The sequence below is a fragment of the Cupriavidus basilensis genome, assembly GCF_000832305.1.
GTDB lineage: Bacteria > Pseudomonadota > Gammaproteobacteria > Burkholderiales > Burkholderiaceae > Cupriavidus > Cupriavidus basilensis_F.
In genome coordinates this window covers 4,261,669-4,317,745 of record NZ_CP010536.1, presented here as the reverse complement: position 1 = coordinate 4,317,745, position 56,077 = coordinate 4,261,669, and the positions used below count along the sequence as shown (strand labels likewise).

Sequence of the window (56,077 nt, the reverse complement as noted above, 5' to 3'; positions counted from 1 at the left end):
CGCGCGCACTGCAAGGAAACCTCATGACCAATACCGTGCCGCAAGATGCGCCGGCCATCGAATTCGAGCGCGTCTCCTGCCGCTTCATCGCACCCGATGGCACTGCCACCGTGGCGTTGCGCGACTTCTCCATGCGTGTGGGCAAGGGCGAGTTCGTCGCCATCGTCGGGCCGACGGGATGCGGCAAATCGACCACGCTGAGCCTGATCACCGGCTTGCTCAAGCCGAGCACCGGCGAGGTGCGCCTGATGGGCAAACGCGTGACCGGCATCGATCCGCGCATCGGCTTCGTGTTCCAGGCCGATGCGGTCTTCCCGTGGCGCTCGGTGCTGCACAACGTGGCGGCCGGGCCGCTGTTCCGCGGCGCCGGCCGCGACCAGGCCTATGGCCTGGCTGAGGAATGGGTGCGCAAGGTCGGCTTGGCCAAGTTCAGCAACCACTACCCGCATCAGTTGTCGGGCGGCATGCGCAAGCGCGTGGCGCTGGCGCAGACCTTCATCAACAATCCGCAGATCCTGCTGATGGACGAGCCATTCAGCGCGCTGGACATGCAGACCCGCACGCTGATGCAGGACGAGCTGCTGCAGCTCTGGTCGCAGAACGCCGGCTCGGTGGTGTTCGTCACGCACGACCTGGAAGAAGCCATTGCCATGGCTGACAGGGTCTTCGTGCTGACCGCGCGTCCGGCCACCCTCAAGCGTGTCTACGAGATCGACCTGCCACGCCCGCGCGTGACGTCGGAGATCCGCTACGAAAAGCACTTTGTCGAACTGTCGCGCGAGATCTGGGCCGATCTGCGCGAGGAAGTCCACATCGACTGATGCTGCGCCGCGAACGCGGCCAATGTGAATGCCAATACCGACACCGATACCGATACCAATGAACATGGAAGCAAACACGGCCCTTGCCGACGAACTCGACGTCTTTGAACGGGAGGCCAGGCTAGCCATGCGCCGGCGCCGCCAACTGATCATCACCCTGCGCATCGCCTTGCTGGTGGTGGCGCTGGGCGGTTGGGAGCTGGCGGGACGGCTGCACTGGATCGACCCGTTCTTCTTCTCCATGCCCTCGCTGATCGCGGAGCAGATCTACGACTGGTTCGTCAACGGCACCTCGCAGGGACCGCTGCTGGCCCAGGTGGCGGTCACGCTGGAAGAGACCGGGCTGGGCTTCCTGATCGGCTCGGTCGCCGGCGTGATCTGCGGCATCGTGCTCGGGCGCAACAAGCTGCTGGCCGATGTGTTCAGCATCTACATCCAGATTGCCAACTCCATCCCGCGCGTGGTGCTGGGCTCGATCTTCGTGATCGCGCTGGGCCTGGGCATGGCCTCCAAGGTGGCGCTGGCGGTGGTGATGGTGTTCTTCGTGGTGTTCGGCAATGCCTTCCAGGGCGTGCGCGAAGCCGACCGCTACCTGATCGCCAATGCGCAGATCCTCGGCGCCTCCAAACGGCAACTGACCTTCGCCGTGGTGGTGCCGTCGGCGTTGAGCTGGATCCTGGCCAGCCTGCACGTCAGCTTCGGCTTCGCGCTGGTCGGCGCCGTGGTGGGCGAGTTCCTGGGCTCCAAGCAGGGGATCGGCCTGCTGATCGCCACGGCGCAGGGCGCCTTCAATGCCAGCGGCGTGTTCGCCGCCATGATCGTGCTGGCGGTGGTGGCGCTTGCCGCCGACTTCCTGCTGACCACGATGGAGCGGCGCCTGCTCAAATGGAGGCCGGGCAACCTCGCCTGAGCCTGCCTCGTTCCCGCGGCAGTCTGCCGCCCCTGCCGTGATCTCCTTTGTCCCACGCGCGCATCCTTGCGGCGTGGGATTTTTCATGTGTATGCGGGACAGGACGATAGGCGATGGCAAGCAACGATAGCAGCGGGCAACAATGCCGGTCAGGACGAAAAAAACCCGGCTTGTGGCCGGGACAAGGAAAGTTCGGAGCCAGGCCCGCGCCGCTAGGCACGCGCCGATGCAGTTGGATCAGAAGCGCGTGCGCATGCCCACCGCGAATTCGCTCTGGTGGGCGAAGCCGTTCGACTGCGCGGCGTGATAGCCGTGCTGCAGGAACATGTAGTCGGCCGCCAGGTAGACCTCGGTGCGCTTCGAGAAGTGGTAGAAGATCGAGCCGTACACCGTGTTCTTGCGGCCGCTGTCGGTCGCGGTCGAGGCGGCGGTGTTGCCGTAGGCGTTGATGGTGAAGCCGTTGGCATTCAGGGCGGCATGGCCGGCCTTCATCATCTGGTAGCCAATCTCGTAGTCGAAGGGACCGGCGGGATCGACCTTGAGCGACACCGTGTAGGCGTCGTCCTTGCGCTGGCCCAGCGCGCCCTGTTCGGCGGTGTAGTGGAAATAACCGGCGCTGGCGCGCACGATGCCCCACACATAGTTGCCGCCGGCGGAATAGGTACGGTTGCGCTGGCCATTCACATTGGCCTGGGTGAAGAAGCTGGAAACGTGGAAATTGCCGCCGTTGTAGCCGAGGGTGGCGGTCTCCGTGGTGTTGCGCGACGGCGCGCCCGGCACTTCGCCGAACTGGTAACCCGCGCCGGCGGTCAGGCCGTTGTCGAACAGCTTCTTCCACACCACGCCGTTGTCCATGCGCGTGCCGGTGGCGCTGCCCGCGTAGAACACCAGTTGCTTGAAGTTGTTGTTGTTGGTGTAGCCGCCTTCCTCCGTCGTGATCGCGGCCGGGCCGTAGGGGTCTCCGTAGAGGCCCGAAGCCATCGGGTCACGCCCGAGCGCGTTCTGGCGGCCGAAGGTCAGCTTGCCGAAGACATCGCTGTTGATGCCGACCCAGGCGTCGCGGTTGAACAGCACGCCGGGGGTGTCCATCGCGCCGTCGTAGCTCTGGAATTCGCTCTCCAGCTTGAAGATCACCTTGGTGCCGAAGCCGATGTCTTCCGCGCCGGTCAGGCCCCAGCGGTTGCCGCTGAACCATGCCGGCTGGTGGTAGCCGGTCAGGCGATGGCCACTTGCATCGGCGTTGCTGATGGTGCTGATGGTGGTATCGATGAGGCCGTAGAGCGTCACGTTCGATTGCGCGTTGGCGTGGCCGGCAAAGGCCGCGCCGATTGCCAGCGCGATGGCTGTGGTTTTGGTTTTCAAGCTGATCTCCTCGGGGCTTGCTAGTCTTGTCGATGATTCGGGCTGCTCGCGGGCGAGACGCGTGTCCCGGCCATGAGAGCAGCCCTTGCATCGTAGGCATGGCAAGCCTTCATCCAGCTTTCCCGCCGTTGCGCGGCTGGCTCAGGGAAAGTACCGAGGAAACCCGGCAGGGCAGGCGCTCAGTGCGGCCGGCGCTCCGTTGGCTTGCGCTTGCGCGCAGGTACGGGCGCGGGCTGATCCTGCGCCCGCTGCTGTTCGGCCGCGCCGCGCAGCAGCCAGCTGATCAGCTGCTTGGACTGCTGGATGCGCAGGCGGCGTCCCTTGGCGCTATCTTCGAGATAGTCCGTCGACAGGTGGAACAGGTAGGACACCACGTAGCCGCAGAGGTCGTCGATGATGGGGCGCGACAGGCCCGGGCTGAGCTCCAGCCTCTCGATGTCTTCCGCCATCTCGCCGGCGATATCCGCCAGCACCTGGCGCACCGCTTCGCGCAGCGCCGGCTGCGGGCCGGTGCTGCCGCACACGCCGACAAAGAAGGCGTCGGGGTGGGCATCAGCGTAGGCGAAGAAGGCGTCGCAGGCGCGGGTGGCGACCTCGCCGGGGTTGTCCTGCGCTACCGCCCAGCGCACCGCGCGCAGCATGGGCCGCAGTTCGTTGCCGACCTCGGCCACGGCGGTCAGCGCCAGGTCTTCCATGTCGCGGAAGTGGCGATAGAAGGTGTTGGGGTTCAGCCCCGCTTCGCGCGCCAATTCACGCAGGCCGAGGCCGGCGAAGCTGCGCCTGGCTGCGGCCAGGCGCAGCGCCGCGTCGATCAGTTTGCGTTTGCCGCCGGCAACGTCTTCCATGGTGTCGGGCAAAAAAGTTAGGGCCGGGACATGCCGGCTTGAATATGCCGGCTTGGGCGAATCCGGTTTGGAATTGACACTCGGTCTACATTCGTCTACTTTGCTGCAAAAGTAGACGGTTGTCTACGTCGACTTGCAGGGATAGCCACGTACGGCATGTACGCCATGCACCCGGCAAGAAACAGAAAATCGAACAAGAGACACAAGGCGGCGCCCGAGCCCCTTGGCCCAACCCTGGCGTTTCGCCCGCCGATTACCATCTGGTGACCTGAACATGCAGCGCGCCTCCACTCCCGCATCCGCCGCTCCGGCAGCAACCTCGGCGACCATTCCGGCGGCGCAGCCCGCACGCTCGCTCGAACCCATCCCGCGCGACCCGGGCTGGCCGCTGGTCGGCAACCTGCTGCAGGTCACGCCGGGCAAGGTCGGGCAGCACCTGCTGGCGCGCAGCCGTGCGTTCGACGGCATTTTCGAACTGGATTTCGCCGGGCGCCGGGTGGCGTTCGTGAGCGACGCCGCGCTGGTGGGCGAGCTGTCGGATGGGCAGCACTTTCGCAAGATCGTCGGGCCGCCGCTGTCTTACCTGCGCGACCTGGCTGGCGACGGCCTGTTCACCGCGCACGCCGAGGAAGAGAACTGGGGCCGTGCTCACCGCATCTTGATGCCCGCCTTCAGCCAGCGTGCGATGAAGGGCTACTTCGACGTGATGCTGCGCGTGGCCAACCGGCTGGTCGACAAGTGGGACCGCCAGGGCGCCGACACCGACATCCCGATCGCCGACGACATGACCCGGCTCACGCTGGACACCATTGCGCTGTCAGGCTTCGGCTATGACTTCGATTCATTCTCGCGCGAGCAGCTCCATCCCTTTATCGACGCCATGGTCGGCGCGCTCGAGGAGGCCATGGGCAAGCTCACGCGCTTTGCGCTGCAGGACAAGTTCATGCACAAGGCGCACCGCAAGTTCGCCGACGATATCCAGTACATGCGAGAGCTGGTGGACGACGTGGTGCGCCAGCGCCGCGCCGCGGCCGGCAATCACGCCGGGCAGCCGCCCGCGCACGACCTGCTCAACCTGATGCTGGAGGCGCGCGACCCCGAGACCGACCAGCGCCTGGACGACGTGAACATCCGCAACCAGGTCATCACCTTCCTGATCGCGGGGCACGAGACCACCAGTGGCCTGCTCACGTTCGCGCTATATGAGCTGCTGCGCCATCCCGGCGTGCTCGCGCAAGCCTATGCCGAGGTGGACGCGGTGCTGCCGGGCGACGCGCAGCCGGTCTATGCCGACCTGGCGAAGCTGCAGGTGATTGACCGCGTGCTCAAGGAAACGCTGCGCCTGTGGCCCACGGCGCCCGCCTTTGCGGTGGCCCCGCTCGAGGACACGGTGATCGGCGGGCGCTACCTGATCCGCAAGGATCGGCGCGTCTCGGTGGTGCTCACCGCGCTGCACCGCGACCCGAAAGTGTGGGCCGATCCGGAGACCTTCGACATCGACCGCTTCCTGCCCGAGAACGAGGCCAGGATCCATCCCCACGCCTACAAGCCGTTCGGCAATGGCGAGCGCGCGTGCATCGGCCGCCAGTTCGCGCTGACCGAAGCCAAGCTCGCGCTGGCCCTGATGCTGCGCAACTTCCAGTTCAGCGATCCGCACGACTACCAGTTCCGCATCAAGGAAACGCTGACCCTGAAGCCGGATGCGTTCACGCTGCGTGCACGGCGGCGCCGGGCGCATGAGCGCATCGCCGCCGCGCCCGCGCCCGGCGCCGCCAGCGTGCAGTCGCAACCCCCGGCGGTGCGCGGCAATGGCCAGCCCCTTGCCGTGCTGTGCGGCTCCAGCCTGGGCACCGCGCGCGAGCTGGCCGAGCAGATCCACGCCGGCGCGCTGGCGGCCGGCTTTGCCGCCACGCTGCGCGACCTGGACGAAGCCGTGGGCGCGCTGCCCACCGATGGGCTCGCCGTGATCGTGGCGGCGACCTACAACGGGCGCGCACCCGATTCAGCGCGACGTTTCGAAGCGATGCTCGATAGCGGCGATGCTGGCGGCTACCGCGCGCAAGGCCTGCGCTTTGCATTGCTAGGCTGCGGCAATTCGCAATGGGCCACGTACCAGGCATTCCCCAAGCGGCTGCACGACTTCTTCAGCGCGGCTGGCGCGGCGCCTTTGCTCGCGCGCGGCGAGGCGGATGGCAATGGCGACTTCGACCAGGCTGCGGAGTCGTGGCTCGCCGCGCTGTGGCAATCGCTGCAGGCGCTGCGCGTGGAGCAGGGCGCGGCACCGGATGCGGCGGGCGCCAGCCAGATCGAGGTGCGGCTGCGCGATATCGCCACCATCCGTGCCAGCACGCTGCCGCCGTCGGCGCAAGCCTTCACGGTGCTGGCCAACACGGAGCTGGTGAACGATCCGGCGGGCCTCTGGGACTTCGCGCTGGAAGCGCCGCGCACCGCCACGCGCGACATCCAGCTGCGCCTGCCGGAAGGCGCAAGCTACGCGACCGGCGATCATCTTGCGGTGTATCCACGGAACCATCCCGCCACCGTGCGGGACCTGTGCGAGCGGCTCGATCTCGATCCCGACGCCATGGTGACGCTGTCCGCCGCGCCTGGCTGCGCCGCGCGCGGGCTGCCACTGGACGAGGCATTGCCCCTGCGCGAACTGCTGACGCATTTCATCGAGCTGCAAGATGTGGTGTCGCGCCAGACGCTGCGCACGCTGCTGCAATACACACGTTGCCCGTTCACTCGCGCGGCGCTGGAGCGGCTCGGCTCGGACCACGCGCAAGAGGGCTACGCGGCGCGCGTGGCGTCGCAGCGGCTGGGGCTGGTGGATGTGCTGGTCAGCCACCCCGCCATCGCGCTCACGCTGCCGGGCCTGCTGGCTTGCACGGTGCCGATGCGCCCGCGCTTCTATTCCATCGCTTCGTCGCCCCTGGTCTCACCGGACGTGGCGACGATCACGGTTGGCACCGTGTGGTCGCCCGCGCTCTCGGGGCGAGGCATGTTCCGTGGCGTGGCGTCCACCTGGCTGCAAGGACTCGCGCCGGGCGCCGTGGTGGCGGCAGCGATCCGCACGCCCAACCCGGCCTTCGCGCCCGATCCCGATCCGGCGCGGCCGATGATCCTGGTCGGGCCAGGCACGGGCATCGCGCCGTTCCGCGGCTTCCTGGAAGAGCGCGCAGCGCAGAAGGCTGCCGGACGGGCGGTAGCCGCCAGCCAGTTTTATTACGGCTGCCGCCATCCCGGGCATGACTGGCTCTATCGCGATGACGTCGCGCGCTGGCAGGCCGAGGGCGTGGTGCAGGCGCATGCGGCTTACTCCACTACCCCCGCTGCGGACCAGCGCTATGTGCAGCATCTGCTATGGCGCGATCGCCAGGCCATTTGGGCGATGCTGCAGGACGGCGCCACGATCTATGTGTGCGGCGATGGCCGGCAGATGGCGCCGGCGGTGCGGCGCACGCTGATCGAGATCGCGGCGCAGCAGGGCGGCATGAGCGAGGCCGCGGCCTCCGACTGGCTGGCGGGCATGGTGGCGCAGGGACGTTACCGCCAGGACGTGTTCAACTAACCCAGCCAGGAGCCGGTAGCCAGTAGCCGGTTGGCAGGATTCTGCGGATCATTGTCAGCCGCCACGCTCGCGCTTTTCGTACGCTCGGTGCCATCCCCGTCTCTTCCTTACCGGAGCGCCCGATGGCACGTCCCGCAATGTCCCAAGCCCGGGTCCTGGCAATCTGCCAGGCCCTGTTTACTTCGGCGCTGTCGGTCGACCTGACCCTGACCGGGCTGGTCGGCTACACGCTCGCGCCCGACAAGGCGCTGGCCACGCTGCCGTTCGCGCTGATCACGGTGGCGTCGGCGCTCACCGCCATCGCGGCCGCCTTCCTCATTGAGCGGCTGGGGCGCCGCATCGCTTTTTCGCTCGGCGGGCTCGCGTGCTGCGCGGGCGGGCTGGTGTCGGTGTGGGCCATCTCACACCATGACTTCGTGGCGTTCTGCGTCGGTACGGCGCTGGTCGGCGTGTTCCAGGCGTTCGCGCGCTTTTACCGGCTGGCCGCGGCGGACGCCGCCGCGCCTGTGGATAAGCCGCGCGCCATTTCCACCGTGCTTACCGGCGGCGTGGTGGCTGCCGTGTGCGGGCCCGCCATCGCCGCGTGGAGCAGCGACCTGATGGTGGCGCAGCCCTTTGCCGGATCGTATGCGGTGGTCGCGGTGTTCGGCATGGCCACGGTCTTGCTGCTGGCGCTTGGCTACCGCGAGCCAAAGGCGCACGCAGGCGCGGTGGCGGCCGATCACGGCGCCGCGGCGTTGCCCGCACGCCCGCTCGCCGAGATCGCGCGCCAGCCGGTATTCCTGGCGGCGTTTGCCAACAACGGCATCGGCAACGCGGTGATGATGTTCGTGATGACCGCCACGCCGATTGCCGCAGTGGCGTGCAGCCATACCCTCACGCAGGGCGCGCAGATCATCGAGTGGCATCTGGTGGGCATGTACGCGCCGTCCTTCTTCTCCGGCTGGCTGCTGCAGCGCTTCGGGCGCGGGCCGATGCTGATGTGCGGCATCGCGCTCGCTGCAATGGGTTCGCTCGTGGCCCTGGCCTCGACGGCGTTGCCTGCCTTTTATGTCGCCTTGTTATGCCTTGGCATTGGCTGGAATTTCATGTTTGTCGGCGGCACCACGCTGCTGGCGGAAAGCTACCGGCCCGCCGAGCGCGCGCGGACCCAGGCGTTGGCCGAATTCTGCGCCGCCGCGCTGACCGCGCTGGCCACGCTCGCGGCCGGGCAGGTGCTTTACCGCTATGGCTGGCAGGCCGTCAACCTCGCCGTGCTGCCAGCGCTGGCGGTGGCGCTGCTGGTCACGCTAGGCTGGCGGCGCAGCATGCCGCGCGCGGCGGTGCTGGCCGGATAAGCGCCGGCACCAGTATGATCGGCGCTAACCGCGCTCGCGCACTCGCGCACTCACACTCTCGCCCTGGGTCACCGTCCATGCCTGCCAGCCATCCCTTGCCGAATGATCCGCCGCGCATCGTCGTGCTCGTCGCGCCGGACCCCGCGCAGGAACTCGACGTGACCGGGCCCAGCGCGGTCTTCGGCCATGCCAACCGGCTCCCCGGCCGGGCCTCGCCGGCCTACGACATCCGCATTGCCAGCGTGCGCGACGACGGCCTGGTGTGCACCGAAAGCGGGATCCGGCTGCTGGCCGACGCGCCGTATCATCGCATCGGCGACATGCTGCCCGGGCCGATCGACACCTTGCTGATCGCCGGCGGCTCAGGCCACGCCGCGGCAGCCGACGACGCGCGCCTGATCGCCTGGATCCGTACGCAGGCACCACGCGTGCGCCGCCTCGGCGCGGTCTGCACCGGCGCGTTCGTGCTGGCGCGCACCGGGCTGCTGGACCGCCATCGCGCCACCACGCACTGGCGCCACGCCGCGCGGTTCGCGCAGCGCCATCCGCTGGTACAGGTGGACCCGGACCCGATCTGGATCCGCGCGGGCGATCTGTACACCTCGGCCGGCGTGACCGCCGGCATGGACCTGGCGCTGGCCTTGGTGGAGGACGATCTCGGCCATGCTGCTTCGCTGGCCGTGGCGCGCGAGCTGGTGCTGTTCCTGCGCCGTCCCGGCAGCCAGGCACAGTTCTCCACGCTGCTGCAGGCCCAGAGCGCGCAAAGCCCGGAGTTGCGTGAATTACAGGCCTGGATGGCGGAGCACCTGGCGCGCGACCTGTCGGTGCAGGTGCTGGCCGAGCGCGTGGCGATGAGCCCGCGCAACTTCGCGCGCGTGTTCGCGCGGCAGGTCGGCGAGACGCCGGCGCGCTACGTGGAGCGGCTACGTGTGGAAGCGGTGCGCAGGATGCTGGAGGAAGATGGGCGACGCCTGGATGGCATCGCCCGTGCGACTGGATTTGCCAATGCCGACGTGATGCGCCAGGCGTTCCAGCGGCATGTGCAAACCACCCCGGAACGCTATCGGGCAGCGTTCCGGGCGCAGCCAGAGGAGCCCGCCAAGGGCCTCAGGCCTTAGCTTGCAACGCGGCAATGCGCTGCTCGATCGGCGGGTGGCTGGAGAACAGCGACAGCCACGACTTGCCACCGGCAATGCCCATCGCCTGCATGTTCTGCGGCAAGCCTTCGGAGTCCAGGCCGCCCAGCCGGCGCAGCGCCGCCACCATCGGCGTGGGGCTGCCCATGAGCTTGGCCGCGCCGGCATCGGCACGGTATTCGCGATGGCGCGAGAAGGTGGCCACGATGATGCTGGCCAGGATGCCGAACACGATCTCGCATACCACCACCGTGATCATGTAGCCGATGCCGGGGCCGCTCGATTCCTCATCGTTCTTGCGCAGCATCGAATCCACGAAGTAGCCCACCACGCGCGCCAGGAAGATCACGAAGGTGTTGACCACCCCCTGGATCAGCGTGAGCGTGACCATGTCGCCATTGGCGATGTGGGCGACTTCGTGCGCGAGCACGGCCTCCACTTCGTCGTGCGACATGGTTTGCAGCAAGCCGGTGGAAACGGCTACCAGCGAGCTTTTCCTGGTCGCTCCGGTGGCGAACGCATTGGCTTCGCCTTCATAGATGGCGACTTCAGGCATCGGCAGGTCGGCGCGGTCGGCCAGCTTCTGCACGGTCTGCACCAGCCAGACTTCGGTGCCGTTGCCGGGCTGGGTGATGACTTGCGCGCCGGTCGACCACTTGGCGATGGTCTTGGACATCAGCAGCGAGATGAAGGAACCACCGAAGCCCATCAGCGCGGCGAATGCCAGCAGCATGCCGAGGTTGAGGCCGTTGCCGGTGAGGAAGCGGTTCACGCCCAGCAAGCTGGCGGTGAAGCTGAGGACAAGCATGACGGCGAGGTTGGTCGCCAGGAAGAGCAGGACGCGTTTCATGTTTTGTGTGAGGAAGTGATCAATGCCATGGTGAAAACAGGGGCGCGCATCGCAAGCACGCGCAGCGCCAGGCCAGGCGCGCCGCGTGCAGGAGACTAACGACAGGAAAACCGGGAACCTGACTACGAGCGCACGCAAGGCCAGCGCACGCGCGCGGGAGTGACTCAGGCGCTGGGAGGGCGCTGCTGAAGGGGAAGGTCGGGGTCGGACATGACGCCCGCGCGGTGCGCGGGCGCTGCGCTGCGGGCAAGCCCTGCGGCAAAGCGCGGGGGCGAGGCCGGCAACAGGGATTCGGCAAGGTCGGCGCCGGGCTGCGACGGATCCTTGGCGTCGCCAACGTCAGCGGAGCCCGGGGCTGCGCTGGCATCGATGGCGGCAGCATGGGCCGCATCGCCTGCGGTGGCCACAGCGGCATCTTGTGCCAAGGTGCTGCACGAATCCGCCTGCACCGTGTTGCCCACTGCGCACGTGCGCGCGCCTGCCCAGCTTTGGAAGGGCATGACGGCAAGCATCAGGAGCAGCAGCAGGAAGCGGATTGCGCGCACAAAAAAATCGGGGTTGGGATCGCGTGTCAGGGGGTTCGACACGAAATCGAGCAAGGAATTCTACAGGATGCGGCGCCGCGGCATGTTATGGCGAAAGCGTCACTGCGCGACGCTCAACCCAGGATATTCCGCGCGGCGCGCGTACCCCACCAGGCCGCTTCCTCGAACACCGACACGCCGGACAGGTCCGCATGGGCAAACAGGATGCGGCCATCGGCCGCGCGCAGGGCCGCGGCACCGGCATTGCCCAGAAAGCCCGTGCGCGGCGAGGCCATGGCGTGCCCGCGCACCGTGATTTCCACCGCGTCCGCGTGGCGCCAGAAGGCGCGCCCGTAGACCGTGCGCAGATCGGTGGTGGCATAGTCCATCAGCTCGGCGGCGCTGGCCTCGGCCAGCCAGCGGCGGGTGTCGGCGAGCGAGCGCGGCGCCGCGCCGGGGCTGGCCGCAAAGTCCAGCGGACAGTACGCGGTAAAGACCGTGGCTGCTGGCTTTGCCTGCCGGATCAGTTGATGGGTACTCACCACATAGCCCAGCCCGCGTCCGCCATGCACCACGTTGTCCCACGCCAGCGGCACGCCCGGCGCTTCCGGCGGGAAGCCCTGCAGGCGGAAGCTGGACACCAGCCAGGACGCGGTGGGCGGCAGGTGGCGCGCCGGGTCGAAGCCGAATTCGCGCAGCGGCGCCACGCGGGCGGCCACATGCAGGGGCATGGCGCAGATCACGCGGCGCGCGCGGATGCGGTAGATGCGCGGGGGACGGGCGCCAACGCCATCCGGCCACCAGGCGCACAGCACCGACACCCCACGGCCCTGCTCCTGCACTTGCAGCGCCATGCCGGGACGGCGCCAGGGCTGGGCGCCAGGTTTGACGCCGCGGTGTGCATCGATGCGCGCCGAGAGCCGCGTCACCAGCGCGTGCAATCCATCCGGCCAGGTCAGCACGGCGCCGTCGGCCGCATCGCTTGCATGGCCCGCGCGGCTGGCGAAGTAGTACAGGCCGGCCCAGGCCGAGATCAGCTCGTGCCCCGCGCCGTAATCGTCGCGGCAGCAGTAGTCCACATAGGTGTGCAGGGTGGGCGCGGTAAAGCCTTCGGTCAGCATCCACTGCCGCATGCTCTGCTGGTCGAGCCGGGTCCAGGCCGGGTCTTGCGAGGCCAGCGCCAGCGGGATGGCAAAGGCCTTGCGGCCGTCGCTGCCACGCGCGCTCTTGAGCTGCTCGACGCGCGCGAGAAAGCGCGCGTGCTGCGCCGCTTCCTGCTCCGGCGCAGCGTCGCTAGGCAGCAGGCCGTCGTGCCACTTGCCGGCGAAGAACAGGCGCTCGTCAGGCGCATGCACCAGCGCGCGTTCGTCGAACTCGGGCCGCGCGGCGAACGGGTCGCGCTGGATCACGCCGGTGTCGGCCAGCATCTCGCGGATGTGCGTGGATTCGGGCGAGGGCAGGGGCAGATAGTGCGCGCCGCGCGGGAAGGCCAGGTCGCCGCCGAAACTTCCGGCCGCCGCGTTGCCGCCGAACTCCGGGCCATCCACCAGCAGGAAGTCCTTCAGGCCGCCGCGCGCCAGCTGCCACGCGGCGCTGAGCCCGGCCACGCCGCCGCCGAGGATGGCAACATCGGTCACGATCTCGTCCTGTGCGGAAACGGTCGACGGCCAACTGGCGGCATCGCGCAGCGCGTGGCCTTCGGCCATGCCGGGGCGCAGCACCACGGGCATGGGCTCGCGCAGGCCGACGCCGGCCAGGAAGCGCCTGGTATCGTCGCCCAGGCGATCGCAGCCGGACAGCAAGCCCAGGCCGCTCGCGCCAGCGCCGGCGATCAGGAAGCGGCGGCGGTCCATGCCAGCTCCGGTTGCGGGTGATGCGGATCAGCGAATGACATTGCGCCAGTCCTGCTCAAAGTCATGCACCAGCGACTGCTCGTTGAGCCGGTTGGCACGCGCCTCGCGCGGCGCCATGTCGGCCGGGAAGCGGAACATCAGCGCGGTGCTGTCGGCGTCGAGGAATTTGAGCGGCACGGTGTAGCGCGTGGGCGGCGTGTAGTCGTCGCGCTTGCCCGCAAGGATGAAGCCCCATTCGCCGAAGGACGGCACATAGGCGTGGTAGGGCCAGGTATGCAGGCCCGCCTCGCGCAGCGTGGCGTCGATATCCCAGAACGAGCGCGGCGCAAAATACGGCGAGGTGGACTGCACCACGGCATAGCCCTTCTCCGCGAGATGGTGCGACATCAGCTTGTACATCGGCACCGAGTACAGCTTGCCCAGGCCGAAGTTGGACGGGTCGGGCAGGTCGACGATGATGGCGTCGAACATCTCGTTGTGCTGCTCCATCCATTGCGCGGCATCCGCATTGACCACCTGCACGCGCGCGTCCTTGAGCGAGCCCTGGTTCAGCGCCACCAGCGGCTCGCTGCGCGAGAACAGCGTGGTCATGGCGGGGTCGAGGTCGACCAGCGTCACGTGTTCGATGTTCTTGTGCTTGAGGATCTCGCGCACGGCCAGTCCGTCGCCGCCGCCGATCACCAGCACGCGGCGCGCCCACGGCAGTGCCTGCAGCACGGGATGCACCAGCGCCTCGTGGTAGCGGTGCTCGTCGCGCGAGGAGAACTGCAGGTTGCCGTTGATATAGAGGCGCATGTCGTCCTTCCAGCGCGTGATCACCAGGCGCTGGTACGGCGTGCTTTCGCTATGGATGATCTCGTCGCCAAACATGCCGCGCTCGGCCCAGTGGGTCAGCCGCCCCGAGGCCAGGAAGCCACCCGCCAGCAGCACCAGCACCAGCGAGGCGCGCAGCATGCGCGACATCACCGGCTTGAGTTCGTCGCGGAAGATGTGGATGGTGACGAGCGCCACGCCCGCATTGAGCATGCCGAACAAAAAGCCGGTGCGCGACAGCCCCAGGCGCGGCGCCAGCACTAGCGGGAACACCAGCGAGACGGCCAGCGCGCCAAGGTAGTCGAACGTCAGCACGCGGCTGACCAATTCGCTGAAGGCGGTGCGGCGCGTGTTGAGCACCCGCATGACCAGCGGGATCTCCATGCCTACCAGCACGCCGAGCACGAACACCATGGCGTAGAGCGCGGTGCGAAAGGGCGCGGACAGCCAGGCAAACACCACGAACAGGAGTGCCGCGGAGATGCCGCCGAGCAGGCCGATCAGGATCTCGATATCGATGAAGCGCGCCAGCACGTCCTCATCCTTCACATAGCGCGACAGCCACGAGCCCACGCCCATGGCGAACAGGTAGCAGCCGATGATGGAGGAGAACTGGAGGATGGAGTCGCCCAGCAGGTAGCTGGACAGGGCGCCTGCGATCAGCTCGTAGCCGAGCCCGCAGGACGCCACGATCAACACCGAAAGAACAAGGGTACGGTCGCGCATCGGGGCTAGGGAATCGGGGGTCGGAGAGGAAGCCGGGAGGGAAGCCGGGAAGGACGCTGGAAAGGGCAGGCGTGGCGCTCAGGCGAGCCGCCGCGCGATGCGCGCACGCCTGGCAAACTGCAAAAAGTTGTGATGAACCGAAATGGACAACGGATATACTTGGGCGCCAACTGCCAACAATGCTGATGTCGCCAATACGGCTTCACGATTCACGATTCACGACTCGCTTACTGTTGCTGTTGCGGCAGCCCGGAACACCGTCGTGGAACAAGCAGGAGATCAACCAGGATGCAAGCCATCTACGCCTACGTGCTGCACCTGCTGGCCGGCCTTGCCCTGCTGGCGGTGTTCGTCGGAGTCTACACCAGGATCACGCCGTTTCGCGAGTTCGCGCTGATCCGCCAGGGCAACCTCGCGGCAGCGCTTTCGCTGTCGGGGGCGATGATCGGTTTTTGCTTTACGCTGTCGTCCAGCATCCAGCACAACGACACCTTCCTGATGTTCCTGGTGTGGTCGGTGGGGGCGATGCTGGTGCAGGCGCTGGCCTACGCGGGCCTGGCGCGCGCGCTGCCCGACATGGATGCGGCGATCGAATCGAACAATATCGGCATGGGCGGCCTGATGGGCGCTATTTCAGTGACGGTCGGCTTGATCAATGCCGCCTGCCTGTCCTGACTTCCTGATCGTGCTGGAACAACGCTGAGAACCTGGGGATTGCCATGAGCATCGGATCGTTCATCAAGAAGCAGTTTATCGACATCCTCCAGTGGACGGAGGACACGGACGGCGTACTGGCCTGGCGCTATCCGATGGAGGATATGGAAATCCAGTACGGTGGCAGCCTGACCGTGCGCGAGTCGCAGATGGCGGTGTTCGTCAACGAAGGCAAGATCGCCGACGTGTTCGGGCCCGGCATGCACAAACTCACCACGCAAACGCTGCCTGTGCTCACCTACCTGAAGAACTGGGACAAGCTGTTCGAGTCGCCCTTCAAGTCGGATGTGTACTTCTTCAGCACGCGCTTGCAGATCGGCCGCAAGTGGGGCACCGCCCAGCCGATTACCATCCGCGACGCCGATTTCGGCATGGTGCGGCTGCGCGCCTTCGGCCTGTATTCGTACAAGGTGGCCGACGCCGCCAGGTTCTATACCGAGATCAGCGGCACGCGCGCCGAGTACACTCGCGACGAGGTGGAAGAGCAGCTGCGCAACCTGTTGATCGCCACCATGACCGCCACGCTGGGCGGCGCCTCGGTACCCTTCCTGGACATGGCCGCGAACCAGGCGCTGATGTCGCAGACCATCCGCGACAAGCTGGCGCCGGAGTTCGAGCGCTATGGCGTGGCGCTGGATAACTTCGCGGTGACCAATGTGTCGCTGCCGGAAGAGCTGCAAAAGGCCATCGACACCCGTATCTCCATGGGCATGATGGGCGATATGGCGAAGTTCACGCAGTACCAGGTCGCCACCTCGATCCCGCTGGCCGCGCAGAACGAGGGCGGCGTGGCCGGCCTTGGCGCCAGCCTGGCGGCCGGCGCGGTGATGGGCCAGGCGATGGCGGGCGGGCTTGGCGCCGCCGCCGGGGTCCAGCCTGCCGCACCCGCCGCGGCAGCGGCCGCGCCCGCAGTGGCCGCGCCCGCCGACGATCCCGCCGCACGCCTGCAAAAGCTCAAGGACCTGCTCGACAAGAGCCTGATCTCCCAGGCGGAGTTCGACACCGCCAAGGCCGAGATCCTCAAGAAACTGATAGGCTGAGCGCGCCCTTATCCCTTAAGCATGCAAGAAATCAACTGCCCAAGCTGCGGCGCGCCGGCGGCCTTCCGCTCGTCTGCCGCGGTGATGGTGGTGTGCGAGTTTTGCCACAGCACGCTGCTCAAGGACGCCGACACGGTCAAGGACATCGGCAAGATGTCCGCCGTGCTGGAGGACTACACGCCGCTGCAGATCCACACCTCGGGCCAGTGGGACGGGCAGGGCTTCACCCTGGTCGGCCGCATCCAGCTGCGCTACGACTCCGGCCTGTGGAACGAGTGGTACCTGTTGTTCGACGACGGCAGCGACGGCTGGCTAGCGGATGCCTCCGGCCAGTACATGCTGACCCGACGCGTCACGGCCGAGCAATCCGCCGCGCAGCTCAACGGCGTGGCGCTGCCGCGCCATGACCAGCTCACGCCCGGCACGCCCCTGTACTTCGACAAGCATCGCTACCTGGCCAGCGACGTGCGCAGCGCGCGCTGCACCGGCGGGCAGGGCGAGCTGCCGTTCGCGGTGGGCGCTGGCTGGACCGCGCAGGTTGCGGACTTCCGCGACGAAGGCCGTTTCCTCACGCTCGACTACGCCGATGGCGATCCGCCCGCCATCTACGCCGGCCAGGCGGTCACGCTCGACCAGCTCAAATGCCAGCTGCTGCGCGAGGCCGGCCAGATCGCCGGCACCGCCGACCGCTACCGCGGCAAGGCCGTGCCGCTGGCCTGCCCCGGCTGCGGCGGCCCGATCGCCTACCGCGCGGGCGTGGCCAGCTTCGTGGTCTGCCCGAGCTGCCACAGCGAGATCGACTGCTCCACCTCCACGGCTCTCGTGCTGGAAAAGCAGCGTGAGCTCGATGCGCTCAAGACCAGCCTGGCACCGGGCGACATTGGCAACATCGACGGCAAACCGTACACGGTGCTGGGCCTGATGCAGTGCACCGACAACGACGAGGAAGAAGCCTCCACCTGGGTCGAGTATCTGCTGTTCAACGAGCAGCGTGGCCTGATGTGGCTGGTGGAGCAAGACAGCGGCTGGGACCGGGTCGAGGTGCTGGATACCTGGCCGCGCATGGTCTCCGGCACGTCCGCAAGCTACCAGGGCCAGACGTTCCAGCAGGGTTACGACTACGAAAGCGAGGTGCTGTACGCGGCCGGCACCTTCAACTGGCGCGTCAAGGTGGGCGACACCACGCGCCTGACCGAATTCGGCAAGCCGGCGCGCCGGCTCACGCGCGAGACCTCCGGCACGGAGATCGTCTGGACTTTGTCCACCACCGTGGCGCGCGCGCAGCTGGCGCAGTGGTTCAAGTCCAGCCCGGGGCTGGCCGCGGCCGCCCGCTTGCCGCAGGCAGCGCGCGCATCGGCTGCGGGCAATAGCGCCGACCTCGCCTTTTGCCGCAAGAGCGCCAAGGTCTACGCCATCCTCCTCGCCATCCTCAATGTCCCGGTGGCGCTCGTCACTGATCGGGGTTGGTTCACTATCGTCATCGGCTTCCTGCTGCTTTGGGCGCCGATCTGGCTGGTCCAGCGCTGGGCCGGAAAGGATTGAGTCAGCGTGCGCCTGCTTTATCTCGTCTACGGCATCATCGTGCTGTTCGGCACGACCTTCTTCAACATCGGCGAATCCACCGGCTCCGGCTCGTCCGGATACGCAAGCTCGCGTGGCTGGAGCGGCGGTTCCTCCGGCTCCAGCGGCTGGTCCTCCGGCGGCGGCCACAAATGAGCCGGCGGCCATGAACGCGCCAGCCCTGCCTTGTCCGGCCGTGCTCGGCCACCACCTGCTTGCCGACCTGCAAGGCGTGGCGAGCGATCTGCTGGCCGATGCCGCACTGGTCGAGCGCGTGCTTTACCGGGCGGCGCAGGCCGCCGGCGCCACCGTGGTCGATGCGCGCTTCCGGCACTTCGGGCCGGGGCTGGGCGTAACCGGGGTGCTGCTGCTCAAGGAGTCGCATATCAGCATCCATACCTGGCCCGAGTACGGCTTTGCCGCCGTGGATGTGTTCATGTGCGGCGCCGCCCGGCCAGAGCTGGCGGTGGAGGTGATGCGCGCGGCCTTCGTGCCGCGCACGCTTACGCTGCGCGACCAGGCACGGGGCCCGGCGCCTGGCTGAGCGCGAAGCTGGCAAGGCTTGCCGCGATGGTCTACACTGCCAGCTAACCCCGTAATTACTACGGGGTATTTGGTGCGGTCGGGAGTGACCTGGAGTCGGCATGCGTATCGGTGAGCTTGCAAAGCACAGCAGTTGCGACGTGGAAACCATCCGCTATTACGAGCGCGAAGGCCTGCTCGACGCGCCCCAGCGCGAGGACAACGGTTATCGCCGCTACGGCGACGGCCATCTGCTGCAGCTGAACTTCGTGCGCCACTGCCGCTCCCTTGGCATGAGCCTGTCCGACGTGCGCCGGCTGCGCGACTTCGAGCGCGATCCGACCCTGGCCTGCGACGATATCAACAGCCTGCTGGATCGCCAGATCGAGCAGATCCACGCCCAGCGCGTGGCGCTGGAGGCGCTGGAAGGGCAGTTGCGGGCACTTCGCCATACTTGCGACCAGCCCCATCCGGCCAGCGAGTGCGGCATCCTGCAGAACCTGCAGCAAGCCGCCGCTGGCGCCGCCTGCGAGTGCCATCCGCATCCGGAAAGCCACGCGTAAGGGTTGCGCCCCGGTGCCTGAAAGGTACCGGCTATGCTACGATCCCTTTACCTGCCGCGCACCAAGCTGGTGAAAAAGCGGCGGGCCGAGCCCGCGACGAAGCCTTTGAGTGAGCCATTGCTCTCGTCAGTTTCGCCGCATGGCGCGCTTTCCCGATTTTCCATTCCAATTGCTGCCGCACCCAATGACGCCTTGCTGCCTGTCGCCGATTGCTGTCGAGCTTGCCCCTGTCGGGCAGGCTGGCGCGACCGCGCACGCAGTCCAGGCGCCGCGCGCGCAAGCCAAACAGGCGATTGCCTGCCGCCGGATCAACGTACCGCTTGATCCTGCCCGGTTCCCAGTCTGACGTTCCCCCCAACGCAGGCAGACGCTGAACCGGGCCGAGTCACTCCCTGTTCGCGGTTTTCCCGCCGGTACTGACCGCCGGTAACGGCCCACCTTGTTTCATGACCTGGCAACGCCAGGAGCCGATCCCCGACGGATCGCTCCAGCCTGTTCCGGGTCGCCGCATCGCCACTTAGCGAGGATTCATCATGACGGCATCGTCCAAACAACAACCGACCCTTTACCTGACCGAGCTCGACGTGACCCGTCTGGAGCGCATCGCGGGCCGCGCCGGCGCCGCGCCGCTGGCCGAAATGCTCGACAGCATCCTCGAGCGCGCGGCCATCGTGCCGGCCGAGGCGATTCCCAAGGATGTGGTCACCATGAACTCCAGCCTGCTGTGCGCGCTGGAGGGCGAGGCCACGCCGCGCCGCTGGACGCTGGTCTATCCGGATACCGCCGATTTCGAGGAAGGCCGCCTGTCGGTACTGTCGCCGATCGGCCGTGTGCTGCTGGGCGCGCGCGCCGGGCAGACCGTGAGCTACCGCCTGCCGGACGGACGTGAGCAGAGCGTCACCGTGGTGGAGCTGTCTTTCCAGCCTGAGGCCAACGGCCAGTACACCGTATAAGACCTGGTCAAGGCCTGGTCAAAAGCTTATCCGGCACTTTTGGGTACGTTCAGGCCGATTCAAGGCTGATTCCGGGCGCCGGTCGTGGCGCCCTGGCGCGCGCTCATCGGCGCCGCCCATCCCGCAAAACGCTGGCCCGCCAGCAAGCTGTTCGCCCGCGGACCGGCCTGCGGCCTGGGCTGGCGGGCCATCAAGCATCGCTTTGGCCACCCGCCGCGCCCCCTCGCAAGCCCTCCCGTCACGCCATTGGGCGTCCAATCCGCGCCGTTCGTCCGACTTTCCAGCGTTTCACGACTCGCAACGCACCATTCGTCGCAGTGGTATTTCTCCTTGCCCGCCAAGCCACTAATCTTCAGTCCGTGCCTGCAGCGCAACATAGATTTGCCGGGGCAGCTAGTACAGAAAATTAAAAGCAAGAACGACACAATCAGTTGAAGGAGTCCCAAATGAATGCCAAACGCATCCTCGGCGGCGCTCTCGCCGTGCTGATGGTGGCCTCGTCGGCCGTGGCACTGGCAGCGCCCGCCAACAGCAAGGTCGGCAAGTTCGACGTGTACGCCGACGCGTTGCGCGCCGGCAAGTTTGATACGTTCACCGACGGCGCCAAGGCCAGCAAGTTCGATACGTTCACCGACGGCGCCAAGGCAGGCAAGTTCGACACGTTCACCGACGGTGCCAAGGCAGGCAAGTTCGACACGTTCACCGATGGTGCCCGTGCCGCTTTCAGTGGCGACATCGCGGCCAGTTCGCTGGACAACTCGCGCGGCGGCGACGGCTCGCTGTACGGCTACCGGGTCTGAAACCGACCCCCGTGGTATCTGACGGCCACCTTGGTGGCCGCCTGGGTATCACTGTTGTTCCCCGTTTTATCTCCCACCTGCCCGGCTGACCTCCTCCTCCTTCTCTCTCCCGCCGGGTGGGTGATTTTTACCCGCCGCTCCCCGCACTAGCTGCCTCTCGTTTTTCCTCCGCCAGTCTCGCAAGATCCCCGCCCCGACTATCCCGAACGCCGCTGACCGGCGCGCGCCTTGTCATTCCCGTTCGCGCCCGGCACGCCTGCGCCCGATCAAGACATAGAGCAGCGGCACCGCCAGCGAGCCGATCACGGTGGCGCCCAGCATGCCGCCCAGCACCCCGGTGCCGACCGCGCGCTGCGCGGCCGCACCCGGGCCGGTACTGATCGCCAGCGGCACCACGCCCAGGACAAAGGCCAGCGAGGTCATCACCACCGGGCGCAGCCGCTGGCGGGCGGCCTGGCCGGCGGCTTCCAGCAGGTCCATGCCGCCGCGGCGCAACTGCTCGGCGTATTCCACCACCAGGATGGCGTTCTTGGCCGCCAGCCCCATGATCACCACGCCGCCCACCTTGAAGTAGACGTCGTTCGGCATGCCGCGCAGCCAGATCGCCACCAGCGCGCCAACGAGGCCCGCCGGCACGATCAGCAGCACTGCCAGCGGCAAGGTCCAGTTTTCATAGAGCGCCACCAGGCACAAGAAGATGAACAACATCGACAAGGCGAACAGCCACGGCGCCTGCGTGCCGCTTTGCTGCTGCTCGAAGGCGCGTCCGGTCCAGCGCACGTCGTAGGCGCCGCCCAGCTCACGCACCCTGGCCGTGAGGCGTTCCATGGCTGTGCCGGTGCTGTGGCCCGGCGCCACTTCGGCGTTGATGCGCACCGAGGTGAGCCCGTTGAACCGCTCCAGCGTCGCTTCGCCCTTGCCCCAGGCCAGTTCGGCGAAGGCGCCCAGCGACACCATGCCACCGCTGGCATTGCGCACATGCACGCGGGACAGCTTGGCCGGGTCCATGCGGTAAGGCGCATCCGCTTGCAGGATCACCCGGCGGATACGGCCTTCGCGCGCGACTTCGTCGATATAGCGCGAGCCCAGCGTGGCCGACAGCGCATGGTGGATCGCCTCCGGCTCCACGCCAAAGCTGCGCGCGCGCTCGTAGTCGATGTGCAGGTCCAGCGCCGGCGCCGGCTCGCCAGTGGTGGCGCGCACCTCGCCCAGCGACGGCTCATCCTTGACGGCGGCAAGCAGCCTGTCGCGCGCGGCAAACAGCGCTTCGCGCCCGGAGCCGGCCTGCGCCACCAGCCGCATGTCGAGCCCGCCGGTGCTGCCCAGCTCGGGCAGGGCCGCGCCGTTATACGCGTACAGCTGCGCCTGTCCGCGCCCGGGCCACGCTTGCAGCCCGGCCTGGAGCCTGGCCAGCACGGCGTCCGCGCGTTCGCCGGCGCCGCGCTCCGACCAGTCCCGCAGCGCCAGGTACATGCTGGCGCGCTGCTCGCCGTTGCCGGAATTGCTCCAGCCCAGCACGGCGAAGGTCGAGCGCACGGGATACTTGCCGGCTTTCAGCCATGCCTCCAGCGCCGCCACGGTGGCGCGCGTCTGCGCCTGTGTGGCCCCCGCGGGCAGTTCCATGTCGATCACCAGTTCGCCGGTGTCCTCCTCTGGCAGGAAGCCGGCGGGGATCTGCCACATCAGCACGCCGCCGGCCACCGCCAGCGCCAGGTAGATGCCCAGCCAGCGCGGGCGGCGCCGCTGCAGCGCCAGTACCCAGCCGGCATAGCGTGCGGTGAGCGCCGTGAAGCCGCGCTCGAACCAGGCCAGCGGGCCGCGCTGCGGATGCGGGGCATGGCGCAGCAGGCTGGCGCACATGGCCGGCGCCAGCGAAAGCGCGAAGAACAGCGAGAAGGCGATGGAGATCGCCAGCGTGATGGCGAAGTGCCGGTAGATCACGCCCACCGCACTGCCCAGGAAGGCCATCGGCACGAACACCGCGCACAGCACCAGCGTGACACCCACCAGCGCGCCGGACACTTCGCGCATCGAGCGGGTCGCCGCCGCCATGGCGTGGACGCCATCTTCGCGCATGATCCGCTCGACGTTCTCTACCACCACGATGGCGTCGTCGACCAGGATGCCGATCGCCAGCACCACGCCAAACAGCGTGATCACGTTGAGAGACAGGCCCAACGCGTACAGGCAGGCGACCGTGCCAAGCAGCGAAACCGGCACCACGATCACCGGGATCAGCGTGGCGCGCAGGTTGCCGAGGAACAGGTAGAGGATCAGGAAGACCAGCGCCGTGGCTTCGCCCAGCGTGGTCAGCACGCGCCAGATCGAGCGTTCGACGAACTGCGCGCTGTCGGATGAGATCTCGTAACGCATGCCCGTGGGGAAGCCGCGCGCGGCTTCGTCGAGCGCGGCGCGCACCGCGCGCGAGGTGGCCAGCACGTTGGCGCCGTCTGCCAGCTTGAGGCCGATCGAGGCTGCCACCTGGCCGTCGTGGCGCGAGCTATAGCGGTAGTCGCTGGCGCCCAGCTCCACCCGCGCCACGTCGCGCAGCCGTACCAGCGAGGCGTCGCCCCCGGCGCGCACCACGATCTGGCCGAAGGCCTCCGGCTCGGCGAGCGGCCGCGGCGGGCGCACCAGCGCCTGGTAGGGCTGGCCCGGCACCGCCGGCGCACCGCCGAGCTGGCCCGGGGTGACGTCGCCGTTGCGCGCCTTGATGGCCTGCTCGACGTCCGCGGCCGTGAGGCCGTAGGCGTTGAGCTTGTCAGGGTCGAACCAGATGCGCAGTGCGTACTCGGCACCGTAGGGTTCCGCCTTGCCGATGCCGGGCAGGCGGCGCAGCATCGGCAGCACCGAAGCGGCGGCAAAATCGCCGAGCGCGGTTTCGTCGAGCTGGCTGTTCTGCGACACCAGCGAGACATACATGAAGGGGCTGCTGCCGGCCTGGTCCACGAAGATGCCGCCGCGGCGCACCGCCTCCGGCAAAAGCGGCTCGGCTTGCATGACGCGGTTGCGCACGTTGACCTGCGCCAGCTGCGCATCGGTGCCCTGGCGAAAGCCCAGCGTGATGGTGGCGGCGCCGCCCTCGCTGCTGGCATCCAGGTACAGCAACCCGGGAATGCCGTGCATCTGCTGCTCCAGCACTGCGGTCACCGCATCTTCCACGGTACGCGCCGACGCGCCGGCATAGTCCGCGTAGACGATCACGGTGGGCGGCGCCACCGCCGGATACTGGGCGATCGGAATGCGGGTGAGGGCGATCAGGCCCGCCACCATGGTGAGGATGGCAATCACCCACGCGAACGCGGGCCGGCGAAGAAAAAAGGACGCCATGGCACATTGGATTGTTTTGCGCCGGCGCGGCAGCTAGCCGCCGCGCCGGCGCGGTGGAACGGATCCGGCGCGCTGGCACCGCGAGATGCGAGCGGGCAAACGCGCCGGGCAGCGTGGCACAAACGCTGTGGGGGAAGTGTGTCTGGCCGTCGCTCTAGCGGGACGGTTGGGAGAAGCCGCGCAGCAGCGCGGCGAGCAGCACCTGCTGCCGATGCGCCAGCGGCTGCCAGTCCTCGTGGGGCAGGTGCTCGAACGTGATTTCGAGCGCGGCCAGCCCGTGCACGGCAGTCCACACCGCGTTGGTGACATCGCCGGGGTCGTACATCGAATCGATCAGCGCGGTGGCTTGCTGGTCATGCACGCAGGCCATCAGCACCGCGTTCACCGGGTCTTCCGGGAAACGCTCGCCCCAGCGCAGGTCGATCGCGCGCTCGGCGTCGGCCGGCAGGCCCATCATCATCATCAGGTGATAGCTGTGGCGGTTGGCCAGGGCCCACGACACATAGGCATCGAGCACGGCCGGCAACGCCAGGGCCGGCGTGCCCGCGGCGGCACGCGCGTCGGCCAGGGCCGCCGCGAGGCGTACCCAGTCCTGCGCGCACAGCTCGAACAGCAGTGCGGTCTTGTCTTCGAAATGCCGGTATATGGCGGCCGCGCTATAGCCGCAGCGCTCGCCGATGCGGCGCAACGTGACGCCGCTGAATCCCGCCTCGGCAAACAACGCGCGGGCCGCATTGAAAAAGGCTTCGCGCACACTTTCGCGCCGCAACTCGGCACCGCTGACCCGCGCAATGGGCGCAATGGGCGCAATGGGCGCAATGGGCGCGCCGGCACGCGCGGCAACCGGCGTGGCGGGTACGTTTGCGGGCGGGGCCGACGGGCTGGATTGTGCTGGGCGGGTGGCGGACATGGCCGCGATTATAAACACCGCTCACTTTGTAAACAACGTTTACATGGCGAATTCAGCACAAATAAGTGCCCCACCAGCGAGGGGGCGCTGCCCGGAGCGCCGGCGCAGCGCGGTCATCCGCGGGCGTGGGTCAGAGTTGCTTGGCCGCGAAGGTGTCGCACTTGCGGATGTCGCCGCTGGTCAGGCCCTGGCGCAGCCAGCGCGTGCGCTGCTCGCTGGTGCCGTGGGTGAACGCCTCCGGCACGACATAGCCCTGGGCCTGCTTTTGCAGGCGGTCGTCGCCGATGGCGGCGGCGGCCTTGAGGCCTTCCTCGATATCGCCGGGCTCCAGCAGCTGCTGGTTCATGCGCTCCGCGGTGGCGGCCCATACGCCGGCCAGGCAATCGGCCTGCAGTTCCACGCGCACCGACAACTGGTTGGCCTGCGCCTCGCCCATGCGGCGGCGCGCGGCGTCGACCTTGCCCGACACGCCGAGCAGGTTCTGCACATGATGGCCGATCTCGTGGGCAATCACGTAGGCCTGGGCAAAGTCGCCGCCAGCCCCGAAGCGCTGGCGCAATTCATCGTAAAAGGCCAGGTCGATATAGACCTTCTGGTCGCCCGGGCAATAGAACGGCCCCATGGCCGACTGGCCCGTGCCGCAGGCGGTAGGCGTGGCCCCCGAGAAGATCACCAGCGTGGGCGGCGCATAGCGGCGGTTGAGATCGGTCTCGAAGATATGCGACCAGGTGCGCTCGGTGTTACCGAGCACCTTGCGCACGAAGACCGTCATCTGGTCCTTGGCGGGGGGATGGCTGGGCACATGCTGCTGTTGCGGCGCTTGCTGCTGCGAGCCCTGCAGCACCGAGGCGCCCTGCATGATCACGGACGGGTCGATGCCAAAGAAATAAGACGCCGCCAGCGCCACCAGGATGGTGCCGATGCCGAGCGTCCTGGGCCCCGCGCCAAAGCCGCCGAAACCGCCGGAGCCTTCACCCCGGCGGTCTTCTACATTCTGGCTTTCGGCTTCGTCGTCGAGACGCATGGTGGCTCCGCATTACTGGTTGATCGCCGCGGCAAAAAGGTGGCCGCAGCGTGTCGGTCAGTATAGCAACGGCAATGCCGCCAACGCATGCGCGTGGTGTATCAGGCGGTAACCGCCGGTGCCGTGCTGGCAGTGGCTTGCCCCGGCGTCTTGCCCGGCTGCGCGCCGCCGATTTCGGCCACGCGCAGCAGGTTGGTGGTGCCGCCCTGGCCAAACGGCATGCCTGCCGCGATGGTGATCTGGTCGCCGGGTTCGGCATAGCCCTCTGCCAGCGCCGCGCGGGTTGCCGCATCCACCATCTCGTCCACGCTTTGCACGTCAGGGCTGACGGTGGAATGCACGCCCCACGCAATCGCCAGCCGCCGTGCGATTTCCAGGTTCGGCGTGATGCTGACGATGGGCGCGCACGGCCGCTCGCGCGCGGCGCGCAGCGCGGTGGAGCCCGACGAGGTGTAGGTGACGGTAGCCACCGCGCCGATGATCTGCGTGACCTCGCGCAGCGCCGCGCAGATCGCATCCTGACGGGTGGACAGCGGCGCCTCATGCCCCGCGTCCAGCAGGTTGCGGTACAGCGGATCGCGCTCCACCTCGGTGATGATGCGGTTCATGATGGCCACCGCCGGCACCGGGTGGCGGCCGTTGGCCGACTCGGCCGACAGCATCACCGCATCGGCGCCGTCATAGATGGCGCTGGCCACGTCGGATGCCTCGGCGCGCGTGGGCACCGGCGAATCGATCATCGATTCCAGCATCTGCGTGGCGATCACGATGGGTTTGCCGTGCTGGCGGCAAATGCGCAAGATGCGCTTCTGCACGCCCGGCACACGCTCCGGCGGCAGTTCCACACCGAGGTCGCCGCGCGCCACCATCACCGCATCGGACACGCGCACGATTTCCTCGAGCTGCTGCAGCGCGGCGGGCTTTTCGATCTTGGACAGCACGCCGGCACGGGTGCCGATGATCTCGCGCGCTTCCACGATGTCGGCCGGGCGCTGCACGAACGACAGCGCGATCCAGTCGGCGCCCAGCGCCAGCGCGAAGTCGAGGTCCTTGCGGTCCTTCTCGGTCAGGGCGGGGATCGGGATCACCGCGTCGGGCACGTTCACGCCCTTGCGGTCGGACAGCGTGCCGTGGTTGACCACGCGCGTGGCGATGCTGCCGCTGGCCACCGCCTCGATCTTCAACTGCACCTTGCCGTCGTCGATCAGCAACGACTGACCCGGCGCGGCCACCCGGAACAGTTCCGGATGCGGCAGGTGCACGCGGGTGGCGTCGCCCGGGCTGGGGTCGCTGTCGAGCACGAAAGCGTCGCCGGCCTTGACCGCCACCTTGCCCGCGGCGAAGGTGCCGATGCGCAGCTTGGGGCCTTGCAGGTCGGCCAGCACGGCGATGGGGCGGCCGGTCTCGGCCTCGACCTGGCGCACGGCGTCGTAGCGGCGCTTGTGGTCGTCGTGCGAGCCGTGGCTGAAGTTCAGGCGGAAGACATCCGCTCCGGCTTCGAACAACTGACGGATCACCTCGATGTCGGTGCTGGCCGGTCCGAGCGTGGCAACGATCTTGGCTTTGCGCTGGCGTCTCATTTTGTCTCCTCTTCCAATCTCGGGCGGCGCGCCGCATGGGCGCGCCGTTGTTCAAATTCAGGGCTTACACAATCAGGATGGCGCGGAAGTCGTTCACGTTGGTACGGGTCGGGCCGGTGACGATCAGGTCGTCCAGGCCGGCGAAGAAGCCGTAGCCATCGTTGTTGCCGAGGTGCGCGCGCGCCGACAGTCCGCGCGCCTCGGCACGGGTCAGCGTATCGGGGGCGAGCAACGCACCGGCGTTGTCTTCGGAACCATCGATGCCGTCGGTGTCGCAGGCAATGGCATGCACGCCCGGCAGGCCGTCCAGTGCGACCGCGAGCGCCAGCAGGAATTCGGCATTGCGCCCGCCGCGGCCGCTGCCGCGCACCGTCACCGTGGTCTCGCCGCCGGACAGGATCACGCAGGGCTTCCTGAACGGCTGGCCATGCTGCGCAACCTGCCGCGCGATGGCGGCATGCACCAGCGCCACATCGCGGGATTCGCCTTCGATGCTGTCGGACAGGATGTGGGCTTCAACGCCCAGCTCGCGCGCCCGCGCCGCCGCGGCTTGCAGCGATTGCTGCGCGGTGGCCAGCGTGACGCTGCGATGGCCGTCGAAGCGCGCATCGCCGGGCTTGGGCGTTTCGCCCGCGCCGCTCTCCAGGTGGGCACGCACATTGGCCGGCACTTCGATGCCGTACTTGGCGATCACCGCCAGCGCGTCGGCGCAGGTGGTGGCGTCGGGCAGGGTCGGGCCGCTGGCGATCAGCGTGGGATCGTCACCGGGAATATCGGAAATCAAGAGGGTCTCGACGCGCGCGGGCGCACAGTGCAACGCCAGCCGGCCGCCCTTGAGCGCCGACAGGTGCTTGCGCACGCAGTTCATCTCGCCGATGTTGGCGCCGCTCTTTAGCAGCGCCTTGTTCACGGCTTGCTTGTCGGCAAGCGTGATGCCGTCGGCCGGCGCTGCCAGCAGCGCGGAGCCGCCGCCGGAGATCAGGCACAGCACCAGGTCGTCGGCGCTCAGGTCCTTGACCAGCGCCACCATGCGCTGCGCGGCGCGCTGGCCGGCTTCGTCGGGCACCGGGTGCGCGGCTTCCACCACCTCGATACGCTGGCACGGCGCGCCATGTCCGTAGCGCGTCACAACCAGTCCGGAAATCTCGCCTTGCCAGTGCGCCTCGGCAGCTTGCGCCATGGCGGCGGCGGCCTTGCCGGCGCCGATTACCACCGTGCGGCCCTTGGGCGGCGTGGGCAGGTGCGGCACCAGGCAATGGCTGGCGCTGACGGCGGCAACCGCGGTATCGAACAGGTCGCGCAGCAGGGCGCGCGGATCGGTGAGTCCGGCAGGGCGCTGGGGCGCCAGCAGGGTAGGGTAGGAATCGGTGGCGAGCATGACGGGATCCGGAAGTGCTGCGTTCCCGGCCGCAAGCTGCCGGGAGTGATACTGGCCTGCCAAGGCAGGCCGTGATGGTGCTGCTGGCTTACTTGGCGCCACCCTTGGCGATCTCATGGTTGGACATGATCTCGATGGCGCGGCACAGTGCCGAGTGGTCCTGCTTGCCCAGACCGTTGGCGGCGCAGGTATTGAACAGCTCTTGCGCGGTGGCGGTGTTGGGCAATGCCACGCCCAACGCCTTCGCGCCTTGCAGCGCGAGGTTCAGGTCCTTCTGGTGCAGCTCGATGCGGAAGCCCGGATCGAAGGTACGCTTGACCATGCGCTCGCCGTGCACTTCCAGGATGCGCGAAGCTGCGAAGCCGCCCATCAGTGCCTGGCGCACGCGTGCCGGATCGGCGCCCGCCTTGGAGGCGAACAGCAGCGCTTCGGACACGGCCTGGATGTTCAACGCCACGATGATCTGGTTGGCCACCTTGGTGGTCTGGCCGTCGCCGTTGCCGCCGACCAGCGTCACGTTCTTGCCCAACAGGTCGAACAGCGGCTTGACCTCGTCGAACGATTCTTGCGGGCCGCCGACCATGATGGTCAGCGATGCGGCCTTCGCGCCCACTTCACCGCCGGACACCGGTGCATCCAGGTAGGCCGCGCCGAGCTTGTTGACGCGCGCGGCGAAGTCCTTGGTGGCGATCGGCGAGATCGAGCTCATGTCGACCACGATCTTGCCGTGCGCGGCTTGCTTGCCGGCGCCCTTGAGCGCGGCGGCCACGCCCTTTTCGGCGAACAGCACGGCTTCCACGTGCGGGGTGTCCGGCACCATGATCACGATGATGTCCGCGCGCTTGGCCACTTCCTCGGCGCTGGTGCAGACCGTGACGCCGGCGTCGACCAGTGCTTGCGGCGCGGGGTTCACGTCATGCACGAACAACGTGTGGCCGGCCGCGCGCAGGTGGCCCGCCATCGGTGCGCCCATGATGCCCAGGCCGATAAATCCGACGTTGCGTTGGTTTGCCATGTGATGTCTCCTTGATGGGATGTTGAATGTTTGTGGATTTGCCTGTTCCGCTTACTGCACGCCGTGTGCCGCGCGCCAGCCCAGGCCTTCGACGGTGGTCGTGCGCGGCTTGTACTCGCAGCCGACCCAGCCGCCGTAGCCGATCTCATCGAGCCACTGGAACAGGAAGTGGTAGTTCAGCTCGCCGGTGCCCGGCTCATTGCGCCCCGGGTTGTCGGCCAGCTGCACGTGCTTGATCTTCGGCAGGTTGGCTTTGAGCGTGGCGGCGATTTCGCCTTCCATGCGCTGCATGTGATAGATGTCGTACTGCACGTAGAGGTTGGGCGCGTTGACCTGTGCGATCAGGTCCAGCGCCTGCTGCGTGCGCGACAGGAAGAAGCCGGGGATGTCGAAGGTGTTGATCGGCTCGACCAGCAGGTCGATCTGCTCGGCGCCCAGCGCTTGCGAGGCGAAGCGCAGGTTCTCCACCAGTGTTTCCTGCGCCTGTTCGCGCTTGACGTTCTGCGGCTGGATGCCGACCAGGCAGTTCAGCTGGCGCACGCCCAGCACCTTGGCGTACTTGATCGCCTCGCCCACGCCGTCCTGGAACTCGCTCACGCGGTCCGGGTGGCAGGCAATGCCGCGCTCGCCCGCTTCCCACTTGCCCGCCGGCAGGTTGTGCAGCACCAGGTCGAGCTGGAAGCGGTTGAGCCGGTCGGCGATCTGGTCTGCGTGGAAGGCGTAGGGGAAGAGGAACTCCACGCCGCGGAAGCCCGCGCGCGCGGCGGCTTCAAAGCGGTCGAGGAAAGCCACTTCATTGAACAGCATGGTCAGGTTGGCGGCAAGTTTTGGCATGGATGTCTCCGGATGACTTGTCTTGTGATTCCGCTCGCGCGGATGCGGTGATTGGGGGGGCGCGTCAGGGGATGCAGCGCTGCGCGCGGGCTCGTGGCCCGCGCTTGTCAGCCTGCCGTGCTTACGCCGTTTCCACTTCTTCCTTGAGGATGGCTTCCTCGATGTCTTCGATCGGCTCGAACTCGTTGATGTTGTCGATCTCGGTGCCCATCGCGATATTAGTCACGCGCTCCAGGATCACTTCCACCACCACCGGCACCGAGAATTCGGCCATCAGGTCACGCGCTTCGGCAAAGGCCGGCGCGATGTCTTCCGGCTTGAACACGCGGATCGCCTTGCAGCCCAGGCCTTCGACCACCTTCACGTGGTCCACGCCGTAGCCGTTGAGCTCAGGCGAGTTGACGTTGTCGAAGGCCAGTTGCACGCAGTAGTCCATCTCGAAGTTGCGCTGCGCCTGGCGGATCAGGCCGAGGTAGGAGTTGTTCACCACCAGGTGGATGTAGGGCACCTTGAACTGCGCGGCCACGGCCAGTTCTTCGATCATGAACTGGAAGTCGTAGTCGCCCGAGATGGCCACCACATCCGATTCCGGCGAGGCCACCTTCACGCCGATCGCGGCGGGAATGGTCCAGCCCAGCGGGCCGGCCTGGCCGCAGTTGATCCAGTGGCGCGGCTCGTTGACCGACAGGAACTGCGCGGCGGCGATCTGCGACAGGCCGATGGTGGACACGTAACGCACATCGCGCGGGAAGTACTGGTTCATCTCGCGGTACACGCGTTGCGGCTTGACCGGCACGTTGTCGAAATCGCTCTTGCGCTGCATGGTGCGGCGGCGCTTTTGCACGTCCGCCACCCAGCTCTTGCGGCACGGCAGGCGGCCAGCCATCTTCATCTCGCGCGCCACTTCCACGAACTGCTCCAGCGCCGCCTTGGCGTCGGAGACGATGCCCAGGTCGGGGCCAAACACGCGGCCGATCTGGGTAGGCTCGATATCCACGTGCACGAACTTGCGGCCCTTGGTGTAAACCTCGACGCTGCCGGTGTGGCGGTTGGCCCAGCGGTTGCCGATGCCGAGCACGAAGTCCGATGCCAGCATCGTGGCGTTGCCGTAGCGGTGCGACGTCTGCAGGCCAACCATGCCGGCCTGCAGCGGGTGGTCGTCAGCCAGCACGCCCCAGCCCATCAGCGTGGGGACCACCGGCACGTTGACCAGCTCGGCGAATTCCACCAGGAGCTCGGCCGCGTCGGCGTTGATCACGCCGCCGCCGCACACGATCAGGGGGCGCTCGGCCGCGTTGAGCATGGCAATGGCCTTCTCGATCTGCGCTCGCGAGGCAACCGGCTTGTACGGGGCGAGCGGCTGGTAGGTTTCCGGATCGAACTCGATCTCGGCGACCTGCACGTCGAATGGCAGGTCGATCAGCACCGGGCCCGGCCGGCCCGAGCGCATCAGGTGGAAGGCTTGCTGGAACACTTGCGGCACCAGCGCCGGCTCGCGCACGGTCACGGCCCACTTGGTCACCGGCTTGGCGATCGATTCGATGTCGACAGCCTGGAAGTCTTCCTTGTACAAACGGGCGCGCGGCGCCTGGCCGGTGATGCAGAGAATGGGGATGGAGTCAGCCCAGGCCGAGTACAGGCCGGTGATCATGTCGGTGCCGGCCGGGCCCGAGGTGCCGATGCACACGCCGATGTTGCCGGCTTCGGCGCGGGTGTAGCCTTCGGCCATGTGCGAGGCGCCTTCCACGTGCCGCGCCAGGAAATGGTCGATGGTGCCGGCCCGGCGCATGGCCGAGTAGAACGGGTTGATGGCGGCGCCGGGCACGCCGAACGCGGTGGTGATACCTTCTTTTTCCAGCACGGCGATGGCCGCGTCAACTGCTCTCATCTTCGGCATGTCTGTCTCCAATCGTTGATGCGATGTTTTGTGAATGGCTATGGATGGCTGCGAATCACTGTTGGAGCCCATGCTATTCCCGCAAGCGGGTTGGGATAAAGGGAAGGGAGATCAGTTGATTCGATACCCGTGATATCGAATGAGGAGGCCCGAGGCAGAAAACACGGCCGCCCGACGTGGTCTGGCGCGTGTCATTGACATACGTTGTGTGACGGCAACGATACGTAGGAAATGGCGGGAAAAGCCCGCCCGACGGCCACGGCGCGCACCCCGCAGCCCGCTAAATGGCGACAATGTGCGGGTATCGCGCCAGTACCTGTGTCAAGGCACGGCGCAGGAACCATCTATCGCCAACCTGACCGCCATGCATACCAGGCTCCCTCCCACCCGCGAGCTGCTTGACGCGCTCAAGCGCAAGCCGAGCGCCGTATCCGATACCGCCGGTTCGCCCGCGAGCGCCATGAACCTGATGCGGCTGCAGCGGGGCCTGCTGGTGCTGTTCTGGGCTTGTTCGGTGGCTGCGCTGCTAGTGACCGGCGCCGTGCTGTACACCAGGTACCAGATCCTGCAGACGCCGGCGCCATGGCTGGCGCGGCTGGTCTACAGCCTGCTGGGCGGCAGCGTGGCGGGGCTGGCGGCGCTGCTGCTCACGCACCTGCCGGCACTGGCGCGCCGGCTGCGCGATCCGCTCGGGGCACTGGCCGACCAGGTCGACCGGCACGATGAGGCGGAGAGCGCGCTGCTGCGCTCGCTGGCGCGCGTCCCCGCCCAGGCGCTGCGCGCCAGGGCACGGCGGGTGGAGGTGCAGTTACGGATGTGGGAGGGCATGGCGAAGACGGTCGGTCTGCTGATCGTGGTCAGCCCGGGCGCCCTGGCGCTGGTTACGGGCCTGCTCGAGTTGCCGCGCAAAGGCGGCAGCCTGCTGCCGCTGCTGTCGCTCTATGGCCTCGGCTTCGTGTCGGGCGCGGCGCTGGCGGTCTTCCTGCAATTGCAGGTCAGCCGGCCGTTGCGCCGGCTTGCCTACGTGCTTGGCGAAGCGGCGCAGATCAGCGCGCAGTTGGAAAAGGCGCCGACGCCGAGCGCGGCGGCATCGGCAGTGTCCGCCGTCGTACCCATCGCAGCGGCCCCATCCGCAGTCCCGTCTCCGGCACCGTTACCGCCCGAAGTCCGCCAGGCAAGCGCGCTCGGGGATGCAGCCGCGGCCTCGCCGCAGGAGGATGCCGCGGCACAAGTGGACCACGCGGACCACGCAGCAGCGGGTCCGCCCACGCTGCCTGCGCTGCCTTAGAGGCTGTTTCAAAATGAAGCGAAGCGGTTTTGGCTAGGCGCGCGGCCGCAGACAGTACAAGTGGTACGGCCAAGGCCGCGCAACGACGCCAGAGTCTTTTTGAAATGGCCTCTTAGCCCGCCAGGTAGGTCTGGGCCAGCCGGACCCAGCAAGCCGCGCCCAGCGGCAGCACCCGGTCGTTGAAATCGTAGCCCGGGTTGTGCACCATGCAGCCACCGAACTCGCCTTCGCCGTTGCCGAGGATCAGGTAGCAGCCCGGCACCTCGTTCAGCATCCACGCAAAGTCCTCGCTGCCGTTCAGGCCCTTGGGGGCTTGCGTCACGACTTTGTCGGTGCCGACCAGTTCGGCGCAGACCTGCTGCGCCAGCGTTGTTTCGGCCTGTGTGTTGACCATCGGCGGCGTCAGCTGGCGATAGTCGATGTGCGCCTCCACGCCGTGCGCCTGCGCGGTCAGGCTGACGATCTCGCGGATGCGCTGCTCCACCAGCGCGCGCGTCTCCGGGCGCGCCGCGCGCACGTTCAGGCCCAGCGTGACTGATTCCGGAATCACATTGTGCGTGGCGCCGCCACGGATAAAGCCCACCGATACCACGGCCGTATCGTCCGGCGCCACATTGCGCGCCACCACCGTCTGCAGCGCGGTGACGATGGCCGCGGACGCCGCGATCGGATCGCGCGCGCGGTGCGGCATGGCGCCATGCCCGCCCACGCCCTTGATGGTCACGTCGGCCACGTCGGACGACAAGCTCACCGGGCCGGGGAGCACGCGGAAGGTGCCGGCGGGCACGCCCGGCATATTGTGCAAGGCGAACACGGCATCGCACGGGAAACGCGCGAACAGGCCATCCTCGATCATCGCGCGCGCGCCGCAGAGGTTCTCCTCGTCGGGCTGGAAGATCAGGTTGAGGGTGCCATCGAAATCGCGGCTATCCGCCAGTGCCTTGGCGGCGGCCAGCAGGATGGCAGTGTGGCCGTCGTGGCCGCACGCGTGCATCTTGCCCGGGATCTTGCTGGCATACGGCAGGCCCGTGGCCTCGACGACCGGCAACGCATCCATGTCGGCGCGAATGCCCAGGCGGCGCTTGCCGTTGCCCAGCTTCAGCTGCCCGACCACGCCGCTCTTGCCGATGCCCGTGTGCACCTCGTAGCCCCAGCTCTCCAGCAAGGTGGCCACCAGCTTGCTGGTGGCGCCAACCTCGAAGCCGAGCTCAGGCTGGGCGTGGATCTGGCGGCGGATGCCGATAAAGGTCTCGGCATCGATCTGGATCGCCGGCAGCAGGTGCGGCAGCAGCTGGAAGGGCGTCAGGGTCGGTTCGCGGGTCATGTGTTTATCCTTTGCTGCAAGTTGGCCGGCCTGGCCGGGTAGAGGAGGGGAGCGCTCAATGCGCTTGGGCGTTTTCGCGGATCGTCAGCACCGCGAGGATGGTCACCGCGCCACAGGCCATCATGTAGAAGGCGGGCGCCATCGGGTTGCCGGTCTTGGCCAGCATCCAGGTGACGATGAACTGGCAGGAGCCGCCGAACACCGTCACGCCAACCGCGTAGATCACCGACAGGCCGCTGGCGCGCACATGGGCCGGCAGGAGTTCCATCATCATCAGCAGCATCGGCGTGGAGCCCAGGTAGACGCTGGCGGTCAGCAACGCGGACAGCGACAGCACCAGCGGCACGCTCGGGTAATGGGTCATCAGCCAGAACGCGGGATAGAGGCACACCAGCGTGAAGGCCATCGAGCCCAGCACCAGCGGCTTGCGGTGCGGCAAGCGGTCGGCCAGCGTGCCGGCCACCAGCGACATCACCAGGCACACCACACCCGTCACGCAGCCCGACAGCAGCGACAGCGATGGCGGCAGATGCAGTTCGCGGATCATGTAGGTGGGCATGAAATACACCACCAGATAGGTGCCGACCGTGCCGCCGATGATGGTCAGGATGCCCTTGACCACCGTGCCGCCATGCTCGCGGAACAGCGTGCCGAGCGGGCTGGGCGCGTGCGCCTCGGCCGTGTGCGTCTCGTCCAGGTGAGCGCGGATATACAGCCCCACAGGCGCAATCAGCAGGCCCAGCACGAAGGGCACGCGCCAGCCCCAGCTTTCCAGCGACGCCTGCGGCAGCACGCCATAGAGAATGGCGGCCGTGAGCGCGCCCAGCGTCGCCGCGATGCCCTGGCTACCGAGCTGCCAGCTGACACGAAAGCCGCGGCCATTGATGCCGCCGGACTCCATCAGCATGGCGGTGGAGGCGCCAATCTCGCCGCCGAGCGAAAAGCCCTGCAGCAGGCGTCCGGCCACGATCATCACCGGCCCGAACAAGCCAGCGGCCGCGTAGGTCGGGGCGAAGGCCAGGCACATCGTGCCAATCACCATCAGCCCGATGGTCAGCGTCATCGCTGCCTTGCGGCCATGGCGGTCCGCGTAGTTGCCGATCACGAAGCCGCCCAGCGGCCGCATCACGAAGCCGATGCCGAAGGTCGCCACCGCCAGCAGCAGCGAGCCGTATGCGCTGTCGGACGGAAAGAACAGCTTGCCGATCAGCAACGCGAAGAAGCTGTAGACGGTGAAGTCGTACATCTCGAGCGCATTGCCGATCGAGCAGGCGGCGATCAGGCGGGACTGGCTCTGACGCGCCGGGCTCGCGGGCGTGGCCTGGGAAGGGGCCAGCGAGGGCGCCGCGGGCAGGGTGGCATCGTTCATGTCGGATCTCCACGAACTGGTTGAGGGGGTAGGGGTGGGGGCCGTGGAGGCTGGCGCTTGCCGGGCATCCATCGCGGGAAAGTGGGGACTCCCTGGCGATGAAGTATTAAGGCAAACACGGCAAGCCAAAAATCATATATTTTCATCCTGATAACCAAATGGCATCGCCGTCATAACCACCGTCGCGCCGCTATCGGTACAAGTACCGAGAAGCCTTGTGCCATGAGTATCCATGGGCATTCGCGGCGTAGCACCGGGTGCGCGCAGTCGTGTCGCCAGCGGCGCTCGGGCACGGCTGCGGGGCGGCGCGCACCGTTGCGGGGCGCCTGGAAGAACATAAAAAGAGGAAAAGCCAAGATGAAGCTGCAGCAACTACGCATCCTGCTGGCGGTGGCCCAGCACGGCAGCATCCACGAGGCCTCGCGCAGCCTCCATGTGTCGCAGCCGGCGCTGTCCAAAGCCATCGCCGAACTGGAACGCGAACTCGGCGTCACCCTGATGTCGCGCTCCGTGCGCGGCGTGAGCCTGACCGCCTATGGCGTGGCGCTGGTCAAGCGCGCCAGCCTGGTGGAGCAGGAACTGCGGCATGCGCTGGAAGACATCGAAGCCATTCGCGGCCACGCCGACGCGCAGCTCAACATCGGCTTCACCGCGGTGGCCTCCAGCGGTCCGCTGCCCGACGCCATGGCCGCGTTCCGCAAGCGTTTTCCCAACGTCGGCCTGCGCGGCTTCGAGCTGCGCCCGCAACAGATCCTCGAAGGCCTGCGCGAAGGCCGGCTCGACCTCGGCCTGATCTCCACCAACAGCGGCCCCGGCACCGGCGCCTTCCAGTGGGAACCGCTGTTTTCCATCGGGATGTCGCTGGCCGTGCGCGCCGGCCATCCGCTGCGGCGGGTACGCCGGCTGCGGCCGCTGCTCGATGCCGACTGGCTCGTCCTCGACCCGCTCGACGACCCTGGCAGCCCGCTCGCCAGCGTGATGCGGCTGCACCGCCTCGACATGCCCAAGCGCGTGGTGCAGAGCGCCTCCAACCTGCTCGGCCTGCAGCTGGCCACGCGCACCGACCTGATCAGCATGTGGTCCGACTTTGTCTTCGACGGCACCGGCCCGCTGCGGCTCGATGCTTCGTCATTGATTCGACTGCCGATCAGCGACGAACTACCCGAGTTCCGCGTGTTCCTCGTCTACCGATCGGAAGACCTGATGACCCACGCCTGCGCCGAGTTCAGCAAGGAGGTACGGCACTGCGCGCAAACGATGCCGCGCGGGCGGCCCGCGGTGCGTGCGGGCAGGTGAGTGCAGTGATGCATTGTCCGGGCGCCCGAGTGCCTGATCGGATACGAATGGCCCGAGGGCAGACTCCAGGTCCGGGCCTCTCGCCGGATATCTCATTCCTCATACCCCCACCCGAATCGCCCCCATAGCCCCCAGCACATGCCCGCCGCATCCAAATGCGCCACAATGACGCCCAGGAGACACACAGCATGGACAAGCTAAAACAGATCGAAGCCTTTATCGCCGTTGTCGAACACGGCAGCATGGCTGCGGCCGCGCTGACGCAGGGGGTGACGCCGGTGATGATCGGGCGCCGCATCAATGCGCTGGAGGCGCGCATCGGCGTGAAGCTGCTCCACCGCTCGACCCGGCGCATTGTGGTGACGGAGCAAGGCGCGGCGTTCATGGAGCAATGCAAGAAGGCCCTGGCGGACCTGGACCGGGCCGAGATGCTGATCGCCGAGGGCAAGCACAAGGCGACCGGCCACCTGATCGTGTCGGCACCGGCGGCGTTCGGGCGCAAGCATGTGGCGCCGCATGCCCCGGCGTTCCTGGCGGCGAACCCCGAGGTGCAGATTTCCTTCAACCTGACCGACCGCGTGGTGGACCTCGTGCGCGAGGGCTATGACGTGGGCATCCGCATCGGCGGGGCCATCGATCCGAACTTTGTCGCGATCAAGCTGGCGACCAACAAGCGGGTGGTGTGCGGCACGCCGGCTTACTTCGCGCGCAACGGCGTGCCGCAGACACTGGACGACCTGGCGCAGCACAACTGCTTGGCGTTCAACCTGCAGGGAGGCCAGCAGCGCGGCTGGTATTTCCAGCAGGACGGCAAGACGGTGACGGTGCGCGTCAATGGCAACCTGGATTGCAACGACGGCGAGTTGCTGCATCGCTGGACGGGCGAGAGCCTGGGGCTGGGCTGGCGCTCCACCTGGGAAATCCTGCCGCAGCTGGAGAGCGGGGAGCTGATCACGGTGCTGGATGAGTACGCGCTGCCGGATTACGACATCCTTGCGGTGTACCCGCAGCAGCGTCCGGTGCCGGCAAAGATCCGCTTTTTTATCGAGCACCTGAAGGCGGCGTTCGCGGTGCCGGGCTACTGGACCGGGCGGCAAGGAAGATGATGGCGGGGTGGCTCGCGGACGCGATCGTCCTTGTTCACCTCGCCTTTATCGTCTTCGTCATGCTGGGCGGTTTGCTGGTGTTGCGCTGGCCGCGCATGGCCTGGCTGCATCTGCCGGCAGCGGCCTGGGGCGTGGTGGTGGAGTGGAGCGGATGGATCTGCCCGCTCACGCCGCTGGAAAATGCGCTGCGCCAGCGCGCGGGGCAGCAAGCCTATGGCGGGGACTTTGTGCAGCACTACGTGCTGGCGCTGATCTATCCCGAGGGCCTCACGCGCGAGATCCAGATGGGGCTTGGCGCCGTGGTGCTGGCGCTCAACCTGACGGTCTACGTGGCGCTCTATCGCCGGATGCGGCGCCAGCGAACGCGTCGGCACGCCTGAGCGCGCAGGACGCAAGGCGCGGATCGCCAAGCACCTCCGCCTGCGCCTGCGCCTGCGCCACGCAACACTACGACGCCGGCTTGAACGCCGCTGCCCGCTTTTCCATATTGGCGATCACGGCTTCGCGCTGGTTGGCGCCGCCGATCAGCCGGTCCTGTTCGACCGATTCGGCCAGCAGGATGGCGGCACCATCGCCGTCTTCGCTCACCTGCATCAAGCGCTTGGCGGCGCGGATTGCGTCCGGGCTGCGGTTGGCGATGTCGCGCGCGGTGGCTAGCGCGGCGGCGCGCGGGTCGTCCACCACGGCGGTGGCCAGGCCCAGCGCGCAGGCTTCTTCACCAGTAACGATGCGCCCGCTGTAGATCAGCTCGCGCAGGCGGTCGGGGCGCACCAGGCCGCGCATCAGCAGCATGCCGGCCATGTCGGGCACCAGCCCCCACTTGATCTCCATCACCGACATGCGCGTGTCCGCAGTGACATAGCGCAGGTCCGCGCCGAGCGCGACCTGCAAGCCGCCACCGAACGCCACGCCGTGCACAGCGGCAATCACCGGCACCGGCAATTCGCGCCACACCATGCAGGCGAACTGCGGGCGGTTGGCGATGCCATGGCTGCGCGCCGCGAGGCGGCCCGCGGCGATGGCGTCGCCCTGGCCATCGCCCAGCCCGGCCATGCTCTGCATATCGAGCCCGGCGCAAAATGCGCGGCCTGCGCCCGACAGCACAACGGCGCGCAAGTCCGGCTCGCGCGCGAGACGCTGGCCGGTCTCGATCAGCGCGTCGAACATGGCGGGGTCGAGCGCGTTCATCTTGTCGGGCCGGTTGAGCCTGACCTCGGCCACGCCGTCTTCGATGGTCAGGATGATGCGTTCGCTGCTGGTGCTCATAGGGCATTGCTCCTTGCTGGAATCGGGTCCTGCGCCGTGGGCAGGACATAGTCTTTGAATTGTTCGCGCAGCTTCACCTTGAGCAGCTTGCCCGTGGCAGTGTGGGGCAGCGAGTCGACAAAGGCGACGTCGTCGGGCACCCACCATTTGGCGACGCGCGCGGCGAGAAACGCGAGCAGGTCGGCGGCGCTCACGTCCTTGCCCGCGCGGCGCACCACCACCAGCAGCGGGCGCTCTTGCCACTTGGGATGTGGCACGCCCACGACGGCGGCTTCGGCCACGGCGGGATGTCCCATGGTGGCATTCTCCAGATCGATGGAAGAAATCCACTCGCCGCCGGACTTGATCACGTCCTTGGCGCGATCCACCAGCTGCACATAGCCGTCGGCATCGATATTGGCAACGTCGCCGGTGTCGAACCAGCCGTCGGCATCGAGCGCGTCGTGCTCTGCCTTGAAGTACGCCGAGGCGATCCACGGCCCGCGCACCTTGAGCCGGCCAAAGGCCTGGCCATCGTGCGGCAGCGCGTTGCCCTGGTCGTCCTCGATGCGCAGGTCCACGCCCCACAGCGCGCGGCCTTGCTTGAGCTTGATCTTCAATTGCTCCTGCGCGCCCAGCGCTTGATGCTTGGGCAAGAGCGTGCTGATCACGCCGATCGGGCTGGTCTCCGTCATGCCCCAGCCCTGGACGAAGCGCGCGCCGAACTGCTGCTCGAAGCGCTCGATCATCGCCGCCGGCGCGGCGGAGCCACCTACGCCGGCCAGCTTCAGCCCGAGCGAGCGCGGATCGATCTCCGGATGCGCATCCAGGTACTGGAACAGCATCAGCCACACCGTGGGCACCGCGGTGGAAAAGGTCACGCGTTCGTCGCGCAGCATGCGGTAGACGTTTTCGCCGTCCAGGTGCTGGGCGGGCAGCACCATCTTTGCGCCCGTCATGGCGCATGCGTAGGGCATGCCCCAGGCGTTGGCGTGGAACAGCGGCACGACCAGCAGGATCGTGCTGTCCGCGCTCACGCCAAACGTGTCGGACGCACAGGCCTTGAGGCTGTGCAGCACGGTGGAGCGATGCGAATACAGCACGCCTTTGGGGTTGCCGGTGGTGCCCGACGTGTAGCAAAGCGAGGACGCGGTGCGCTCGTCGAACTGCGGCCATGCATAGTCCTCGCTGCCGGCCTCGACCAGGTCTTCGTAGCACAGCAGGCTGGGCAGCTTGCCGGCGAGGCCGAGCGCGTCGGTGCCGGCGCGATCGGTCATTGCCACGAAGTGCTTGACGCTGGACAGGCGCGGCGCGAGTTGCGCCACCAGCGGCGCGAAGCACGGGTCGAAGAAGAGCACGCGGTCTTGCGCGTGATTGATGATGTAGTCGATCTGCTCCGGGAACAGGCGGGGATTGACGGTATGCAGCACCACGCCCGCGCCCGACACGCCAAAGTACAGCTCCAGGTGGCGGTGCGTGTTCCATGCCAGCGTGCCGACACGGTCGCCTTGCTCAACGCCGAGTCCGCCCAGTCCGCCCAATCCGCCGGGGCCGACGAGCGCGCTGGCGACCCGCTTCGCGCGGCGGTGCACCTGCGCGTAGTTGGAGCGCACCGTGCCGCCATCGATCGTGCGCGACACGATCTCCTGCTGCGGGTGGTACTGCGCGGCGTACTCGATCAGTGAAGAAATCAGCAACGGACGGTCTTGCATGAGGCCTAGCATGGTGCGCGTCTCCTGGTTTCGAATGGGTGGTGCGATGCGTAGCCAGCGGCGCTCAGCGGCCCTTGAACGCGGGCTTGCGCTTTTCCAGGAACGCCGCCACGCCTTCCTTGACGTCCTCGCTCTTCGATGCGCGCGACTGCAGCGTGGCTTCCCGTTCGAGCTGCGCCGGCAGGTCGCTCTGCAGGCTGGCGTTGAGCGCTTCCTTGATCAGGCCGTAGGCAAAGGTGGGCATCTGCGCCAGGTGGGCGGCCAGCCTGGCGGTCTCGGCCGGCAAGGCTTCGTCTTCATGCACCTTCCACACCAGGCCGATGCGATGCGCTTCTTCGGCGTCGATTTTCTCGGCCAGGATGGCCAGCGCGCGGGCGCGCATCTCGCCCGCGTAGCGCGGCAGGAAGTAGGTGCTTCCCGCATCGGGCACCAGGCCGATTTTCGAGAAGGCCTGCAGGAACGACGCGGAGCGGCCAGCCAGCACCACGTCGCCGGCCAGCGCCAGGCTCATGCCGGCGCCGGCCGCCACGCCGTTGACCGAGGTGATGACGGGCTTGGGCATATTGCGCAGCGCCAGGATGATCGGGTGGTAGCGCTCGCGCAGCAGCGTGCCCGAATCCTGCAGCCCGGTACCACGCCCGGCCAGGTCGGCGCCCGCGCAAAAGCCGCGGCCGTTGGCGCTCAGCACCACCGCGCGCACGGCCTCGTCCTGCGCGGCACGCTCGACGGCGGCGCGCAGCTCGAGCAGCAGCGCGCTGTTGAGCGCGTTGAGCACGTCGGGGCGGTTCAGGGTGATGGTGGCCACGCCCTCGGCGGCGTGATAGAGCACGGGTGAAGTCATAGGAGTCTCCTTGTCGTAGGTGTTCTGCTGCACAAATGCACGAAGGCTTGAGTGTGTGTAGCGCCGCGCGGCTCAGGCCGCCTTGCCGGGCGCCTTGGGCGGATGCAGTGCGTCGGCGGACGCGTCGCCCAGCTTGCTGCCCCCATCGCAGTCGACGATGGTGCCGGTGATATAGCGAGCGTTGTCGGTGGACAGGAACAGCGCCGTATTGGCGATATCGTCCTTGTCGCCGTAGTCACGCAGCGCCAGGCGCGCCTTGAAGCGCGCCTCCATTTCCGGCGTGGGCGCGAGCCGCGCCATGCCCTCGGTGCCGGCGATGGGGCCGGGCGAGATGGCGTTGACGCGCACGCCGGCCGGGCCCCATTCCATGGCCAGGCATTTCACCAGCATGTTGATGCCGGCCTTGGCGGCGCATACGTGGGCCTGGAACATCATCGCGTTGACCGCCTGCGGCGCGGTGATGGCGATCAGCGAGGCGCCCGGCGCATTCAGAAAGGCAAAGCAGGCGCGAAAGACATTGAAGGTGCCGATCAGGTCGATATCCACCACGGTCTTGAAGCCGTTGGCGGACATGCCCAGGGCCGGTGCGACAAAATTGCCGGCCGCGCCCGAGATCACGATGTCGATCGGGCCAAGCTCGTTGCGCGTGCGCGCGAGCGCCGCTTCCACCGCGGCGTAGTCGCGCACATCGGCTGCCATGCCGATGGCGCTGCCGCCGGCGTCGTTGATGCTGGCCGCCGCCGCCGCGATACGCTCGGGGTCGCGGCTGACCAGCGCCAGCCTGGCGCCTGCCTTGGCAAAATGCCGGGCGATGCCCAGGTTGATGCCGGACGAGGCGCCGGCGATAAACACGACCTTGCCGGCCAGGACGTCGTCTTTGAACGCGTTGGACATAGGTTTCCCTCCCTCGGATGGGTTGGATGATGAAAGCGGATGGCCCGGCACGGAAATCGGGCGGGAAGATCAGCCGCGCACGCGGCGCGGGCGCACGGACGGCGAGACCGCCAGGGGCGGCAAATCGGGGAGCAGGATGGCGCGGGCTGGTGCTGGCGATGGCTCGAACATCGCCACCGGACGGCTGGAACGGGTCATGTCTGTCTCCTGGCTTTTATCTTTTGCCATTTATCTTTTAAGCAGCCTCTGACTTGGGCCTCCGACATCCTACTCCGAAGCCGTGATTCGATCACGTGCGGATCTGGCAATGATGGCGCGCGCGGCGCGCAAAAGAAAAAGCCCGCACCCAAGCCGGCGTGCGGGCTGCCGTCCGCGATGGACGGGCCAGTGTGTCATGAAGCGCGCCCCCGCAGCTTCATGACGAGGTCGATGATCGTGCAAAGGCGCGTGGCGCGCATTGACCTGGGTCAAGCGCGCAGCAGCATGCCCGGTTCAGGCCAGCAGCGCCGTCACCAGGTCCTTGCTGCGGGCGGCGGGCACCTGCTCGAAATGCAGCGCCGCCTCGACGTGGTTCAGGTGCTCCACCATCAGGGTCACCGCGCGCTCGGTGTCGCCGGCGCGGGCGGCCTCGATGAAGTCGCGATGCTCATCCGAGGAGCAGGCGGCATCGCGGCGGGACTGGTAGAGCATGGTGATCACCGCGCTGCGCAACGACAGCTCCTGCAGCATGCCCGTCAGCACACCATTGCCCACCACGTCCGCCAGCATGATGTGGAAATCGCTGAGCAGGCGGGTGCGCACATGGGCATCGCTGCCGCCCAGCGCTTTCTTCTCGGCGACGAGGTGCCGGTCAATGCGCTTGTAGTCGGCGGCGGTGGCGCGCGCCACGAACTCGCGGGCCAGGGCCGCCTCCAGGATGCGGCGCACCGCAAACACTTCGCGCGCCTCCTCGGCGCTGGGCTTGGCCACGAAGGCGCCCTTGTCCGGCACGATCTGGATGAGCTTGTCCTTGGACAGCATCAGCAGCGCGGCGCGCACCTTGGTGCGGCTGACGCGGTAGACGCTGGCCAGGGCCTCTTCGCGCAGCTTGGTGCCGGGCGGCAGGCGGTGCGAGACGATCGCCGCGACGATGTCTTCGGCGATCGCTTCGGCGGTCATGGCAGGGTCGATATGCTCAGGCATGGTTGCGCACTTGCGCAGCGTCTCGGTAGGAGGAATCCCGAGATTCTAGCGCCCCGCGGCCGCGCCGGGCAGCGGGGATGCCCCGGGGGTAGCCAGGGCGGCCTCGTGCGGCGCCGGGGCAAAGCCCGCTTCAAGGTCGCTGGCGTCGATCCTGCCGTTGAGCACGTCGTGGGCGCGGGCCCGGTCGATGTCCTTTTCCCAGGCGGCGACCACGACGGTGGCCACGCAGTTGCCGATCAGGTTGCCGACCGCGCGGGCAATGCCGATGAACCAGTCCACCGACAGCACCAGCACCAGCCCGATGGCGGGAATGGCCGGGTGCGCCGACAGCGTGGCCGCCAGGATCACGATGGCCGAGCCGGGGATGCCGTGCGCGCCCTTGGAGGTGACCAGCGCCACCGCCAGGATGCCGAGCAGGTCGCCCAGCGCGAGCGGCGTATTGGTGGCCTGGGCGATAAATACCGCGGCCAGCGTCAGGTAGATCGAAAAGGCATCCAGGTTGAAGGAGTAGCCCGTGGGGATCACCAGGCCCACCACCGATTTCTTGATGCCGAGGAACTCCAGCTTCTTCATCACCTGCGGCAGCACGCTGTCGGACGAGGCGGTACCCAGCACCACCAGCAGCTCGGCGCGCAGGTAGCGGATCAGCTTGAAGACGGAAAAGCCGCACAGGCGCATCACCGTGCCCAGCACCACCATCACGAACAAGGCCACCGCGCCGTAGAACACCAGCACCAGGTAGCCCAGCTGCTTGAGCGAGCCGATGCCGTACTTGCCCACGGTGAAGGCTACCGCGCCCAGCACGCCCAGCGGAGCCAGCTTGATGATGAAGCCCATCATCTTGAACAGCGTGTGCGAGAAGGTATCGATGATCGTCACCAGCGGCTGGCCGCGCTCACCCACCAGCGACAGCGCGCAACCGAACAGGATCGATACCAGCAGCACCTGCAGCACGTCGCCGCTGGCGAACGCGCCCATCACCGTGCTGGGGATCAGCTTGAGCAGGAAGTCCACCATGCCCGCGCTCTTGACCTTCTGGGCCGTGTCCACGTAGGCGGACATGGCCGAGGCGTCGAGCGAGGCCGGGTTCACGTTCATGCCGGTGCCGGGGTGGAAGATGTAGGCCAGCGCGATGCCCAGCGCCAGCGCGATGGTGGTGACCACCTCGAAATAGAGCACGGCCTTGATGCCGACCCGGCCCACCTTCTTGAGCTCGCCGGCGCCGCAGATGCCCGCCACCACCACGCAGAACACGATCGGGCCGATCAGCATCTTGATCAGCTTGATAAAGGCATCGCCGAGCGGCTTGAGCTTGGCGGCAAATTCGGGGAAGAGCAGCCCGAGCGCAGTCCCGAGCACCAGGGCGACAAGGACCTGGCCGAACAGGGATCGGAAGAAGCGGGAAAAGCGGGAAGGGGCGGCGTGCGGGCGGCCGGAAGCCGGCCGTTGCTGGACTGCTGGGTGCATCGTTGTCTCCATGCGGACGCGTCCTGGACTTTGGCTGGCGCATCCTGTCATTGCTGCAGGAATTGCCGGTTGCCCGCGTGGCGGGACAGCCGGCCTGACGTGCCGGGCGCGTGGCCGGGTGAGGGCTGCGGCGCTTCGTGGATTGGCCCTCCTGTTGGAGCGGAATCCACGCAACTCGCTGTCCGGATCGGATTGTCCGCAGCGAATTGTCGGAACGTGGAAGCCAATATAGTGCATATCATTTTTGTATGCAATTTTTGAATTCACTGTGCTACCATGAATCGCACAAAATAGAGCTCTCGCACGAGAGTCAAGGCGCACCGGGATGGTCCGGCGGCGCCGGCCCGGCACCCGAGGCACCGCTGGCGCGGGGCTTGCATGATCCGGCGCCACCCGCATTCGCGCACTTCCAGCAGGAGACACGCATGGCAGCAACCCTCACGCCCGCTACCGAAACCGGGGCGCGCATCATGGCCTGGGCCGATACCCTGGCCGTCCACACCGAGCAGCCCGGCATGCTCACCCGCACCTATCTCACCGAGGCTCACCACGGCGCCGCCGCGCAGCTCACCGAGTGGATGCAGGCTGCCGGCATGACGGTGCGCCGCGACGCGGCCGGCAACGTGATCGGCCGCTACGAGGGCACCACGCCCAATGTGCCCGCGCTGCTCACCGGCTCGCATTTCGACACCGTGCGCGATGGCGGCCGCTATGACGGCAACCTCGGCGTGATCCTCCCGGTCGCCTGTGTGGCGCAGTGGAACCGCCAGGGCAAGCGCTTCCCGTTCGCCATCGAGGTGGTCGGCTTTGCCGAGGAGGAGGGCGTGCGCTTCAAGGCCACGCTGCTGGGCAGCCGCGCCATCGCCGGCACCTTCGACACCAATGTGCTCGACAACGTGGACGACTCGGGCAAGACCATGCGCGAAGTGATGCGCGCGGCAGGTTTCGATCCCGCTGGCCTGCCCGCCGCCGCGCATGCGCGCGAGCAGGTGCTGGCTTTCGTGGAAGTCCATATCGAGCAAGGCCCGGTGCTGCTCAACGAAGGACTGTCACTGGGTGTCGTGACCGCGATCTCCGGCGCCACCCGCTTTATCGTGGAACTTGAAGGGCTGGCCGGCCACGCCGGCACCGTGCCGATGGACATGCGCCGCGACGCCGCCATGGCCGGCGCCGAGATCGGCCTGTTTATCGAGCGCCGTTGCAGTGGCCTGCCGGGCCTGGTCGGCACGATCGGCCAGTTCAACGTGCCTAACGGCGCCGCCAATGTGGTGCCGGGCCGCGCGGTCTTCTCCATCGACATCCGTGCTGGCGAAGACGCCGTGCGCCAGGCTGCAGTGAATGACGTGCTGGCCGAAATCGAGCGCGTGTGCGCCCGGCGCAATGTGCGCGTGCAGATCCGCAAGACGCACGAGGCCGTCAGCGTGCCGTGCGCGCCCTGGCTGCAACAGCAATGGGCGGATGCCATCGCCCGCCAGGGGCTGCCGGTGCGGCACCTGCCTTCCGGCGCCGGCCACGACGCCATGGCCATCGCGGCCATTGCCGATGTCGCGATGCTGTTTGTGCGCTGCGGCAACGGTGGCATCAGCCATCACCCCACCGAGATCATGACTGCGGAGGACGCCGCCAGCGCGGCTGCCGTGTTCAGCGATTTCGTCGAGCATTTCGACAAGCATTCCGCGCGGCAGCAGTAAAGCGCCCGCATCCGTCATCCTGAAAGACTTTTTCGAGAATCACCATGACCGCAAGAGACAACGTGAACCCGCTGCAGACCACGCTCACCAACTACATCGACGCCCAGCGTCCCGCGCAGGAAGCCTTCCTCGCCGAACTGGTCAAGGTGCCGTCGGATAACCCGCCGGGCGATTGCGACGCGCACGGCGCGCGCGCCAAGGTGCTGCTCGAAGGCCTGGGCTTCAAGGTCGAAGCGCACAAGGTGCCGCACGAGCTGGTCAAGGCCGCCGGCATGATCAGCGCCACCAACCTGCTGGTGCGCAAGACCTTCGGCACGGGCGGCCCCACCATCGCCATGAACGCCCACGGCGACGTGGTGCCTCCGGGGCTGGGCTGGACCAAGGACCCGTACGGCGGCGAAATCGCCGACAGCGAGCACGGTCCGGTCATGTACGGCCGTGGCGTGGCGGTGTCCAAGTCGGACTTCGCCACCTACACGTACGCCGTGCTGGCGCTGATGGAAGCCGAAAAGCAAGGCGCCAGGCTCAACGGCACGCTGGAACTGCAATTCACGTACGACGAGGAAACCGGCGGCGACATCGGTCCCAAGTTCCTGCTCGACCAGGGCCTGAGCAAGCCGGACTACGCCATCTCGGCCGGCTTCTCTTACGGCATCACCTCGGCCCACAACGGCTGCCTGCACGTGGAAGTGACGGTCAAGGGCAAGCAAGGCCACGCCGCCATGCCGCACACCGGCGTGGACGCGATCGAAGCCGCCACCCACATCCTGCAAGCCATCTACGGCCTGCGTGCGGAGCTGGCCACGCGCAAGTCGAAGACGCTGGGCATCGATACCGCCACGCTGAACGTCGGCCTGATCAAGGGCGGCATCAACACCAACGTGGTGCCGGACCTGGTGACCTTCCGCGTCGACCGCCGCATGATCCCCGAAGAAATCGGCTTCGACGCCGAGGGCGAGCTGCGCGCCGTGGTCGAGAAGGCCGCCCGCGACCGTCCGGGCATCGAGGTCAAGGTCGAGCGCATCATCCTGGCCGAGCCGCTGTCGGAACTGCCGGGCGTGGAAAAGCTGATCGGCGCCCTGAAGGGCCGTGCCGAGGAAGTGTTCGGCGTGGAGATCCCGGTGCAAGGCGTGCCGCTCTACACCGATGCCCGCCACTACACCAAGCACGGCATCCCCACCGTGCTGTACGGCGCCGGCCCGCGCACGCTGATGGAAGCGCGCGGCCACAATTCGGACGAGAACCTGCGCCTGAGCGACCTGAACCGTGCCACCAAGGTGGTGGCGCTGGCGCTGTCGGACCTGATCGGTTGATCCGTCATGGTCCCGGGGCTGATATCAGCCTTGGAACTTGAAGAGAGGGCAGGCGCTCGCCGTGCCCGCTCGTCAGCCTTGATCGCAAGATCATGCGCATGACGAATATATCTTCCCAGCCAGATCCGCTTAAAATTCCTCACTAGAATTAACCCAGGTGGATCGGCTGTCCGCCGGCTTGGAGCCGGCCAGGTCTTACGGCTTGGCCGCGCGCTCCACCGGCGGCGTTTCGTCCCCATCTCCCAGCGGCCGCTGCATCAGCACCGTATCGATCCACTGCCCGTGCTTGAACCCGACGGACTGCAACCGGCCGATGGTGCGAAAGCCCACCCGCTCGTGCAAGGCCAGCGAGCCAGCGCCTTCGCCGCTGGCGGTGCAGGCCACTACCGCCACCATCTGCCGCCACGGGCCGCTCTCGCAGCGCGACACCAGCGCGGCCAGCAGCGCCAGGCCAAGGCCCTGGCCCCGGTAGCGCTCGTCGATATAGACCGAATCCTCAATGGCAAAGCGGTAAGCACTGCGCGTACGGTAGGCGCTGGCGTAGGCGTAGCCCAGCACCTCGCCGCCGCGCTCGGCCACCAGGTAGGGCAGGCCCTGGCGCCTCACCTCGGCGTGACGCAGGCGGATGTCGTCCACGCCTGGCTCGACTTCCTCGAACGACGCGCGGCCGTGACGCACGTGGTGCGCGTAGATGGCCTGGATGGCAGGGATGTCGGCGGCGGTGGCGTCGCGGATCGACGGGCTGGCGCAGGCCTGGACGGCGGCGGTGGCATTGGCCACGGCCATCGGCGTGGCGCAGGCGGCGCTGAGTGTGGCGAGAGGGGCTTTCATGATGCTGGCGCGGCGAGCGGTTTGGGCAGGTAAGCCGGTTCGAGCGTAGTCGATGCCGGAGGAAAGGCGATACGTGGATGAAAGCCGTGTTGCAGCAAACTGCCCCGCGGTGGCAAGGGCCGGGGCACGCTGCTACCTTAACTTGCGCCGATGCTATAAAGGAAGCTTCGCTGACTTATGCAGCGCATAAGAAAATCTTTGGCATGCGGCATCTCAATCCCGACTTCCTGCACGCTTTTTCGCTGGTTTGCGATCTTGGCAGCTTTTCGGCGGCGGCCGAGCGCCTCGGCTTGAGCCAGCCGGCGGTCAGCCTGCAGGTGCGCCAGCTGGAGCAGCGTTATGGCCTGCGCCTGCTCGAACGGGTAGGGCGCCATGTGCTGCCCACCCCCGCTGGCGAGGACTTGCTGGCGCACGCGCGTGGCGTGGCCGGGGCGCTGGCCGCCGCTGACGACAGCATGGCGCGCCACGCGGGTGGGGTGGTCGGCCGGGTGCGGCTGGGCACGGGCGCCACCGCCTGCATCTACCTGTTGCCTGCGGTGCTGCGCGACCTGCGCCGCGCCATGCCGGCGCTGGAGATCGTGGTCAGCACGGAAAACACCGGCGAGGCGCTCAAGGCGGTGGAAGACAACGCCCTGGACCTGGCCTTCGTGACGCTGCCGGCCTCTGGCCGGATGTTCGACATCACGCCTGTGCTGGAAGACCCGTTCGTGGCCATCGGCCCCGCCGACGACGAACCATTGCCCGCTACCGTTGCGCCCGCCGACCTGGCCGGCCGGCCGCTGGTGCTCTTTTCGCCCGGCGGCAATACGCGCCGGCTGGTGGACGAATGGTTCCTGCGCGCCGGTATCAGCGCACGCCCGGTGATGGAGCTCGACAGCGTCGAGGCGATCAAGGAGCTGGTGGGTGCCGGGCTGGGCTATTCGGTGCTGCCGGGCATGGCGCTGCCGCCGGGCCAGCCGCGCGCGCGGATCGCCGTGCGCCCGCTGGCCCCGCCGCTGGCGCGCACGCTGGCGCTGGTGTTGCGCCACGACAAGCCGTTGCGCGCCGGGCTGCGCGCCACCGTGGCGGCCCTGCTGCGGCTGGCGCCGCAAAGGCAAAGCCCGGCCTGAGCCGCTATGCCAACTCTCGGGGGCATGCGGGCGGGCGGCGCCGCTTGTATAGTGCGGGTTTGAGCCCCGGCGCCGGGGCATCGGTCGAACCAGGAGTGCCACCATGATTACCATCTATCACAACCCCCGTTGCTCGAAGTCGCGCGAAACACTCGCGCTGGTCGAGGCTGCCGCTGGCCGGCTGGGCGAGCCCGTGGAGATCGTGGAATACCTGAAGACGCCCCCCACGTTGTCCACGCTCAAGCAGCTCCACACCATGCTGGGCGTGCCAGTGCGCGAGATGGTGCGCGACAACGAAGCGCCCTTCAAGGAGCTGGGCCTGGCCGATCCGGGCCTGACCGATGCCGAGGTGCTGGGTGCGGTGGCCGACCACCCCATCCTGCTGCAACGCCCGCTGGTGGTGCGCAACCGCCGCGCCGCCATCGGCCGCCCCCCCGAGAACGTCGCCCCCTTGCTGGCCTGAGCCGGCGCCGGCAAACCTTGGCCCCGAAATAAAACCGGCCCCCACCTAGGTGGGGGCCGGCCCGGTCAGGGAGGCTGAACTGCTTCAGGCGGGTCGTCTATTGAACACCCAGCCAGTGCACGGCCTCCTGACCGAAAGCGATTGCCGCCAGGACCACCAGCAGGATCACCAGCGTCACCACGCTCACGTAGACCATGGCCTTGGCGACTTCGGCATCGTCCTCCAGGGAGTGCGGGCGGGTGGACTCGCGCGAGGATGAGCTCACGTGCGGCCAGTGCAACCGGCCGGCCATCTGGCGCAAGTGCAGGTTGGGATGGAAACGCATGGGCGACACCTCCTGGGCGTGGCTCGCGAGGCCGTGCAAGCCGTATATGGCGTGGCGCTGCGGCAGCCCTGAGAGACGGGGTGGGTTCGGATGCCATATACGTCTTAACTATAGCTGGCGTGGCCCAGGATGCGAGGCCTGCGCATGGCCCTGCGCAGGCAAGCCTGCTCAGGCCGTGGGAGCCGGTGGCGCGCCATCGCGTTCGGCCAAGGCTTGCGCGGCGGCCAGCGTGGCCTCCCGCGCGCGCAGCTCGGCGAGCATGTTGCAGAACAGCGCGCCTTGTTCCAGCGCATCGTCAAGCGCCACATGGGTGTGCGGCAGCGGGTCCTTCCACTGCGCCGGCAGCGCCGGCTTGACGGTCTTGCGGTATGGCAGCCCGGTCATGGCGAACCCCAGCGTCTTGATGTCGAGCGCGGCCCAGCCAAACGGCGAGCGGCCGGCAAAACGCATCATGTACCAGAACATCCAGGTGAAGTCGAAGCCAGCCGGAAAGGCCACGAAGACCGGCTTGCCGGGCAGGCTTTCCACCCATTCCACGTAGCGCACCATGGCCCGCCCGGGCGGCTCCAGGTCCTGCCGGCAGGCGGCCCAGGCTTCCGGCTGGGTTTGCCACCACTGCATCTGCGCCGGATGTCCGGCCGCGCCCGGCAGCGTTTCCAGGTTGGCCGAGAAGGTGCTCAGCACGGTCTTGTCCGCCAGCATCGCGGCGGAGGCGAACGACAGCATGGAGTGCGGCCCGGGGATGGGGCCGTCGGCCTCCACGTCGGTGCTGACATAGATTTCGGGACGGGTGTCCGGTGCCTGTCGCTTGGCCATGGCCTGCTTTGGAAATGAGGTTCGAGAAAAGAGAAAAGCGGCGGCGGGTTTAGCCCACCCGCCCGCTAGCCTGCCAGGCCACTAGGCCACATCGATCAGGTGGTCCGCCACGTAGGGGTTGTGCTTGCGCTCCTCGCCAAAGGTGGAGACGGGCCCGTGGCCAGGCACGAAGGTGACGTCCTCGCCCAGCGGCCACAGATGGGTGCGGATCGAGCGGATCAGGTCGGCGTGGTTGCCGCGCGGAAAGTCGGTGCGGCCAATCGAGCCGGCGAACAACACATCGCCCACGATGGCAAGCCGGTTGGCGCGCGAGAAAAACACCACGTGGCCGGGCGTGTGGCCCGGGCAGTGGTAGACCTCCAGCGTCTCGCTGCCGAACTGCACGGTGTCGCCCGTGTCCAGCCAGCGCTGCGGCTCGAAGATCTCGGCGTGGCCAAAGCCGAAGCGGCGCGTCTGCTCGGGCAGTTGCTCGATCCAGAAGCGCTCGTCCTCGTGCGGCCCCTCGATCGGGATCCCAAGCTCGCGCGCGAGCGACGCGGCGCCCGCGCAATGGTCCACATGGCCGTGGGTGAGGAAGATCTTCTCCAGCGTCACGCCGTGCTCCTTGACCGCCGCATGGATGCGGTCAAGGTCGCCGCCGGGATCGGTCACCGCAGCGCGGCCGGTGGTCTCGTCGATCAGCAGCGCGCAGTTCTGCTGGAAGGGCGTCACGGGAATCAATAGGACTTGCATGGAGCGGAACTCAGGAGGGGGAACGCGGGGATATCGCGAAAGCCGCGGAAGCCGCGGGCGCCTGATGCGCCACAACGGACGCAACCGCCGAAGCGGCCCGCGATGGAAATCGTCCTCGCATTGTAGCGTCGGGCACACCGGAACGTGCTGCGCCAGGCAGCAAGGCCAGGACATGAAGCCATGCGGGCATCACACCGCGAAAGCCTTGCCAGGACTGGCATTGCGCCCGACGACCGCCGAATCGGGTACGGCTTTTGCCGCGTGTTACAGACAATTCGTAACATAATCAAGGCCATAGGTGTAACTGCGTGATGCTAGACTCCCGCGATGTCTTGGTTACCCCCCTATTTTTCCCGCCCCGGGCGGATCGTCCGCCTGTGCCTGCACGCCACGTGCGCGCTGGCGCTGGCCGCCTGCGCGATCCCGCCGGCGAATGAAGGGCAGGAGGGCATGCCCACTGCCGCCACCCCGGGAAGTGCCAAGGCCGCCAAGCCGGGCAGGACGGCAAAGGGCGACAAAAACGGCGAAAGAAGTGGCGACAGAAGCGGCGGCAAGAATGGCAAGGCCGATGATGCCGCCAGGGGCGAGGCGACCGATCATGCCCAGAAAGACAACGGTAACGGCTGGGGCCTGTTCCGCTGGGGCGGCGGCAACGATGGGCTGGGCGAAGGCGCCGGCCAGGGCTCGCTGGAAGGCTTGCGGCCCGATCTGGGCTCCTTTGAGCAGCGCGGCATGGCGTCCTGGTATGGCAAGGGCTTCCATGGCCGCAAGACCGCCAATGGCGAGCGCTTCGACATGCGCGCGATGACCGCCGCGCATCCCTCGCTGCCGCTCGACAGCTGGGTGCTGGTGCGCAACCTGCGCAACGGCAAGGTCGCGGTGGTTCGCATCAACGATCGCGGGCCGTATCACAGCAACCGCGTTCTCGATGTCTCCTACGGTGCCGCCAAGCGCCTCGGCTTTACGAACCACGGCTCGACCCAGGTGGAGATCCGGCGCCTGTCGCGCTCCGAGGTGGCGGCGCTGGGGCCACAGATCGCGCCTGGCGACGACGATGCGGGCGATGGCGGCGAAGATGCCTCCCCTCTTTCCGAGATGGCAGACAATGCCGCCAGGCCGGCGCGTACGGCCCGCAAGGCGCGCAAGCCTGCCACTACCAAGCGCAAGAGCCGCTGAGCCGGGGCGCGGACCATGCAGCCCTGCCAGGTCAGCGAGGCCGACGGCGCCAGCCTCGCGCTTGCCTGCGGCTTACGCCGTGGCTTCGTCGTCCGCGTCACCCTCGGCGCGCTGCGCCAGCGCCAGCCGGTACAGCGCATCCGTTGGTGCGCCGGTAATGGCGGCGGCAAGCTTGGCGGCCCGCTTGGCCGGCAACTCGGCCAGCAGCAGGCCCAGCACCTGCTGGGCGCGGGCGTCGGGCAGGCCGGCATCCGCCGCCGCGGGCGCTGCCCCTTCCACCACCAGCACGAACTCGCCCTTGGCGCGCGACGGATCGGCGGCCAGCCAGGCCGGCGCCTCGCTCACGGGCAGCACCTGGATTTGCTCGAACAGCTTGGTCAGTTCACGGCCGATCAGCAGCCGCCTGCCGGCCGGCAGCGCGGCGGCCAGCGCCGCCAGCGTGTCGGCGATGCGGTGCGGCGCCTCATACACCACCCAGGCATGGTCCAGCGTGGCCAGCCCGGCAATGGCGTCGGCGCGCGCACGCGCCTTGGGCGGCAGGAAACCGGCAAAGGTGAAGCGGCCGTCACCGCTGTCGAGCATCGCGCCCGCCACCGACAACGCTGCCACCGTCGCGCTCGGGCCGGGCAGCGGCACCACCGCGTGGCCCGCGGCGCGCGCCGCTTCCACCAGCCGCGCGCCCGGATCCGAGATGCCGGGCGTACCCGCATCGGACACATAGGCGATGCGCTCGCCGGCCGCCAGCCGCGCGTTGATGCGCTCGGCCGCCTCGCGCTCGTTATGCTCGTGCACCGCCAGCAAGGGGCGGTGCAGCCCCACGCGCGTGAGCAGTTGCCCGGTGTTGCGGGTGTCCTCGCAGGCCACGGCGTCGACCAGGCCGAGTACATGCAGCGCCCGCAGCGAGAGATCGGCCAGGTTGCCGATCGGGGTGGCCACCACATACAGGGTGCCGGACGGGTAGGACTGGCCGGCCGCCAGGGAGATCCAGTCAGTCATGCTTGAGAACTTCCGTTGAAACCATCATTCAAA

The 56,077-nt window shown here is 67.7% G+C and carries 50 protein-coding genes; 22 read left to right on the top strand and 28 right to left on the bottom strand.

What is annotated here, in order from left to right:
• The first annotated feature begins 23 nt into the window (after positions 1-23).
• Together RR42_RS19975 and RR42_RS19970 are read left to right on the top strand one after the other, a co-directional pair.
• The gene (locus RR42_RS19975; RefSeq protein WP_043350663.1) at positions 24-821 is read left to right on the top strand and encodes an ABC transporter ATP-binding protein; all 798 of its coding nucleotides are present in this window, start codon (positions 24-26) and stop codon (positions 819-821) included.
• A 28-nt stretch (positions 822-849) separates the two neighbouring features.
• A complete protein-coding gene (locus RR42_RS19970) occupies positions 850-1,731 on the top strand; it encodes an ABC transporter permease (protein WP_043350661.1) in 882 nt (293 codons plus the stop codon).
• 237 nt (positions 1,732-1,968) lie between these two features.
• Here the strand turns inward: RR42_RS19970 and RR42_RS19965 are convergent, their stop codons facing one another.
• The gene (locus RR42_RS19965) at positions 1,969-3,093 is read right to left on the bottom strand and encodes a porin (RefSeq protein ID WP_043350658.1); all 1,125 of its coding nucleotides are present in this window, start codon (positions 3,091-3,093) and stop codon (positions 1,969-1,971) included.
• 179 nt (positions 3,094-3,272) lie between these two features.
• Positions 3,273-3,938 (bottom strand): TetR family transcriptional regulator, encoded by a 666-nt coding sequence (locus RR42_RS19960; RefSeq protein ID WP_043350655.1) that lies wholly within the window; start codon positions 3,936-3,938, stop codon positions 3,273-3,275.
• Between the two features lie 274 nt (positions 3,939-4,212).
• Between RR42_RS19960 and RR42_RS19955 the strand changes: the two genes are divergently transcribed.
• The 3 genes from RR42_RS19955 to RR42_RS19945 all read left to right on the top strand — a co-directional run bounded on the left by RR42_RS19955 (position 4,213) and on the right by RR42_RS19945 (position 9,964).
• Entirely contained in the window at positions 4,213-7,509 is a 3,297-nt protein-coding gene (locus RR42_RS19955) for a bifunctional cytochrome P450/NADPH--P450 reductase (protein ID WP_043350652.1), read from the top strand.
• Between the two features lie 122 nt (positions 7,510-7,631).
• Positions 7,632-8,846 carry an MFS transporter gene (locus tag RR42_RS19950; RefSeq protein ID WP_043350650.1) on the top strand — a complete coding sequence of 405 codons (1,215 nt, stop codon included), beginning with the start codon at positions 7,632-7,634 and terminating at the stop codon, positions 8,844-8,846.
• A 77-nt stretch (positions 8,847-8,923) separates the two neighbouring features.
• Positions 8,924-9,964, top strand: coding sequence for a GlxA family transcriptional regulator (locus tag RR42_RS19945; protein ID WP_052494716.1), 1,041 nt, complete (start codon positions 8,924-8,926; stop codon positions 9,962-9,964).
• Here the strand turns inward: RR42_RS19945 and htpX are convergent.
• The 4 genes from htpX to RR42_RS19925 form a co-directional block, all read right to left on the bottom strand.
• Positions 9,954-10,832, bottom strand: a complete 879-nt coding sequence (gene htpX / locus RR42_RS19940) for a protease HtpX (protein ID WP_043350643.1) — start codon at positions 10,830-10,832, stop codon at positions 9,954-9,956. The two genes, RR42_RS19945 and htpX, sit on opposite strands and share 11 nt — an antisense overlap.
• A gap of 164 nt (positions 10,833-10,996) precedes the next feature.
• Positions 10,997-11,419 carry a hypothetical protein gene (locus RR42_RS19935; RefSeq protein ID WP_236701940.1) on the bottom strand — a complete coding sequence of 141 codons (423 nt, stop codon included), beginning with the start codon at positions 11,417-11,419 and terminating at the stop codon, positions 10,997-10,999.
• 71 nt (positions 11,420-11,490) lie between these two features.
• On the bottom strand, positions 11,491-13,209 hold the full coding sequence (locus tag RR42_RS19930) for an NAD(P)/FAD-dependent oxidoreductase (RefSeq protein WP_043350640.1): 1,719 nt from the start codon (positions 13,207-13,209) through the stop codon (positions 11,491-11,493).
• A gap of 27 nt (positions 13,210-13,236) precedes the next feature.
• Complete coding sequence (locus RR42_RS19925; protein WP_269083400.1) at positions 13,237-14,817, bottom strand: polyamine aminopropyltransferase; 1,581 nt, start codon at positions 14,815-14,817, stop codon at positions 13,237-13,239.
• Positions 14,818-15,036: 219 nt separating this feature from the next.
• Between RR42_RS19925 and RR42_RS19920 the strand changes: the two genes are divergently transcribed.
• The 8 genes from RR42_RS19920 (at position 15,037) to RR42_RS19890 (ending at position 20,900) form a co-directional block, all read left to right on the top strand.
• Positions 15,037-15,423 carry a DUF350 domain-containing protein gene (locus RR42_RS19920; protein WP_043350632.1) on the top strand — a complete coding sequence of 129 codons (387 nt, stop codon included), beginning with the start codon at positions 15,037-15,039 and terminating at the stop codon, positions 15,421-15,423.
• A gap of 44 nt (positions 15,424-15,467) precedes the next feature.
• Positions 15,468-16,502, top strand: coding sequence for an SPFH domain-containing protein (locus tag RR42_RS19915; protein ID WP_043350629.1), 1,035 nt, complete (start codon positions 15,468-15,470; stop codon positions 16,500-16,502).
• Between the two features lie 21 nt (positions 16,503-16,523).
• The gene (locus RR42_RS19910) at positions 16,524-18,044 is read left to right on the top strand and encodes a DUF4178 domain-containing protein (protein ID WP_043350626.1); all 1,521 of its coding nucleotides are present in this window, start codon (positions 16,524-16,526) and stop codon (positions 18,042-18,044) included.
• A 6-nt stretch (positions 18,045-18,050) separates the two neighbouring features.
• Complete coding sequence (locus RR42_RS40745; RefSeq protein WP_158001334.1) at positions 18,051-18,218, top strand: hypothetical protein; 168 nt, start codon at positions 18,051-18,053, stop codon at positions 18,216-18,218.
• Between the two features lie 10 nt (positions 18,219-18,228).
• Positions 18,229-18,606, top strand: a complete 378-nt coding sequence (speD, locus tag RR42_RS19905; protein WP_043350622.1) for an adenosylmethionine decarboxylase — start codon at positions 18,229-18,231, stop codon at positions 18,604-18,606.
• Positions 18,607-18,706: 100 nt separating this feature from the next.
• Positions 18,707-19,147, top strand: coding sequence for a Cd(II)/Pb(II)-responsive transcriptional regulator (locus RR42_RS19900; protein ID WP_043350620.1), 441 nt, complete (start codon positions 18,707-18,709; stop codon positions 19,145-19,147).
• Positions 19,148-19,680: 533 nt separating this feature from the next.
• Entirely contained in the window at positions 19,681-20,100 is a 420-nt protein-coding gene (rnk, locus tag RR42_RS19895; protein WP_043350617.1) for a nucleoside diphosphate kinase regulator, read from the top strand.
• A 446-nt stretch (positions 20,101-20,546) separates the two neighbouring features.
• Complete coding sequence (locus RR42_RS19890) at positions 20,547-20,900, top strand: hypothetical protein (RefSeq protein WP_043350615.1); 354 nt, start codon at positions 20,547-20,549, stop codon at positions 20,898-20,900.
• 231 nt (positions 20,901-21,131) lie between these two features.
• On the opposite strand, the gene RR42_RS19885 is transcribed toward RR42_RS19890, so the two are convergent.
• The 8 genes from RR42_RS19885 to gcl all read right to left on the bottom strand — a co-directional run bounded on the left by RR42_RS19885 (position 21,132) and on the right by gcl (position 32,868).
• Positions 21,132-24,230: an efflux RND transporter permease subunit gene (locus RR42_RS19885; protein WP_043350612.1), complete on the bottom strand. Its 3,099-nt coding sequence runs from the start codon at positions 24,228-24,230 to the stop codon at positions 21,132-21,134.
• 154 nt (positions 24,231-24,384) lie between these two features.
• Positions 24,385-25,140, bottom strand: coding sequence for a TetR/AcrR family transcriptional regulator (locus RR42_RS37810; protein WP_144409861.1), 756 nt, complete (start codon positions 25,138-25,140; stop codon positions 24,385-24,387).
• A 130-nt stretch (positions 25,141-25,270) separates the two neighbouring features.
• The gene (locus RR42_RS19875; protein WP_043350609.1) at positions 25,271-26,164 is read right to left on the bottom strand and encodes a neutral zinc metallopeptidase; all 894 of its coding nucleotides are present in this window, start codon (positions 26,162-26,164) and stop codon (positions 25,271-25,273) included.
• Between the two features lie 101 nt (positions 26,165-26,265).
• Positions 26,266-27,744: a pyruvate kinase gene (pyk, locus tag RR42_RS19870; RefSeq protein ID WP_043350606.1), complete on the bottom strand. Its 1,479-nt coding sequence runs from the start codon at positions 27,742-27,744 to the stop codon at positions 26,266-26,268.
• A 64-nt stretch (positions 27,745-27,808) separates the two neighbouring features.
• Entirely contained in the window at positions 27,809-29,122 is a 1,314-nt protein-coding gene (locus RR42_RS19865) for a glycerate kinase type-2 family protein (protein WP_043350604.1), read from the bottom strand.
• A gap of 88 nt (positions 29,123-29,210) precedes the next feature.
• Positions 29,211-30,137, bottom strand: a complete 927-nt coding sequence (gene glxR, locus RR42_RS19860; protein WP_043350601.1) for a 2-hydroxy-3-oxopropionate reductase — start codon at positions 30,135-30,137, stop codon at positions 29,211-29,213.
• A gap of 51 nt (positions 30,138-30,188) precedes the next feature.
• The gene (gene hyi, locus RR42_RS19855) at positions 30,189-30,971 is read right to left on the bottom strand and encodes a hydroxypyruvate isomerase (protein WP_043350597.1); all 783 of its coding nucleotides are present in this window, start codon (positions 30,969-30,971) and stop codon (positions 30,189-30,191) included.
• A 121-nt stretch (positions 30,972-31,092) separates the two neighbouring features.
• A complete protein-coding gene (gene gcl / locus RR42_RS19850; RefSeq protein WP_043350593.1) occupies positions 31,093-32,868 on the bottom strand; it encodes a glyoxylate carboligase in 1,776 nt (591 codons plus the stop codon).
• Positions 32,869-33,232: 364 nt separating this feature from the next.
• On the opposite strand from gcl, the gene RR42_RS19845 reads away from it, so the two are divergent.
• Positions 33,233-34,156, top strand: coding sequence for a hypothetical protein (locus RR42_RS19845; protein WP_043352445.1), 924 nt, complete (start codon positions 33,233-33,235; stop codon positions 34,154-34,156).
• A gap of 112 nt (positions 34,157-34,268) precedes the next feature.
• Here RR42_RS19845 and RR42_RS19840 read toward each other — a convergent pair whose 3' ends face one another.
• Both RR42_RS19840 and RR42_RS19835 read right to left on the bottom strand, forming a co-directional pair.
• Entirely contained in the window at positions 34,269-35,480 is a 1,212-nt protein-coding gene (locus RR42_RS19840; protein WP_043350590.1) for a M20 aminoacylase family protein, read from the bottom strand.
• A gap of 55 nt (positions 35,481-35,535) precedes the next feature.
• Positions 35,536-36,849 carry an MFS transporter gene (locus tag RR42_RS19835; RefSeq protein ID WP_043350588.1) on the bottom strand — a complete coding sequence of 438 codons (1,314 nt, stop codon included), beginning with the start codon at positions 36,847-36,849 and terminating at the stop codon, positions 35,536-35,538.
• 357 nt (positions 36,850-37,206) lie between these two features.
• Here RR42_RS19835 and RR42_RS19830 point away from each other — a divergent pair, with 357 nt between their 5' ends.
• The 3 genes from RR42_RS19830 to RR42_RS19820 all read left to right on the top strand — a co-directional run bounded on the left by RR42_RS19830 (position 37,207) and on the right by RR42_RS19820 (position 39,631).
• Positions 37,207-38,145 (top strand): LysR family transcriptional regulator, encoded by a 939-nt coding sequence (locus RR42_RS19830; RefSeq protein ID WP_043350583.1) that lies wholly within the window; start codon positions 37,207-37,209, stop codon positions 38,143-38,145.
• Positions 38,146-38,333: 188 nt separating this feature from the next.
• Entirely contained in the window at positions 38,334-39,251 is a 918-nt protein-coding gene (locus RR42_RS19825; protein WP_006157327.1) for a LysR family transcriptional regulator, read from the top strand.
• Positions 39,248-39,631, top strand: a complete 384-nt coding sequence (locus tag RR42_RS19820) for a DUF2784 domain-containing protein (RefSeq protein ID WP_043350576.1) — start codon at positions 39,248-39,250, stop codon at positions 39,629-39,631. The genes RR42_RS19825 and RR42_RS19820 overlap by 4 nt, the downstream gene beginning before the upstream one ends.
• Positions 39,632-39,698: 67 nt before the next feature.
• On the opposite strand, the gene RR42_RS19815 is transcribed toward RR42_RS19820, so the two are convergent.
• The 7 genes from RR42_RS19815 to RR42_RS19790 form a co-directional block, all read right to left on the bottom strand.
• On the bottom strand, positions 39,699-40,517 hold the full coding sequence (locus RR42_RS19815) for a crotonase/enoyl-CoA hydratase family protein (RefSeq protein WP_043350572.1): 819 nt from the start codon (positions 40,515-40,517) through the stop codon (positions 39,699-39,701).
• Positions 40,514-42,220 carry a long-chain-fatty-acid--CoA ligase gene (locus tag RR42_RS19810; RefSeq protein ID WP_043350568.1) on the bottom strand — a complete coding sequence of 569 codons (1,707 nt, stop codon included), beginning with the start codon at positions 42,218-42,220 and terminating at the stop codon, positions 40,514-40,516. Before RR42_RS19810 ends, RR42_RS19815 begins: the two co-directional genes overlap by 4 nt.
• A gap of 52 nt (positions 42,221-42,272) precedes the next feature.
• Entirely contained in the window at positions 42,273-43,049 is a 777-nt protein-coding gene (locus tag RR42_RS19805) for an enoyl-CoA hydratase-related protein (protein ID WP_043350565.1), read from the bottom strand.
• Positions 43,050-43,121: 72 nt separating this feature from the next.
• Positions 43,122-43,943, bottom strand: coding sequence for an SDR family oxidoreductase (locus tag RR42_RS19800; RefSeq protein ID WP_043350563.1), 822 nt, complete (start codon positions 43,941-43,943; stop codon positions 43,122-43,124).
• A gap of 69 nt (positions 43,944-44,012) precedes the next feature.
• A complete protein-coding gene (locus RR42_RS41500; RefSeq protein WP_269083351.1) occupies positions 44,013-44,141 on the bottom strand; it encodes a hypothetical protein in 129 nt (42 codons plus the stop codon).
• A 294-nt stretch (positions 44,142-44,435) separates the two neighbouring features.
• Positions 44,436-45,125 (bottom strand): GntR family transcriptional regulator, encoded by a 690-nt coding sequence (locus RR42_RS19795; protein WP_043350559.1) that lies wholly within the window; start codon positions 45,123-45,125, stop codon positions 44,436-44,438.
• 45 nt (positions 45,126-45,170) lie between these two features.
• Positions 45,171-46,592 carry a C4-dicarboxylate transporter DctA gene (locus RR42_RS19790; protein WP_043350555.1) on the bottom strand — a complete coding sequence of 474 codons (1,422 nt, stop codon included), beginning with the start codon at positions 46,590-46,592 and terminating at the stop codon, positions 45,171-45,173.
• Between the two features lie 425 nt (positions 46,593-47,017).
• Here RR42_RS19790 and RR42_RS19785 point away from each other — a divergent pair, with 425 nt between their 5' ends.
• Positions 47,018-48,283: an allantoate amidohydrolase gene (locus RR42_RS19785; protein ID WP_043350553.1), complete on the top strand. Its 1,266-nt coding sequence runs from the start codon at positions 47,018-47,020 to the stop codon at positions 48,281-48,283.
• 44 nt (positions 48,284-48,327) lie between these two features.
• The gene (locus tag RR42_RS19780; protein ID WP_043350549.1) at positions 48,328-49,596 is read left to right on the top strand and encodes a M20/M25/M40 family metallo-hydrolase; all 1,269 of its coding nucleotides are present in this window, start codon (positions 48,328-48,330) and stop codon (positions 49,594-49,596) included.
• Between the two features lie 195 nt (positions 49,597-49,791).
• Here RR42_RS19780 and RR42_RS19775 read toward each other — a convergent pair whose 3' ends face one another.
• Positions 49,792-50,382 carry a GNAT family N-acetyltransferase gene (locus tag RR42_RS19775; protein ID WP_052494713.1) on the bottom strand — a complete coding sequence of 197 codons (591 nt, stop codon included), beginning with the start codon at positions 50,380-50,382 and terminating at the stop codon, positions 49,792-49,794.
• 248 nt (positions 50,383-50,630) lie between these two features.
• Between RR42_RS19775 and RR42_RS19770 the strand changes: the two genes are divergently transcribed.
• The gene (locus RR42_RS19770; protein WP_043350542.1) at positions 50,631-51,536 is read left to right on the top strand and encodes a LysR family transcriptional regulator; all 906 of its coding nucleotides are present in this window, start codon (positions 50,631-50,633) and stop codon (positions 51,534-51,536) included.
• Between the two features lie 103 nt (positions 51,537-51,639).
• Positions 51,640-51,999, top strand: coding sequence for an arsenate reductase (glutaredoxin) (gene arsC, locus RR42_RS19765; RefSeq protein WP_043350539.1), 360 nt, complete (start codon positions 51,640-51,642; stop codon positions 51,997-51,999).
• A gap of 97 nt (positions 52,000-52,096) precedes the next feature.
• On the opposite strand, the gene RR42_RS19760 is transcribed toward arsC, so the two are convergent.
• The 3 genes from RR42_RS19760 to RR42_RS19750 form a co-directional block, all read right to left on the bottom strand.
• Positions 52,097-52,324: a hypothetical protein gene (locus tag RR42_RS19760; RefSeq protein ID WP_043350535.1), complete on the bottom strand. Its 228-nt coding sequence runs from the start codon at positions 52,322-52,324 to the stop codon at positions 52,097-52,099.
• Between the two features lie 168 nt (positions 52,325-52,492).
• Positions 52,493-53,140: an exonuclease gene (locus RR42_RS19755; protein WP_043350533.1), complete on the bottom strand. Its 648-nt coding sequence runs from the start codon at positions 53,138-53,140 to the stop codon at positions 52,493-52,495.
• Positions 53,141-53,221: 81 nt separating this feature from the next.
• The gene (locus tag RR42_RS19750) at positions 53,222-53,872 is read right to left on the bottom strand and encodes an MBL fold metallo-hydrolase (RefSeq protein ID WP_043350529.1); all 651 of its coding nucleotides are present in this window, start codon (positions 53,870-53,872) and stop codon (positions 53,222-53,224) included.
• A 327-nt stretch (positions 53,873-54,199) separates the two neighbouring features.
• Between RR42_RS19750 and RR42_RS19745 the strand changes: the two genes are divergently transcribed.
• The gene (locus RR42_RS19745) at positions 54,200-55,048 is read left to right on the top strand and encodes a septal ring lytic transglycosylase RlpA family protein (RefSeq protein ID WP_043350525.1); all 849 of its coding nucleotides are present in this window, start codon (positions 54,200-54,202) and stop codon (positions 55,046-55,048) included.
• A gap of 72 nt (positions 55,049-55,120) precedes the next feature.
• Here RR42_RS19745 and rsmI read toward each other — a convergent pair whose 3' ends face one another.
• Positions 55,121-56,044: a 16S rRNA (cytidine(1402)-2'-O)-methyltransferase gene (rsmI, locus tag RR42_RS19740; protein WP_043350522.1), complete on the bottom strand. Its 924-nt coding sequence runs from the start codon at positions 56,042-56,044 to the stop codon at positions 55,121-55,123.
• Between the last annotated feature and the right edge of the window lie 33 nt (positions 56,045-56,077).

What these genes read in the sequence shown, in the direction of transcription:
- RR42_RS37810 (WP_144409861.1), bottom strand. Translation starts at nt 25,140, where the DNA reads ATGTCCGCCACCCGCCCAGCACAATCCAGCCCGTCGGCCCCGCCCGCA.
- RR42_RS19865 (WP_043350604.1), bottom strand. Translation starts at nt 29,122, where the DNA reads ATGCTCGCCACCGATTCCTACCCTACCCTGCTGGCGCCCCAGCGCCCT.
- RR42_RS19920 (WP_043350632.1), top strand. Translation starts at nt 15,037, where the DNA reads ATGCAAGCCATCTACGCCTACGTGCTGCACCTGCTGGCCGGCCTTGCC.
- RR42_RS19900 (WP_043350620.1), top strand. Translation starts at nt 18,707, where the DNA reads ATGCGTATCGGTGAGCTTGCAAAGCACAGCAGTTGCGACGTGGAAACC.
- RR42_RS19885 (WP_043350612.1), bottom strand. Translation starts at nt 24,230, where the DNA reads ATGGCGTCCTTTTTTCTTCGCCGGCCCGCGTTCGCGTGGGTGATTGCC.
- RR42_RS19960 (WP_043350655.1), bottom strand. Translation starts at nt 3,938, where the DNA reads ATGGAAGACGTTGCCGGCGGCAAACGCAAACTGATCGACGCGGCGCTG.
- RR42_RS19830 (WP_043350583.1), top strand. Translation starts at nt 37,207, where the DNA reads ATGAAGCTGCAGCAACTACGCATCCTGCTGGCGGTGGCCCAGCACGGC.
- RR42_RS19785 (WP_043350553.1), top strand. Translation starts at nt 47,018, where the DNA reads ATGGCAGCAACCCTCACGCCCGCTACCGAAACCGGGGCGCGCATCATG.
- arsC (WP_043350539.1), top strand. Translation starts at nt 51,640, where the DNA reads ATGATTACCATCTATCACAACCCCCGTTGCTCGAAGTCGCGCGAAACA.
- RR42_RS19770 (WP_043350542.1), top strand. Translation starts at nt 50,631, where the DNA reads ATGCGGCATCTCAATCCCGACTTCCTGCACGCTTTTTCGCTGGTTTGC.
- RR42_RS19930 (WP_043350640.1), bottom strand. Translation starts at nt 13,209, where the DNA reads ATGGACCGCCGCCGCTTCCTGATCGCCGGCGCTGGCGCGAGCGGCCTG.
- RR42_RS19915 (WP_043350629.1), top strand. Translation starts at nt 15,468, where the DNA reads ATGAGCATCGGATCGTTCATCAAGAAGCAGTTTATCGACATCCTCCAG.
- glxR (WP_043350601.1), bottom strand. Translation starts at nt 30,137, where the DNA reads ATGGCAAACCAACGCAACGTCGGATTTATCGGCCTGGGCATCATGGGC.
- RR42_RS19835 (WP_043350588.1), bottom strand. Translation starts at nt 36,849, where the DNA reads ATGAACGATGCCACCCTGCCCGCGGCGCCCTCGCTGGCCCCTTCCCAG.
- gcl (WP_043350593.1), bottom strand. Translation starts at nt 32,868, where the DNA reads ATGCCGAAGATGAGAGCAGTTGACGCGGCCATCGCCGTGCTGGAAAAA.
- RR42_RS19790 (WP_043350555.1), bottom strand. Translation starts at nt 46,592, where the DNA reads ATGCACCCAGCAGTCCAGCAACGGCCGGCTTCCGGCCGCCCGCACGCC.
- RR42_RS19840 (WP_043350590.1), bottom strand. Translation starts at nt 35,480, where the DNA reads ATGACCCGCGAACCGACCCTGACGCCCTTCCAGCTGCTGCCGCACCTG.
- RR42_RS19795 (WP_043350559.1), bottom strand. Translation starts at nt 45,125, where the DNA reads ATGCCTGAGCATATCGACCCTGCCATGACCGCCGAAGCGATCGCCGAA.
- RR42_RS19810 (WP_043350568.1), bottom strand. Translation starts at nt 42,220, where the DNA reads ATGCTAGGCCTCATGCAAGACCGTCCGTTGCTGATTTCTTCACTGATC.
- RR42_RS19800 (WP_043350563.1), bottom strand. Translation starts at nt 43,943, where the DNA reads ATGTCCAACGCGTTCAAAGACGACGTCCTGGCCGGCAAGGTCGTGTTT.
- hyi (WP_043350597.1), bottom strand. Translation starts at nt 30,971, where the DNA reads ATGCCAAAACTTGCCGCCAACCTGACCATGCTGTTCAATGAAGTGGCT.
- RR42_RS19745 (WP_043350525.1), top strand. Translation starts at nt 54,200, where the DNA reads ATGTCTTGGTTACCCCCCTATTTTTCCCGCCCCGGGCGGATCGTCCGC.
- RR42_RS19805 (WP_043350565.1), bottom strand. Translation starts at nt 43,049, where the DNA reads ATGACTTCACCCGTGCTCTATCACGCCGCCGAGGGCGTGGCCACCATC.
- pyk (WP_043350606.1), bottom strand. Translation starts at nt 27,744, where the DNA reads ATGAGACGCCAGCGCAAAGCCAAGATCGTTGCCACGCTCGGACCGGCC.
- RR42_RS41500 (WP_269083351.1), bottom strand. Translation starts at nt 44,141, where the DNA reads ATGACCCGTTCCAGCCGTCCGGTGGCGATGTTCGAGCCATCGCCAGCA.
- rnk (WP_043350617.1), top strand. Translation starts at nt 19,681, where the DNA reads ATGACGGCATCGTCCAAACAACAACCGACCCTTTACCTGACCGAGCTC.
- RR42_RS19975 (WP_043350663.1), top strand. Translation starts at nt 24, where the DNA reads ATGACCAATACCGTGCCGCAAGATGCGCCGGCCATCGAATTCGAGCGC.
- speD (WP_043350622.1), top strand. Translation starts at nt 18,229, where the DNA reads ATGAACGCGCCAGCCCTGCCTTGTCCGGCCGTGCTCGGCCACCACCTG.
- RR42_RS19950 (WP_043350650.1), top strand. Translation starts at nt 7,632, where the DNA reads ATGGCACGTCCCGCAATGTCCCAAGCCCGGGTCCTGGCAATCTGCCAG.
- RR42_RS19875 (WP_043350609.1), bottom strand. Translation starts at nt 26,164, where the DNA reads ATGCGTCTCGACGACGAAGCCGAAAGCCAGAATGTAGAAGACCGCCGG.
- RR42_RS19890 (WP_043350615.1), top strand. Translation starts at nt 20,547, where the DNA reads ATGAATGCCAAACGCATCCTCGGCGGCGCTCTCGCCGTGCTGATGGTG.
- RR42_RS19755 (WP_043350533.1), bottom strand. Translation starts at nt 53,140, where the DNA reads ATGGCCAAGCGACAGGCACCGGACACCCGTCCCGAAATCTATGTCAGC.
- RR42_RS19970 (WP_043350661.1), top strand. Translation starts at nt 850, where the DNA reads ATGCCAATACCGACACCGATACCGATACCAATGAACATGGAAGCAAAC.
- RR42_RS19910 (WP_043350626.1), top strand. Translation starts at nt 16,524, where the DNA reads ATGCAAGAAATCAACTGCCCAAGCTGCGGCGCGCCGGCGGCCTTCCGC.
- RR42_RS19825 (WP_006157327.1), top strand. Translation starts at nt 38,334, where the DNA reads ATGGACAAGCTAAAACAGATCGAAGCCTTTATCGCCGTTGTCGAACAC.
- RR42_RS19820 (WP_043350576.1), top strand. Translation starts at nt 39,248, where the DNA reads ATGATGGCGGGGTGGCTCGCGGACGCGATCGTCCTTGTTCACCTCGCC.
- RR42_RS19760 (WP_043350535.1), bottom strand. Translation starts at nt 52,324, where the DNA reads ATGCGTTTCCATCCCAACCTGCACTTGCGCCAGATGGCCGGCCGGTTG.
- RR42_RS19750 (WP_043350529.1), bottom strand. Translation starts at nt 53,872, where the DNA reads ATGCAAGTCCTATTGATTCCCGTGACGCCCTTCCAGCAGAACTGCGCG.
- RR42_RS19955 (WP_043350652.1), top strand. Translation starts at nt 4,213, where the DNA reads ATGCAGCGCGCCTCCACTCCCGCATCCGCCGCTCCGGCAGCAACCTCG.
- rsmI (WP_043350522.1), bottom strand. Translation starts at nt 56,044, where the DNA reads ATGACTGACTGGATCTCCCTGGCGGCCGGCCAGTCCTACCCGTCCGGC.
- htpX (WP_043350643.1), bottom strand. Translation starts at nt 10,832, where the DNA reads ATGAAACGCGTCCTGCTCTTCCTGGCGACCAACCTCGCCGTCATGCTT.
- RR42_RS19815 (WP_043350572.1), bottom strand. Translation starts at nt 40,517, where the DNA reads ATGAGCACCAGCAGCGAACGCATCATCCTGACCATCGAAGACGGCGTG.
- RR42_RS19780 (WP_043350549.1), top strand. Translation starts at nt 48,328, where the DNA reads ATGACCGCAAGAGACAACGTGAACCCGCTGCAGACCACGCTCACCAAC.
- RR42_RS19945 (WP_052494716.1), top strand. Translation starts at nt 8,924, where the DNA reads ATGCCTGCCAGCCATCCCTTGCCGAATGATCCGCCGCGCATCGTCGTG.
- RR42_RS19775 (WP_052494713.1), bottom strand. Translation starts at nt 50,382, where the DNA reads ATGGCCGTGGCCAATGCCACCGCCGCCGTCCAGGCCTGCGCCAGCCCG.
- RR42_RS19845 (WP_043352445.1), top strand. Translation starts at nt 33,233, where the DNA reads ATGCATACCAGGCTCCCTCCCACCCGCGAGCTGCTTGACGCGCTCAAG.